The sequence below is a fragment of the Mycolicibacterium aichiense genome, assembly GCF_010726245.1.
In the GTDB taxonomy this organism is placed as follows: domain Bacteria; phylum Actinomycetota; class Actinomycetes; order Mycobacteriales; family Mycobacteriaceae; genus Mycobacterium; species Mycobacterium aichiense.
This window is the reverse complement of record NZ_AP022561.1, coordinates 4,851,378-4,909,048: the sequence shown is the minus strand read 5'-3', so window position 1 is coordinate 4,909,048 and position 57,671 is coordinate 4,851,378. Positions and strand designations below refer to the sequence as shown.

Below are 57,671 nucleotides of genomic sequence, written 5' to 3'. Positions count from 1 at the left end.
CTGACGGGCACGGTCTGACCCCGTGCTTGGCGGAGATCGGTGCCGACCGTCTAGTGGTGTCACCTCGTGGAGCGATCGAGTTCAGTTCTAGCCAGATCGAGCGCTTCGTCGACGTTTCAGATGGTGTTCGAACAGAGCGACTGGCGGTGGTGCCGTCATATGCCGAGGTGCGCTCAGGAGAGATCGGTTCGCCAGCCTCATGGCGCGTGGCCGCGCAACTCTGCGTGGCTGAAGACCTCGCCCAACACCGCTTCGTTGCAGTGCGGGCTCCCGGGGTAGACCTCGAGGAATTCGCCTTCGTGGGCGAAACCGGCGACCGGATCCAGGTGGCTACCAACCAGCGAGGCAAGGCTGGCGACGTCTTCGAGGTCGCTACGCAGCAGTTCGCCGACACCGCGCGACTTCACGGCTCGGGGCGCGTCGTCGCAAGACTCCGCACCGAGAACGACATCGTTGACGTCACAGTGCTCGTGGTCCGACCCCAGCAGCTCGGTGTTGGGGTGGAGCTCCGCGACGACGTGCTCGACTTCGGATCAGTAGGCGACGTGGATGGTCTTGCAACGTACGTGTGGTCCAGCACCGCGCCTTGGCGGCCTCCCGAGATCCTTCCGTTGAAGGAGGGGACTGCACGGCTCCCGACCTACCTGATTGAGGCGGGCGAGCTGCGCTGCTCGCTGTTCGTCGACGACCCATGGGTGGCGGTCGAGGCGCCCCGTTTTCCACCGGCCGATGCCTTACGCGTCGAACAGCTCGGCTGGCGCGAAGACGGCAGCCGGGTCCAGGTCGCCCTCTCCCGGTTTCTTGCCGATGTCGGAGGCGTGCCCAAGCGCGTCGAGGCGGTTCCGGAAGCATGGGCAGCACTTGCGCAGCTGCACGCTGATGGTCGCATCGAACGGGCGCGAGATCTCGTGCCGGTGCTCGTGTCGGATCCACGCACCTCGCTGGTCCAACTCGGCAACAGCTCGATCCCATTGCGGGCCAAGATGGCCATGCTGATCCGCAGTGAGCTGGTCAACATGTCGTTCGCGGCGGACGACACGCTCAACGAGATGCACGCGGATCCGTGGTTCGGCTGCATGAATGAATTGGCCGATCTTCCGAACCTCGTCCACAAACGTAGTGATGCTCCCGACGAGTGGAAGGAAACCATCGCGTACCTGGCTGACAAGGGCGGGACTCCTCTGATGGAACTCCTACGCACCGGCAGCGCGGCCGTGGCCGCGCACGCGGCATTCGACGGGAACGTGCTCGCGGCGGCCTCTGTACCTGTCGGGAAGATCGTTGCCAACGTTCGCGAGCTTTCTCTCGTGCCAAGGCCACTGCTCGACTACGACACGCGGCGCGTCGGGGCCTACGAAGCCTTCCTGCAGAGACGAGTGTGGCTCGATTCGGGGTGGTCGAAGAACTTCGCCGCTCAGATGGACTTGGTGCTCAAGCCCGTCGCGAAGGCGTCGCTCAAAGCTCATCAGGCGATCATGGTGCGACGGGAGCGATTGACGGATATCGACCTGGAGGAACATCCATGGATGCCGATGTCGGTCCAGTCGCTCACGCTGGCGTTGCTAGCTCGGTTGGAGGCTCGCGGGCGCATCAACGGCACGTATCTAAACAAGGGGCTCATCACCCAATGGACGCGAATGGCGGAGCTCTGTCCCACCATGGTGTCCACCGATCTGCTGATCGCTGACGCGCTGGTTCTGCACGACCTCAAGGGCGACCTCATCGGAGAACAACAATGACCGACCGGCTGGATCCGCTCGAAACATCGAGACAGATCGAAGCGAGCTATAAGCGATACCTGAAGACCCTGCTGTCACCGCGTGACGGCAAGCTCGCCGAGGCCTTCGACGCCGAAATCGACGCCACCAGCATGCTCATCAAGGGGCCGATGCTTGAACTCACGCCGCCCTACGAGACCGGTTCCACGCCGCGGCAGTTGATGGAGCAAGGTCTACTCCATCCGAGCTTCGCACAGATCGGCATTCCGGCGGATCAGCCCCTGTACGTCCACCAGGAGACGGCGATACGCAAGTTCATCGCCGGCCGCAATCTGGTGGTCAGCACTGGAACAGGCTCAGGCAAGACCGAGAGCTTCCTGGTTCCGATCATCAACTCGCTGCTCGAGGAGCGGTCGATGGGCACTCTCGGCCCCGGTGTGCGCGCCCTGCTGCTCTATCCGATGAATGCACTCGCCAACGATCAGCTCAAGCGGCTGCGTACAGTCCTCCGCTCGGTCCCCGACATCACGTTCGGCAGGTACACGGGGGAGACCTTGATAAAGCCGATCGACGCAGAAAATGACTTCCTGCATAACAATCCGGGTGATCGGCGACTGCCCAACGAACTCCTCAGCCGAGAGGAGATGCGGGCGACGCCACCGAATCTCCTGCTGACCAATTACGCGATGCTCGAATACCTACTGATCCGCCCCGCGGACATCGACCTGTTCGACGGCCCGCATACGGGGACGTGGCGATTTATCGTCATGGACGAGGCACACATTTATGACGGAGCTCAAGGCTCCGAGGTCGCACTCCTCTTGCGGCGGCTCAAGCAGCGGGTCGCTCCCAAGGCGAACCTTCAATGCATCGCTACATCGGCGTCCCTTACCGGGAGCGTCCGCAACGACCCTCACGGCGAAGCGATGCAGTTCGCAAGCAACCTATTCGACGCCCCCTTTGAGTACGTCGAAGCGGAAAATAGCCGGCAGGACTTAGTCACGCCCACGCGCAAGGTGCACGTCGATACTGCTAGTTGGCACCTGACCGGTGAGCAGATCCTTCAGCTTGCCTCGGATCAGGCTGACGACGAAGTCGCCCGACTGGGTAGGGCATCGACGGCGGCTGATGCGCTGCACCACGAAGGCGCAATCATCGAATTGAAGTCGGCGCTGAGCGGCGGACCGCGTGACGTGCGCGATCTTCAAGAAAAGCTTTGGCCGGATGACCCCGCTGCGCCCGAAAAGCTCGATGCGCTGGTGCTCCTCGGTAGCAGGACCCGCGACGACACCGGGCATCCGGTCCTATCTGCTCGCTACCACCTCTTCGTCCGCTCCACCGAAGGCGCGTTCGTCAGCTTCGCCGAGCAGGGCCCGCGAATCTTCCTCGGCCGTCACGAAGTCGACCCCGACACGGGACGGGCAGTCTTCGAGTTCGGTACCTGCAGTCGGTGTGGGGCCGTTCATCTTTCGGGCGAGGTCGACGCGCGCGGTCGACAGGAATACTTCGTGCCGACGAAGAAAGCCGACGGCGCCGTCAACTGGCTCGTGTTGGCTGATGCGAACGTCGACGCGATAGTCGATGATGACGAGGACACTCTGGACGGAGCTTCCGCCGCTACCAATGTCGACCACACGACCCGGACGTTGTGCACGGGCTGCGGACTGCTCGGTGCTGCCGGCATGGCGCGCTGCGACACCTCGCACTGCACCGGTGGGCCGGTACTGACGGTTCGCGAGCATGCGCGAGCGAAGAAAGTCATGACCCGGTGTACGGAATGTGGTGCGCTTTCCCGTCAGGGCATCCGGCGACTGCGCACGGATACCAACGCTGCGCCCGCTGTGGTGACGACGGCCCTCTACCAGCAGCTACCGGAGGCGACCGGCGAATCGGCCGACCAAGTTGGGTTTGGGCGAAAGCTACTGATGTTCTCCGACTCTCGGCAGGCCGCGGCGTTCGCGGCGCCGTACCTCAACAGGACTTATTCGCGATTACTCGAGCGCCGCTACATGACGCAGGCGCTTCGCGGCGCTGGAAGCGGCGAGGGCCTGACGACCGTTGACCTTGCCATCCTCACGCGCGAGCAAGCGCAGGCCGCCGGACACTTCCCCCGCACCATGGGCGCGATTGAGGTGAAGCAAGAGATCCACCAATGGATCATGGGTGAACTGATCACCCTGGAGACCCGCCAGTCTCTCGAGGGCCTCGGGCTGATGATGGTGGGCCTCGAACGCGATTCGCGCGTGCCGCTCAGGGGACTCACCGCGCTCGGCCTCGATGACGACGAAGCCTGGGCGCTCCTCAACATCTTGGTCAAGACTGTGCGACTGCAAGGCGCGCTGAGCCCGCTCGAGCGAGTGGACATCAAGGACGACCGTTTCGCGCCGCGCAACACCACGGTGCGCATGCGTTCGACGGGATCGGATGCAAAGAAGCAGGTCATCAGCTGGAATCCAAGCGGTCGACCGGGTACGTCCAACAGTCGAATCGTGTTCTTGGACAAGGTGCTCACCGCGTTGGGCAATTCCACCCCGGCGGCTGACATTCTCGCGGGGTGTTGGAAGCTTCTCGAATCGAGTGAATACCTGACCCTCGAATCCGACCGAGTACTCGGACCCGTGTCTCAGTTGGACCACACCCGTCTGATACTGACAGAGGGACGGACCAGCGTGTGGTTCATGTGCGACACGTGTCGGATGATGACCGCCCACTCGGTCCGCGGGGTCTGTCCGAACAGTCGTTGTGTCGGCACGCTGCAGCCCGTCACGATCCCCGAAGTCGATCATGACACCAACCACTACCGTGTTATTTATCAGACGATGAACTCCGCTCCCCTGAGCGCTCAGGAACACACCGCACAGTGGGATGCGAAGGAAGCGGCGAAAATTCAGCGGCAGTTCATCGACGGGCGAGTCAACGTGCTGTCCTGCTCGACGACGTTCGAACTCGGTGTCGACGTCGGTGACCTGCAATCCGTCGTGATGCGCAACATGCCGCCCAAGACCGCCAATTACGTGCAGCGGGCCGGGCGCGCAGGGCGACGTGCCGCGTCCGCCGCGTTGGTGGTGACCTACGCCAACCGGACGGCGCACGACCTGGCCAAGTATCAGGATCCTGCGTCGATGATTGCCGGTCAGATGCGCATCCCGTGGGTTCCAGTCGACAACGCGAGAATCGCTCGTAGGCATGCTCATTCGGTCGCGTTCGCGGCGTACTTCCGTCATCGTGCCGAGCGCGACGGCGAGACCTGGCGGCACACTGGTCCGTTCTTCTCGCCGGCGGGCCCCGACAAGGAGTCGCCTGCCGCGATGATGAAGCACTTTCTCGACCCCGTGCCTGCAGACCTCGATGAGGCCCTGCGGACCGCGTTACCGCCGGAAGTGCAAGCGGAAATCGGTGTGCACGACGGAAGCTGGGTCGACGTATTGGTCGATCTCCTCGCCAGCGTGGAGGCTGAAGTCACGGCCGACATCGAGATCTACAACGAGCAGATCGATGCAGCGGCGCGGGAACGAAAGTTCAGCCTCGGAAAGAAGCTTTCCGACACGTTGCGCACCATTGAAAGTCGAGAGCTCCTAGGCTTCCTGGCCAACAAGAACGTGCTGCCGAAATACGGATTCCCCGTCGACACAGTCGAATTGCGAACGCTCCACGCAACAGATTCGATCGGTCGGCAACTGGAACTCGGCCGCGATCTCAGTCTGGCGATCTACGAGTACGCGCCCGGCAACCAGGTGGTGGCCGGCGGCAAGGTCTGGACGTCGGCAGGTCTCCGAAGAGTGCCGGGCCGCGAGCTGGTTCCCCTGCAGTACAGGATCTGTGACACGTGCAAGCGCTTCGAGAGCGGCCACGTTCTCGACGCCTCGGCTCCGTGCCCGACGTGCAACAGCGCCTTCAAACCGGCGCGCCGCTTGGTGCGACCGGAGTTCGGTTTCATCGCGGAGCGAGAAACGCGCGATGTCGGGACGAGCCCACCCGAACGACGTTGGCACGGTGCAAGTTACGTCGAGACCGTGGGTGATGAGGTCGGAAGCTACAGCTGGACCGGGGCGGGCGGCACGAAGGTGACTGCGCGTGCGGGGACGAGGGCGCGCCTGGCCGTCCTATCTGACGGTGCGGGTGGCGGGTTCTTGGTCTGCGGTTGGTGCGGGTGGGCCGCACTCCCTGAACGTGGCGGTCGACGTCAGAAACATCAACGCCCGGAGGATGGACGCGACTGCGGCGGCCCACTTGAGGTTCTGTCGCTCGGTCATCAGTACCAATCGGACGTCGCCGAGTTCACTTTCGAGGGGATGAGCTACCGCATCGAGGATGAGAGCGTGTGGCTGTCTGCCCTATACGCCCTGATCGAGGGTGCGTCTGAAGCACTCGAAATCAGCCGCGACGACATCGGCGGGGCGCTCGCCTGGAGTGCCGACCTGCGTCGAAGCATCGTATTGTTCGACACCGTGCCGGGCGGCGCCGGTGCGGCCAAGGTCATTGCCGCCAATATCGGTCCGGTACTAAAGACAGCAGTTCAGCGCATTACCAACTGTGACTGCGGTGAAGAGACGTCGTGCTACGGATGTCTACGGACGTACCGGAACTCGCGGGAGCACGAGCAGCTGTCGCGTGGCGGGGCATTGAGGTTGTTGGCTGATGTCGGGTAGCTCGACTCCAATCGGCGTGCGGTCGATGCGCTTCACGAGAAGTCCGTTTCATGGCGATTCGCGGACGTAGAACCAACCGGAGCAAGGCTTTCAAAGGCCAAGATCATCGACATGTATATCCCCAATCTGGGATAGAAGTTGATCTCCAAGCAAGGACTTTCGCAGCAACTTCGCGGCTGATGTTCGGACAGGACAACAACGTTGACTCTCAACGCGGTCGCTTTCGAGATGTAGGAATCACTGCGAAGTGCCGTGTTTGCGAGTGCCTGTCACAGGTCTTAACTAAGGTGTAGCGCGAGCTAAATTGGACAGGCGACAAGCGGGGCGAAGGCAAGGATGGCTATCGAGGTTGCGGGGGGCGGGTCCAGCGCCGTTGCCGCGTCGTCGCACGCGGCCTGCGCGCGTTTCCGGGGTACCGACCCGCTAATCACCGGCTTAACCCGCCGCAACTTGGCGAAGTCCGTCGGTTTCCCCGACACCGCCGCCGGAATCCCGCAGGCGCGGTGGATGCGCGCGATCACCTTCGAACGGCTCGTCAAGAGTGAAAGCTTCGCCAGTCAGGTCGCCACGCGCACAGTCGGCGCAATCGGTCTAGCGCGTCCCACAGAAGTCGTCACCGTCAACGCTCACATGAACGTCGACTCGACTGCACAGGCGTTCGCGGATGCGCATGCGCGGGCGATCGACACCGGAGCGAGCACCCTGATCTTCCAGCTCGCAGTGCCGTTCGTCGGATTCGAGAACACGCGCGCGACCGATGTGAAGCCCGACTTCGCGGTGATCGCTCCGTCGGTGGAGGATCCCAACGCCACATGGCTCGTGATGGGCGACGCAAAAGATTACGAGCGAGTCCGTTCGCGGATCGACGATGCGCGCATGTTGAAAGGCTTCCTCCAGGTCGCCGTCGGCGCCGAATCGGCGCGGGCCTGGTCCCGGCTACCGGCCGGGATGTCGGTGCATACCTTCGGTGTCCTAGCGGTCCCGCGCAATGCGTTTCTCCAGCCCGAGCCCGTGGTCGAGAACCTCCACGACTACGCCGAAGAGGTGACGCTCCGTATCGAAGAACGCCGCCGCGAGGCGGATCAATCGGGGCACACGGTTGGCGACGACGTGAAGCCGTTGGTGGCTCACCTCGAGGCGGCGTTCGATCCGGGAGCCTGCCCGACCTGCACACTCTTTAGCTACTGCCGTGACGAACTCCGCAATTCAAATTCCCCAGATGACCTGCTTATCGAGATCGGAGTGAGGGGTGACAAGCGTCGGCATGCGCTCGGCCTGGTCGACGGCGTCTCCGAAGTAGGTCTGCTGCCAGCATCGATGACGGCGAACATAGCGGCAACTCTTGACGGGATCCCCCAGTTCACCGGGCAGCGACGTGTCGATCAGGCGGGCGCTCCGGGAACGGTGAATGTGGTGCTCGCGAAGTCGGACGCGGCGGCGCTTGGCGTCCACGGCATCGGCCTTCAGCGAGTAACGGCACAGGGCCGGGATGACTGGGAGTTCACGGTTTTCGCAGACCCGCAGTCCTCCGACACACGGCGAACGGTAATGCGCCGCATCGGTTCTGCATTGAACCGTGCGATGCGCGAGCAGCGGAAGGCAGCGGGCGAAGGAGTGCCTGACGCTGTGCACCTCGTCGTACCCGATAAAGCGACTGCGGACCTGCTCGTCTCAGCCGCGGACAACCTCGCGGGGGTCGAGCTCAGTCGCCTGCGGTGGGAGCGCGATAAGGAGGAGGGAAGGCCGGCTCTGACGTACGACGGGGAGCCGGCAACGATGCCTCGTCCGATTTCCGAGGTTGAACGCACCGCGATTGCTCTATTGCTTGAGGACGACCGCTCACGCGCGTTCCGGCTGCGGTGCCCGATCATCGATATCCGCGAGGTGCTGGCGCGGCACGTTGTGGCCGGAGGCCCGATGGTGAACTCGGGGCGCCTCGATTACCTCGTCGGTTGGGCGGAAGCCGACGCGTCCGCCCCCATCGATCACCGATCGTTCGCGGACGCGATCGAGAATTCCGAGCACACGCCGGGGGCACGCCTCAAGAACGCCACGTCTGACGCGATTCACGAGGCACTTGTGGGAAAACGGGGTATCACTACGGGCGCGGGTGCCGCGGATCCAGAGTTGTACGAGGCGTTGGTGATCGATGAGTTGCAATACAAAGCAGAGACCCTCGAACGCGCACTCGACGCGCTAGACGGCGTCGGATCGTCGACACTCCGAGACTCGTACCGTGTCATCGAGTCCGACGCGCAGCAGGTGTGGCGTCGGCGACTCGAGCTACACGCCTCCGATTTGGTCCGCTTCGGTCGGACCTATCGCCCCTGGCGCAATTCGTTGGTTCCGATGACCGAGAGCGACGGGGTGTGCGCGTCGCAGTTACTCGCGCTCTCGAATCCGCAAGCGGCGCAGGACATGGCGGCGGATGCCGGAAACCGCTCCGTCGCATTTGCGACAGTGGCGGCAGTTGAGCCGCTCGAGCTCGATGTCGAATCCCGGCGAATCGTGGACGGGACGCGTGTGGTGATGTTGACGCTAAACGGGGCCGCTAGCGTTGAGGAACCAGGCGTGTGGGTTGATTCGGCGCCGGCCGGCAGCTTCAAGATCGGCGAACTCTCCATCGGTCCGCTCTCTGCGACGGGCAAAGAAGCGGCCCTCCTACGATGGGATCCGCACACGGTCCCCGCAGTCGAAGTCGGCGACCACCTCGTGATCGCCGACTTCGCTTGGTTCTCAAAACTTTCGGGGAATAGCGTTCTGTCCGTTGCAAAACCGAAGCCCGACACGACATCGGCGCCCAAAGCCGATTGCACCTTCGCGTCGTACGACGCTGACCCTCAGACGCACCGGTGGTGCTGCCGTTCGCATGAGCGCAGCGAGGCCGAATTCTCCGACCTCATCGCGTCCCGGCGCGCCCGCGGCGAATTGAATCCGGAGAAATGGCCACCAGTACGCGACGATGACGCGTTCGAAGTGTCGGCGGCCCAAGCAGCGGCGGGCAACGCGTTTGCGGTTGCGCCAGAACCGGTGCCCGACGACGAGACGATGGACGACCTGGAGTGACGACGGAACACGGCGAGACCGGTCATTTCCAAGGGCCGCTCGACGTCGCGATCGGCGACAAGCATCATGAGGACGCTGCGGCGTTGAACGATTGCGTTTCCGACGAGGCCAGCGCCGAACTGGCGGACATGCTAGCGGGCACCTCTCCCATGGAGCGGATCCTGCTGAAAGCATCAGCGGGCGCGGGGAAGTCGTACGCACTGAAGCGCCTCGTAGTCGAGGCGACACAGCATGCGGAAGGACGACGCGTCGCCATCACCGCGTTTACCAACAAACAGGTACGACCACTCGCGGTATCTGTGGCGGATTCCCTCGGCAAGGACGCCGTCGCGCTGCTGGCGAGTCATGAGGCGTACAACGCCATCCCAAGTGAAGTGCTCGCCGCTGCCAGCGTAGTCACATCGACGAGTCAACTTCCGACAGATGTGAAGGTCGTAATCGCGACTGCCGCCCGGTTCGGTGCCATCGGCGAAGTGGGACGGTTGCGCAACCACCTCGGCGACGCTGCGAACGGGGTTGCTCCGTTCGACGTGCTGTTCGTCGACGAAGCCTGGCAGATCGCACACCACTTGTTCGACCGGATCACGAAGATTGCACCGCTATGGGTCGGCGTGGGCGACGTAGGCCAATTGCCACCGCTGGAGATTGGCGAAAATCCGTGGCGCGGAGACCCGGGCTACAACCCGTATCGTGCGTGGCCCACCGAGTATGACGATGATCCGCGGACGTGGTCGCGCGAGCTCCCGACGGTGTGGCGGCCGTGCGCTGGCCACCTTGCTCTATGGCGTGCCTTCTACCCGGAATGGGAATCGCTTGACTGCGTCGCAGCACCCGGTGATCGTGAGATCGACCTCGGTTCCATGGACGATGGCGTGGCCGAGATTTGGCGACAGGTTGGTACGGGCGTACCAACCTTGCTCGAAGTTGCTGGTCTGCCGGAGCCTGAAGCTGCTGACATCGATATGCCGCTCATGGAGTTCGTCGAATACGTTGTAGACGAGTTCTTCACGGCTGAAGTGTCGCTCATTTCAGCGACGTACGACATCGACGTGCCGGGGCGGCCAACAGGCAACTGGGACAGGATTAGTCCTCGAGGCGATCATCAGTATCCACTGATCGCGATCCTTGCGACGCGCAATCAGTCGGTTGATGACGCGAAGGAGATCGTCGACCGGCTGCAGAAAAAGCACAACCTAACGGATCGCGACATCGTCGCTTCGACGGTTGATTCGTGGCAGGGCAACACGAACGGCGTCACGATCGCGGTGCACCCCTTGAACGGCGCCGCCGAACTCGACACATTCAACTCGTCGTTCGGGCGACTCGCGGTCGCGTGCACGCGCGCGACACACGGACTCCTTATGCTCGCGCGTCCCGGGCTCGACGATCTGCTGGCTGAAGCCCCTGCCCGGCCCGGAACGCCCTTCGGTGAGCCCGGCACGCGTCAGTTGCCTCGGCAAACGCACGTGCGGATCCTGGCGACGTTCGCGCGCAGCGTCATTGACGTGTCAGATGACGAATGAACCTAATATGGCGAGCATTTGCCGTCCGATCCCGACGTAACAAAGGAGAGCTGTGTCCCGGCTGAATGACCTGCTTCGGCAACTCGAGACCAAGGATCCTGCGCTTGCAAAGGATCTGAGGCGAGAGGTCGATGCCCTCTCAAACCGGCGGGCCTTTGGCTTGAACTTCGAACGTCACGTGCCCGAGGCAGTCGAGCTGCCCGGTCGCCCAGTGCGGCGGGGTGACAAGGTGCGAATTCTCCCACCGCGCGGATCGAAATCGAGTGCGCGTGATGCCCGACTCTGGCGTGTCGTGGAGTTCACTAGAGATGCATCCGGCATCCGAACGGCATCGCTGGAATTGATCGGCGACGACGAGACCGCGGAGGCGCTCGTCGACGACCTCGTCGTTGTAGCCGAGTTCCGGGATCCGATCTATCCCGGTCTCGTCTCTACCGGAAAAATCGAACGCGGCGGCGACAAGCCCTACCACTCGGTCATCAATGCCGAGAACTATCACGCGCTCCAAACACTTCTGTTCACACACCGCGCGCAAGTCGATGTTATCTATATCGACCCGCCTTATAACACTGGCGCAAGGGACTGGAAATACAACAACGATTACGTCGAGGGCGAGGACTTATACCGCCACTCGAAGTGGCTCGCTTTTATGGAGCGACGATTGAAGTTGGCGAAGCAGTTACTCAACCCGGATGATTCAGTGCTCATTGTGACGATTGACGAGAAAGAGTATCTGCGGTTAGGGCTACTGCTCGAGCAAGTGTTCCCCGAAGCGCGGGTTCAGATGGTTACAGACGTAACGAACCCTCGCGCGGGCGTTGCGCGGCCAGGAGCGTTCACTCGGACCGAAGAGTATCTGTTCTACGTTGTTCTTGGAGAAGGCTCCGGCGTTGTACCAGCGCCCCTCAGTAGTGCTGAGGGTGATGCCACGGCGGTGAAGGCTCCCATCTGGTTTTCACTAATGCGAACGGGATCCAACAGCTCTCGAACTGCCCGTCCAAATCTATTCTATCCAATTTGGGTTCACGCAGACGGCCGTTTGCACTCGGTCGGCGAGACAATACCTCTGCAGTCGGATAGAAATGCGGTGGCTGCGCCTGCGCCAGGATTGACTGCGATATGGCCTATACGCCCGAATGGCGACGAGAATACATGGCAACTTGGCGCTGTAGCGATTAGGAAAGCATTCCTCGATGGGACCGCCAGGATCAATTCTTCTTCCTCAGGTCATAAAGTAAACTATCTACGCACGGCCGAGAAGAAACGCATTGCAGCCGGCGAGATCGAGCAACTTGGCAAAGATGACCGAGGTGCGCTCATCTTGCGACATCGCGAGGGCGCAATTCGCACGACCGCACCAAGGACGGTGTGGACCGCCCCTGCTCACGACGCGGGCTTGTTCGGTTCGTCATTGCTGGCCACATTGATCCCTGGGCGCAAGTTTCCTTTTCCGAAATCCCTTTATGCGGTGGAGGATGCGCTCCGCTTCGCGGTTGTGAACAAGCCGAATGCCACGATCGTTGATTTCTTTGCTGGTTCCGGCACCACGGCGCACGCCGTTATGCGCTTAAACAAGCAGGACGGTGGTCGACGCCGTTCGATCAGCGTCACCAACAATGAGGTCGGAGCCGACGAGCAGAAAGAGCTCGTTGATCAAAGCTACCGCCCCGGGGATCCGGAATGGGAGCAGCGGGGAATCTGCCGGCACATTACACAGCCTCGGCTCGCTGCGGCGATCACGGGCAACACTCCCAATGGCGACCCTGTAAGGGGTGACTACAAGTTCACTGATGAATTTCCGATCGCTGACGGATTCGATGAAAATGTTGAGTTCTTCGCCCTGACATATGAGGCCCCACTCCGGGTTTCGTCGAACCGCGAGTTCGAGAAAGTCGCACCGCTTTTGTGGTTGCGAGCTGGTTCGCAAGGCCGCCGCATCGAGGATATGTCGGCGGGCTGGAACGCTGCCGACACCTACGGCGTTCTGGCGGACCTGAATCAGTCCGAGAGATTCCTTAAGGCTGTTGCTGCGATGGACAGTATTCGAGTCGCATTCATCGTCACAGACGAGGATCGCCTGTTCGAATCGGTGGTGCGCGAATTGCCCGATCAGGTGGAGCCGGTTCGGTTGTACGAGGCGTACCTTCAGAACTTCGAGATTGAGACGGGGCGTAGCACACTGTGAAGTTCACTCTAAAGGATTACCAAGAAGATGCCGTGGACGACATTCTTCGGACGCTCGACCGCGCCCAAACGGCTTGGGAGCGCGACGGGAAGGAATCTTCTGTAGCCCTCACCGCGCCAACGGGCGCGGGTAAGACGGTCATGGCGGCCGCAGTTATCGAGGCACTCTTCTACGGGTCGGAGACGTTCGACTTCGAGCCGGACGAGGGAGCTGTCGTGCTCTGGTTCTCGGACGATCCAAATCTCAATGATCAAACGCGCATGCGGTTAATGGACGCGTCCGAGAAGTTCACATCGTCGGATCTCGTAACGATCGAACCCCCGTTCGCTAAGGCCAAGCTGGACCCCGGCAAAGTGTATTTCCTTAACACCCAGAAACTTTCGAAGAGCTCAAAACTGACGCGCGGACACGTGGAGGATGAGAATCAGCAGGTGCTGCCCGGTACACCGGATCTACAGGGCTACACGATTTGGGAGACGATCGCAAATACGATCGCGGACGAGGACCTGACGCTTTACCTCGTTCTTGATGAGGCGCATCGCGGCTTCAACACCAAAGCCAGCACGGACAAGACGACGATTGTCCGAAGGCTCGTTCAGGGCCATGCCGGTTATCCGGCGATCCCGATTGTCTGGGGTATCTCGGCAACGATCGAGCGCTTCGAGTCCGCGATGAAGGAAGCGGACGAGTCCGGGCATCGCCGCGAGTATCCCGCAGTGATGGTCGACCCGAACCGAGTGCAGGAGTCCGGACTCGTCAAGGACGTCGTGAGCCTTGATATTCCGAACGAAGCAGGAAACTTCGACACGACGCTGGTGAAGCTCGCTGCGCAGAAACTCGCCGCCTCGACTGAGCGGTGGGCCTCTTACTCGAATGAGCAAGGGCTCGCCGTCACAGTCGTGCCTCTGCTTGTTCTGCAGACACCGAACACGCCGGAACCCGACGAAATCGGTCGTGCCCTCGACACCATCGCCGAGGTGGTCCCTGAGTTGTACGGCGGTAGTGTCGCTCACGTATTGGGCGACCACGCCCGTCAGCATTTCGGCCGTTGGGATGTTGGCTGGATCGAGCCGCAACGCGTCCAGGAGACGCCTGAAGTGCGTGTACTTGTTGCGAAGGATGCGATCTCGACGGGCTGGGACTGCCCGCGCGCGGAGGTGATGGTGTCCTTCCGTCCTGCGAAGGACACGACGCACATCACTCAGCTGTTGGGTCGTATGGTCCGCAGTCCGTTGGCGCGCCGTGTGCCGGGCGACGAGGCGCTCAACGCCGTCGAGTGCATCTTGCCGTTCTTCGACCGCACGACGGCGGGGAATGTCGTGCGTTATCTCACCGGCCAACTTGAAGAAATGCCCGGGACCGGGACAACGAAGAAGATTCTGCTCGACGGCCGCGTTCTTCGCGACAACCCGTCCATTCCAGAGTCAGTGTGGTCGGTCTGGAGCAGGCTTCCGACACAGACATTGCCCAAACGGGGCGCGCGACCAGTTAGAAGGCTTGTCGCCCTGGCTCAGTCGCTTGCGATGGATGGTGTTCGCCCCGGTGCATTGTCCGATGCGGAGCGCGAAATGCACCTGATACTCGACACGTATGCGACCCGGTACAGCGGCCTGCTTGACGAGCAAATCGACGAGGTTTGGCGCGTCGACATACAGGAGATCTCGGGGACATCAGAGTCGAAGAAGCTCACATATCGAGAGTTCTCGATGCGTGCAGACGACCGCGCGATCAGGTCGGCTTTCGAGGACGCCAAGAAGGCCTTCGGCGCGGACGTCGCGCAGTCGTACGTTAACCATCTCGCTGGCGCGGATGATGATGACGATGACGGACTGCGTGACGCCTACGTGCGCGCCTCCGCGCTCTCGATGATCAAAGAGGTGCGCGAGAAGGTTGACCAGGAGGCGACTGAACTAGTGGACAGTTGGTTCGCGCAGCACCGCGTCGCCATCAAGTCGCTCCCCGATGTACGCCAACAGGACTATGAGGACATTCGCGCGATGACCACCGAACCCCAGCGCGGAGAACTCGGTCAGCCGAGATCCCGCATGGAGGATTACAAGGTCCTCGAAGATGACACCGAAATTGATGCGCCCCTTGTCGGACGGCACTTAATGTCGGACGAAGACGGACTGTTTCCTCTGTCGTCGCTGAACAAGTGGGAACAGAAGGTGGTGAACGCCGAACTCGCCGAAGGCGCGGTCGGTTGGTATCGCAACCCGCCGCGTTCGGCGGTAGATTCTATCGGCATCGCCTATCGCGACGGTCAAGGAAATTGGCGAACGATGCATCCCGATTTCGTGTTCTTCCATGATGTCGGAGGAGAGGTGAAAGCGTCGATCGTCGACCCACATGGGACGCACCTCGATGACGCTGTGACCAAACTGAAGGCACTCGCAGGATTTGCGCAAGAGTTCGGCGATGAGTTCCACCGCATCGAAGCGGTCGCTCAGGTCGGGAGCAAGATGAAAGTGCTCGATATGACGAAACCTGCTGTGCGAGAAGCTGTTTTACATGAGGACAAGCGGGCGGACGCTTTCTACGAATCTGACCTCGCGGAGGAATACAGCGCTTGAGTTCGAGGTGCGTCATGGGTTGCGCCGAGGCGCCACTAGGTCGCTGAGGCCGAGCAGATCTGCCGCACGTCACACTGACGGCACTTTCTGCGGTCCGGTTTCGGCTCGAATTCACGGCGTCGCAACGCGTCTACGGTGGTGATAATCTGAGTCTCGGCATCCGAGATCGATTTTGTATCGATGGCTACGTCGTACCGAGTCTCAGCGCCGAGGTCCTGAATGAAGGCGCCGCCGACATCGAGTCCTTCGCGTCGTCCGGCTTCTGTATAGATCTGCAGTTGCAGCGGGTCGATCTGCCCGCCGGTTGACGTCTTGTAGTCCACGATTGCGACTCGTCCAATCTGCCCGTCGTGGCTGTCGTAGATGACGTCGGCGCGACCTGAGATTACGGCGCCATCGAGATAGAGCTCGAATGGGCGTTCAGTTGCCCAGGTGCGCAACAGATCTGAAGAATGTTCGTTAACGTATCGCATGACGAGACGCCGCGCCTTCTCTCGCATCTCCCTGTGGCCCGCCTTGTTCGCGAACGGCAAGAAGAACTCGGAGTTAAGCAGCTGATCCACTTGTAGCGCTGTGGGTATAGCGCCCGTCGCCTGCGTGCGCTCAGCGAGCACCCGCATCGTGTGGTGGACCGCGTTGCCGTACCCGAGTTCTTGCTGAATTGCCGGCATGAATCCGAGCTCGTTCTTCAGCAGGTAGCTCCGCGGGCAAGACTCGAATGCAGCCAGTTCACTGTAGGTGATCGCGATGTCAGCCTCGGCCGACGCACCCTTACTCGTTGCGGACGTGGGCGTGCCGGATTTTGTGTAGGCGTTTACGACCTCATCGAAGTACGGCGATGCGCCGCGGCTCTTTCCGTTGTCTCGCAGGGAGAAGCTCGACAGCAGTACTGCGTCGCGGGCGCGTGTGATTGCGACGTAAAACAGCCGCCGCTCGTCGGCGTCGCTACCTTCGTACCTTTGCCGGTCGAAACGGCCGATGAGATCGCCGGGAAACACCTGCGCACGTCCGGTCATATTCGACGGGAATCGCTGCTTCACTAGCGACGGAAGGAACACTACCGGCCACTCCAGGCCTTTCGAGCCGTGAATCGTTCCCAGCGCTACGGCGTCGTCGAGGTGACCTTCCTCGCCTGCGAAGTCATCGTAGCTACCCACGGCAAAATTAGTGAGCAATATGGCGAGGTTCTTGTAGAACCACACTCCACCGCTGCGGCCGCCGACCTGTTCAGTCGGGTTATTCGGGTCTTTGCGTGCGCGCCAGCTGACGCCCTCATAATCGGCTAGAACGGCAGTGAACCGCGCGATGGTCCCAAGACGGTTGCGTATTAATGCATCCGACAGATCCCACTTGTTGACTTCAATCAACGCCATCAACGAGTAGAAGTCGCGGACAAGGCTCTCATTGAAATCGCTCGCGAGCGCCCGCGCTTTCCACTCCTCGAGATATGTGGACAGTTTCGCGCGCATTGAGTGCGCGAGATTGAATACAGCGCAATAGTCGTTGAGCAGAAGGTCGAGGGTGACCTTCTGCCGTTGAGCGAATTTCGCATTCGCCCAATCGATGTCGGCGATCCATGCGTACGTGGCTCCGAACACCTGCGGTTCGGATTGCGCAAACAACCCCGACCGCCCGCCTGCTTGTACGGGTATGGCCGCCTTGGCAAAGGCGTCAATGAGCGCCGGATAGGCAGCCCGGCCGCGGACGAGGACCGCGATGTCCCGGTAGGGGAGCCCCTTCGAATGGAAGTCGAGGATCTGCCGCGCTATCTCGTCTGCCGCGTCGCCCTCGTTTCCCGGATCCCGGACGATCGCGACACTCGGACCGTCAGCGTCGCGAAATGGCAGCATCTGCTTTTGGATGCGTCCGGGGATCGTTTCGGCGAAAAGGTTTGCAACCTCGATGATTCCAGGTCGTGAGCGACGATTGGTCAGGAGTGTGAATTGAGTGACTGCGGGGTAACGATCGGCGAAAGTAACGATGTTTGTGACTGACGAGCCACGCCACTGGTAGATCGCTTGGTCGTCGTCACCGACCACCACGACGTCCGCATTGCCGTGGGGCTTTGCGAGCAGTTCGACCAGTCGCTCCTGCGCTGGGTTGACGTCCTGGTACTCGTCGACGATGAGGTGCCGTAGTGGAGCGACCACCGCGGCGTGGACTTCGGGGTCGGCAAGTGCCTCAACGGCGCGGACGATCTGCGTGCCGAACGACATGAACTGATGGCGATCGAGCGCTGCGTAGTAGGACTCCACCGCAGCCTTGAAGTCGCCGGCGGGCAAGGTCTCGATTTCGATCAGCTCGTTCTCGATCACGTCGATGCCACGCTGGAAAGTAGCGATGTTCTTGAACGTGCCGTCGGTAGGTACGAGTGCGGTGATACCGATCAGCCTGCTCTGCTGGTAAAGGAAGTTCGTCAGCTGATTTGCGTCGAGCGGAGTGTAGGTCTCATACCGCGGCACGTACATCTGGAGCATCCGGAAGCAATACGCGTGGATTGTCCCGACGAACAACCGGCCGAGCTGATCAGTGGCCTTCGGTCCCATGAGTGCGGTTACCCGCTCACGAATGCGCTCCTTGAGCTCAGCGGCGGCCTTCTCGGTAAATGTGAATGCGACGATCGACTCCGGCGGCTCTCCGTCGGAGAGCAACGACGCCACCCGCTGAGAAACGACTTCCGTCTTCCCCGAGCCGGCGGCTGCGATGATCTGAATGTGACTGCCGCGGTGCGTGACTGCTCTCGCAGCGTCACCGTCGAGAGTCGGAATATCTGCGGCGTCTGTTGCGATCGGGCCGCGCGTAACGGGCGCGATACGCGGGCCGGAAGTGACTGGAGCTGGAGGGGGAATAACAGCAGGACGTTCCGTCTGTGCGTTCGGGCGGTTGGGCACCGCATTCGGCGAAGTCGGCGCAGCACTGAACGGCTTGGGGACGGGCCGCGAAGTGCCGTTCGCCGGTGAAACCCACTTAAACTTCATTTCCGACTGCTACCTCCCACCGAAGAATCTAGGCAGCGCATCAATCATGTGTATACGAAATAGGTCGGACCGAGGATCCGCTATTTGGTGGGGCACCACGACCTGATCGCGCCCACGCCCGTGCCCGGTGCCGATGTCGGCCTGAGCACACCGACAAAGTTCGCGAATACTTGCGAGTCGATTCCTACATTTGCGCCATCGTCGATTGGGCCGTGCTGGCGGATGTGCGTCACGCGTCTTTCGGGCACCCCCGTCGGTGGCTCGCTGCGCCGACCAATGGACAGGAATCGCTTGCACGAAATGTTCAACCGCGGCGCGATCGATGCTGAGAAACGCTCGTCTTGTCGGGGGATGCCGCTAGCGTGTTGACGGTGGACGGCCAACACGTGCAGAAGAAGCTTGAGCTTTCAGCAGACGAGGATTTCATCCTCACCGCTTGGCAGTACCGAATGATGCAGCGTGACATCGCAGCGTCGGCTGGGAAGAGCCTCGCCTCCAAGCGCGCTGTTCGAAACGCGTTTCGCCTTGCCGCGGTCCAGGCCATCGAGAGCCGAAGCATTAGCGACTGGTCGTCTCCGCTGGCCGAAGTCGTCTACCAAATTACAGCCACCGAGTCCACCGATCTCGAGGCGCTGGAGGACGCAGGTCCGGAGATCTCGGGACTGGTCGCCAAGCGGTCTCGAGCACTGCTGGTCCTCATTGACTTGTACGGCTTCGAACCGTGGGTCGAGGGCAAGTGGGACCGAAACGTCCGCGCCAAAACCCTGTCAGATGCCCATTGCGCGATGAACCAGCTGCATCCCGAGGATCTCGACGCCGTGGAAACCGCCTACAAAGATGCCATCAAGAAGCTGTCGGCGACAGGCTCGTGGTCAAAGTACGCGCTCCTTGCTGGGGCGGGGCTCGGCGTGGGCCTGCTGACTGGCGGGCTCGCAGCGCCCGCGATCGCGGGCGTTTTCGGTTCACTTGTCCTTGGCTACTCGGGCGCGGTTGCGACGACCGCGGGAATGGCGGCGCTCGGCGGCGGGTCGATCGCAGCGGGAGGGCTAGGTATGGCTGGTGGCGCGGCTCTGATCACGGGGCTCACTGGTGTGGCTGGTGTTGGCGCGGCAACGCTCGGTGGGCGAGCATCGGGTTACACAGTCGCCCGCGTTGCCGCTGATGCGGTGCGGCTGCACGTCGTCACGCAGCTTGTGTTGCGTGACGTCGATGGTAACGAGGAGGCTGCCAAGGCGGTCATCGTCAGCTTTCGCGAGCGTGTCGAAAACCTAGGCAAGATCGTGGCGGCTCTTAGCGAGCGGATTGAAAAGCTTCGTGTTCAGCTCGAAACCAAGCAGGCGGAGGTCGATGCAGAGCGGGCGAAGCGGTTGGAGGCCGAGGAGCGCATCGCGCGTTTTCGCGCTATTGCTGACAAACTAATCGAGCGTGTCACCGGCCCTGAAGCCCCCGAGCTTCAAGCGCTGTTGGCAGAAATGAATGAACTCGAAGGCGAAAAGAAGGACGCGGAGACGCTTGCCGAGGGTGTCGCTGCGCTTGCCGATGACCTTGAGGAAGCTGCGTGACTGCAGACAACCAAGGCAAGGATACCGATCAAGGGTTTGTAGTTGACGCCGACTTCATCGAGAACCTTGACGCCCTAGGGCGCGACATTGACCACGTTGAGGCGCTTGCGAGGGCAGCTCTCGCTGAGAAACCTCTCGACCACGAAATGGCGAGGCGCCTATCGCAGGCGCCAACTGGCCTCACCTACGACGCGATCACCGAACACAATCGCGAGCGCCGCGTGGCTGAAGCGTGGGGTGAGCCCGACTTGAACGACCTCATCGACCCCGTCGCAGCCGTACAACTCGAAAAGTGGCGGCAGTCCGAGCGAATTCCCTGGGAGCCTGGCGATTTGGCTGCCGTCGGCACCGCAGGCTTTGTCGGCGCCCTCGCGAATCTTTACGACAGCCAAGTCGACACAGCGGTTCTCGGTGGTCTGTCGTGGCTGAAGAAGACCGACTTTCTGCAGAGGTGGGAGAGGGATGCGGCACGCCTGCCCATCGACTACACGGGCCCGAACTTCGGTGGGCCCGCCCATCGCGTGCGATCAGCCGGCCACGATATTGGACGCTTTTTCGAAGCCCTCAACCAAATCAGGTCCGGCACCTTCAGGGGCACTGTGTGGGAAGATGGTCAGCGCTTTGTCGAATCCGTGACCACGACTCGTTCCGGTCTGCCGTTCGTTCAAATAACCGAGCCGCACCTGGCCGTCGCGCTATTACTCAAACACTGGGCTGCAGATTTCGTCACCCCAATGAGCCTTCCGCTCCCCGGTTGGTCGTTGCTCTACGAGATGCCGGATCGAGAGCTACGAAAATTCGCCCACAACGCCTATGCAGGAACGAATTCGGGTGACGGATTGAACCTCCGCTCGGGAATGCTCACTCCTGGTATCGGCATGATCGCGACTGAGCTCGTCATCCGAACCCACGTGCATCTGGCGGCATATCGCGACACAGGCAGTCCGCGTCTGACCGCTGCGGGTGCGGCCAAGCGCACCGAAATGCTGCTGGCGGCTCATGCCGCGGCCGGTGGAGCTAGTCTGTCTAAGACAGTAATCGCGGCAATTGCGGGCGAAGCACTTGTTGCGGTCAGGCATCTCAATGTTCCCGTCTTGATGCGGGTCGGGATGTTAGCGCTCAAAGTCCGCACGGATGCTGCTGATCGTGCGACGAATGAGGCGCCCTCTTGGATGCAAATCCTTGAGGACGAAGCGGCAACTTGGACGATGCCCGAAGCAATCGCGATTGCTGATTTGCTTGAGGATTCGCAGGCCCGCGGTGGCTGACGGCACCGTTAAAGCCACGCAGTACCAGTCCGACCAAACGCCGAGACCTTGAGGGTTGCGGCGGTCGTCGGACGAGGCTTCAACCTCCCTGGGGGAATCTCCCGACTTTGGTAGTTGACCCGGATTCGATAGGTTCCCAATGAGGGCTTGCAGTTTCGTCGTGGTTGAACCGCATCGGCTCGGAGTGTCTGCTGCACGATCAGGTCAAGATGTGACCTATCCGTGCAGCAGACCCGAGCATGCGGCAGGCGTAGCGCTGCATAGCGCCCAGCAAACCCGGCTCAGGCGTGCAGGGGGGGCATCTCGGAAAACTTGAGGATCGGCTATACGCCTGCGCCAAGTGCGAGGGATTTCATCTCACGTCGATGAGCGCCGACGAGTATGGATCGACGAGTGGCCGAAACACGCGAAATGACGCAGGCCCGATGCTGCAGTGTCAGGCCGATTGACGCATCGACCCGCTCAATACTGTCCCGTCACTGTTGGCGTGAGATCGATTCTCAGCCACTCCACGTCGTCACCGACGTATCGGATCAAGTCATCCTGGCGAGGCTGCCCGATCAAGGCACGGTAGGCGCCGACAGTCCGAAGTAATCGTCGGTACTGCTGCGCCTCCCTGCTCAGCGGAAGCGCAGGCACGTATCGCTCGATTACCGCGCCTCCTGGGCGAGTGAAAATCCAGAACGGTTTGATGTCTGAGTCGTCAGCCTCGCGTGCGTGAACTGCAGCTTCAAACATCGCTCTCCATGGGTCCGCAGTTTGCGACCAAAGGGCCGCGGCACCGTACACGTCGGCGACGTTCTTCCTGACCGCGTGGCCTTTGTAGCGGTGAACGCGTCCTTCACGCTGCTCTAGGTCAACCGGATTGTTCGGAAGGTTCCAGTGAACGATGGCATGGCTGTAGGTATGAAAGTCCAGCCCCTCCTGGCCTACCGACGTCGACGCGAGCACGAAGGGTCTAAACGGCGAATTGAATCCAGTTCGGATTGTGGATTCACGCTGTGCTGCTTGCTCATTCGACTGCACGCGTCCGTACCTGGCGGCCAGGTGACTGTTGATGCGGTGCTCCTCGAGATTTATCTCGGAGCCGCTGACGGTGACCTGCTCGACAGCGTTCGTCGCTGTGCGAATCGACAAAGCCTCGGACATGACGGCGCTGAGGGTATCGGCGCGCACGTATGCATCCGCGTCCTGAAGGCCTTCGGACTCGATCAGCACGTGTGCGTACTCGTCGAGTACTGCCTGTAGGCACCCGCTGAACGAGTGGTCCAGGACAGCTCGCCAGTACGACGCGTCATCACCCGATCGCATCAGGGCAATGATCTCAGGCTTGTTGAACAGCGACCTCAATCCCTGGGCGATTTGATACGCTGCATCGCGAACTTCAATGTCCTGCAGTGCGTCAGGGCCGCCGGTGACCCTCGACAGTGCGCGCAGGGCGCATACTCCGGGTCCAGCGATCGCCATTCGTGCGAGCACTTCGTCGAGATCCGCGGGTCGCGAACCGAGCTGCGAATCATCGAAGTTCTCCGCATAGTCCAGGTGCGAGGCAAGACTAGATTCGTTGTCTTCGTCACCGCTCCACCTCCGCATGCGCGGCGCATACTCGTCACTCTCGGCTGCTGCGAAGTGCCGGTCGAGAAGGAACGGCGCTGCCCAGTACCAACTTTGGTCTACCGGACCCGATGCATCCGACCCCGCCGTCAGTTCAGACAGCGCCGCTGATACTCGCCCCCGCACTGCACCGAGGACCGCCTCGCGCGACGCCGGCAGCGATGTACCGAGCGTTCCGGCTACCTCGAGCGGGTCGCCGAGCCGGGCCAGCGTCAAGCTGGGGTACAGCAGCGCTAGCGCCGGCATGCTCGCGTGACGGCCCGCGCTCATGCGGAATTGGAGTGGTGGGGTTATCGGGCGATCGTCGTATAGGCGGTTCGTCAGCTTCGCCGCTTCGATCGCGCGTCGCTCCGCCTCGTAGCTCACCATGACTGCGATGGCCTTGGGGACCACCGACCACGCCGAGAAAATGAGCCGTTTGGTGAAGGTTGCCAGCTGGGGTTCGGCGTAGGCGCCGGCCATCTCGTAATAGGGCAGAGATGGCGGCAGCCACGCCAATTGCCATACGCCACGATCTAATACGTCCTCAACAAGGCCCCGGAGTTTCGCGTTACCCGGATCGACCTGGCGGTACCGGTGGATGTCGTTCCAGTCCAGCAGCCCGCGGCCGTGCTCAAGCAGCTTGACCAGCGTCGCGTCGTGCTGTTCGGCTGCCTCTTGGAACTTCGTTCGCACCTGATAGGAATTGCGATCCATGAGGTTTAACGGATATGGCGTCGAGCGCCAGTACTCGAAGACATCGTGCCGATCGACGTGCCGTGCGACGTCGTCGAACGTCTGCCAGGACCGCAGGTCCTCCGCTGCCAGCCGCGCTCCCGGCATCTCCCGCGATTCCAGCATCCCGTCCCGGTCCTGAGTCGCCGACAGACGTTCCGTTCGGCACATGACGCGGCGAAGCTCTCGCTCCACGACCCCCTTGGCTTCTACCGCAGGTGCGTGATCGCCGCCAGAGAACAAACTCTCACGCATCTTTCGCAACTCACGCTCGACGATGTGTGCTCGCTCGTCATCCGCGAGGAATCGCACGGTACGGATGAAATCGCGGTAGTGGTCGTCGCCTTCAGGCTCATCCGGCAGCGTGTACATCTTGTACGGCGTCGCCGACAACAAGAGAACTTTCGCGTCGGGGTGATCGAAGATCGCGTGAGCGAGTTCGGCGCCCTCATCATCGGCGTCGAGTAGGTCCTTGAATCTCTGAAACTCGTCGAGGATCACCAGATCCGGCTCGAGGTGGTGGACGGCGGCGCGGGAAACGAGTTGTCGCAGCCTGCCGATCAAACGATTCCGCCTACTGCTCAGTTGGTTTGACGGCTTGTCCCGCAGGTAGTTGAAGTCATCGACGCACGCTTCCAACTCATCCCGCAGCCGGCCGCCTCCTGGCCCTATGGCGGTCTCGATGGCTTCGCCGAACGATTGGCACAGTTCGTCGTCCAACGACGAGCGGTCGAAGGTCTTCAGATACCACTCGAATCTCGACCGCTCGACGTTGCCTTCGAAGAACCGCTTCCAGCGGGTCGCTGCCACCGCGTCTCGCCCCCAGCACTGCGTCAGCAGCCAGTACAGCAGCACTCGCTCCGGTGCAGCACCCCCGGACGTGCCGACCTTGAAAGACGTTCCTGGCGTGAACGACACGAAGTTGACCTTGTTATCACGCAGGTTACGAATGACGTTCGGCAACAACGTAAGCCGGTCGGCATGGCGGACGGTGTTCCCGTCGACCACCTTGAGTCGGCTCAGGTTCTGCCGGGCGATCTGGCTGTTCGAACAGATGTAGACGATGTCGATTCTTTTGTCGGTGTCCCAAAGGTGTTCGACCGTCTTGGCTACCAGCCCCTTGGCCACCATCGTCTTGCCGAGGCCGACCTCGTCGGCGACGAGGAAGCGCTTGACCGGGTCTTCGTCGCCCCACAGTCGTTGAAAAGCATACTCGACAGTGTTGCGCTGGAAGTCCTTGAGACTGGCCAGGATCTGTTCGGGATCGGGCTTCATGCGCGATGTTGCTCCTGATGTACCTGCCACACGACGTCCCACAGCTCGTCGAATCCATCAGGGACGAGCTCGGAGCCGTTGGGGAGCTCGCGGATCTCCTCGACGAGGCTCGCGACACGTGCCAGCGCGTCTTGATCCCGTCCCGCCGCGCGCACTAATGGCTCGAAGAGCGCCACATCGTTGTTCGTCTGAGCAGATTTGTCGGCGTCGGCGAGCCGGTCTGCGGTTAGCCCGGCCACCTCGGCGAATAGCGCATCATAGCTGGGATCTCCAAGGAGGAAGACCAGATAGCGCAAGACGTCCTCCTTGCTTCTGAGGATCGAGAAAACGGCGTCCTGGCGCCGTCCGTCGACGGCACCGGTCAACTCGGCCTTCAGGGCACATCGGCGAGTGACCTTCGCGGCGCCAGATCCAGCCGTGGTCTCGACGACGATGAATGGCGTGACGTTGATCGGCGAGATGGTCCAGTCGATCTGTGCCGCCAAGGGTTTCGCCTGGACGTCATTGAGTGACGCCAATCGCACAGTCGTCGTTCCAGGCGCATTCGGAGGAGTCTCGAGCGTCAGAAGTCCTTCGACGCGCTCATCATCGACAGGCTCGATGTGTAGGGAGACGTGGCCCGCGGCCAGGCGGCGATGAAGTGCTTCGAGCGCAAATGCTGTCTCGGCCGCTTCGTCGGTGATGCCTTGCGGTGTCGAGATGGCGTACTCCTCGAGGATCTGCCTGAGGCCCGGCGCTTCGGGCGAACCATTGAGGACGGCTGACACCCCGCACGACGCTGTGGGACCCGTTAAGAGAGCGTCGAACTCGACATTGCGGTTCCAGGATGCGGTGGTGAGGTTGGCGCTGCCCGTGACGACCATCGACTGGTTCTGATCGACATCGACGACGAAGGTCTTCGCGTGCAGGCCGTCGTGAGCTTCGAAGAATCCGTCGGTCACCGTCTTGGTGACGTCCTCGACGTCCTCACTCGGATCGACTTCGGCCAGGCGCTGCAGCACGTTCACATCCCATCCGTGCAGTGCGTCGGATCCCGTCTGTTCGAGCGACTCGGCCCGAGATACCACCGTGCGATCGTCGGACACTTTTGCCAACTGGTCTATCGCCCCCTTGGTCAGGAACGGGCTGATGGCCAGAAGGCGTCGGCCTCGATGGGGGAACGGCCACGTTGTCTCCCCGTGGAGCCCCATCGGAATGAGCTCGCCGCCGGTAAACGGGGGAGGCGCACCGAGCGTCACGTGTTCGAGAGTCGTTGCAAGGTCGAGAAGCTCATCGGATCGACTCTTCTGCAGCGGACGAAGAGCAAGACTCGGAAGATGGCGGACGAACTCAGCAGCTGGACCAGCGTCGACGTTTCCGCCGGCTTCTTCGTCGAGAACCAAGGCGGTGTCCCACGACCGGTCGAACGTCAGGTTGCGGCTCAGCACGACCACGCGGTGGAGCCGCTCCCCGTTCTCGGTGACGAAGCGCAGCGCCCACATCTTCGGATGGAACAACGAGTCTTCTTGGGATGGCGAGGCCTCGCGCACGCTGTCCTCGACAAAAGTGAGGATGCTTCGGTACTGCGTCGGCACGTGGATCCCGCCGGCCTGGCAGAAGACCGTGGTGTGGTCGGCGTACCGGCGCACGGCCTCGAGAAGTCGGATGGGATCCGATGATCTGATGTCCTGACTGTCGTCGCGCTCGACTGCTTCGCTGTCCTGACAGTCGAACAACGCGAACGACAACGGCGCCAGCAGCAGCGCGGTGAGAGTGAGCGAATACGTCGTTCCAACAGCGACTTCCATTCGGTAGCCCGCTGGCGGACGGATGGCGTCTGTGAGCAGCACGCGCGTCTCGGGGGTCAGCGTCACGCGGCGTGCCTCGCGGCGTAGAGGTCGCGGAGGTGACGGCGGGCAACCGACCAGCGGTAGTCCAGCCGGCTCAGTCCACTTTGGCCCGACCACCGGTCGAGTGCTGCCTGGTTGATTAATCGCGCACGGCCACCCTTGATCTGCCGTTCGCGATTGTTGATGAGGGCGATCGCGGTCGGATCGTTGGCAAGGTCAATATCGGAGATTGTGAGGTCGATCCAGCTGTTGACGAAGGTCTTTGTCGCCTGGCGCAGGCGCGGGTTGCATTGTTGCACCTTCGCCCACCAATCTGATCGATTCCAGCCGTCGAGCGCGTTAGTCGCATGGACTTCGCCGCGCCAATTTTCAATCGCTTTCTCGTATTCCGCGACCAGATCGTCTCGGTGGCTCTTTCGTGCAAGCAACAGGTTGTAGAGCGCTGCCGCGCCGTAGATGACGGTGTGGAAGCGGCGCGCATGATCGATTAAATCCTGAAGCTGTTCTGGCGCCTCGCCCACGTTGTCGACCTGCCAGACGTAGTCCGGCAGATTGCCTGGTTCGTTGCGGATGAGCCACGCGAGCATCGAGTCCGCCTTGGACGCCGATATGCGGTCCGACAGGTACTGCTCCTCCTCGGGCCGAAGCTCGAAAGATGTTTTTCCCAGCAATCCGGCGGGCGCCGCAGGAAGGTGAGGATCAAGATCGTTGTTCAGCAACAGGTCTCGGGCTTCGGGGTCGTCAGCGCGCGCAGTGCGGTCGGCGAGCCGGCGGTAGTCGTATTGTCGACGAAAGTACGCATTAGGCGACAGGTCGGTATTGCGTATGCCCCACGTGCCCATGGCGGCCCAGTACATGCTGCTGGGCATTCGCTTCAACTTGGCGCGTGCGGTGTTGCCGATGACGCCGAGCTTCTCCTCACCCTGGTCGAGTGCGTAGATCAGCTGCAGCTCGTTGTCGCGGAACCGCGCGCTCATCTCGTTGGAAGTGCGGTTGCCCTTCGTGGCCTCTTGCATCAGCCACGGAATGAATAGGACGTACCGCAGCCGGGTCTGTAGGACCGATGTGCCGGGGAAGAGTGCGTCCGCGAAGGCGTCCCTGATCGAACCGATGCCCAGCTCGTCGACCGTGCCTTCTTCCTTAAACAGATCGACGACCTCCAACATCTTCCGACGTTGCTCGTTATCCGTGTCCAACCACCCGAACGAAGAGACCACGGACCCGATTGTGGTCCGCGACTGCAACACTCGCAGCCGAATCCGCCCGAGAATCGAGGCAAGCTCGGCTTGTGCTGCCCTGTGAATGCAATAGTGGCCTGGTGACCTCGAGTGGACCCGTGGCGATGCCTGTGTGGTCGGGCTTTCTCAAACCCGTACTAGAAGTGCTGGCCGACGGCAAAGTATGGAAAAGACGCGAGCTCCTCGAAGCTGTCTGTAACCATGTCGGGCTCACGGACGAGCAACGTCTCGAGCCTTTGTCGTCTGGCGAGTCGAGAGCCGAGAATCGTGTCGGTTGGGCGGTGAGCGCGTTGTATAAGGCAGAGCTCGTTGAAAAGCCACAGCGGGCGGCATACCGGTTGAATGACGCCGGCAGACAATTCCTTGATCAGCACCCGAATGGGATTTCCGAAAAAACTCTAAAGACTCTGCCCGTCTACCAGGCCTACGTCGCGTGACTCGGGAGCGGCCAGGCCGCGGCCAATAGCGCCGCAGTCGAAGTCATAACAGGGGAGTCGGCCGACCCGCTGGAAATGATTGAGAACGGGGTTGCCGCGCTGCACGGAGAGGTTGCGGCGGATCTGCTCAAACGCCTGCGCGAGCAGGACCCCAGCTTCCTTGAGCAGTCAGTGCTCGACGTGCTCGTCGCGATGGGGTACGGAGGTGCTGAACAGCGCGCGACTGTCCTAGGCGGATCGGGAGACGGCGGTGTTGACGGAGTCATCGATCAGGATCCGCTCGGACTGGAGCGGGTTTACGTGCAAGCGAAGCGCTACGGCAAGGACAACAGCGTCCAACGACCTGACGTCCAAGGATTCGTCGGCGCACTCCACGGGGTGGGCGCAAATCGAGGCGTGTTTATCACGACCAGTCGCTTTTCGGCGGGTGCGATTGAGTATGTGAAGGGCATCGGCACCAGGGTTGTGCTGATCGATGGACAGCGGCTCAGCGAGTTGATGATCAAATACGGCGTTGGCGTCCAAAAACGCCAGGTGTTCACTGTCGTCGAAGTCGACGAGGATTACTTCGAATGACCAGGGCCGGGCCGATCCGGCTAAACCCCGCCTGACTCGCGCTGTAGGTCCAACTTCCACCCTTCCACAACCCTGCGCCACAGCCGTCGGAATTCACTTGCTTTGCTTAGCCCTCTGTCCGCCGGCAGCAGCGATCAATCTGGTTCCACCTGCTCCCAGAAGAACATCAAGGCGTTTGCATCCGGCGGTGTCGACGTGGAAACAAGACGCCATCCTTCCTCAGACTTGTCGTACATGTGGTTATAGGCGCGAACCGCGAGATTTTCCACGTCCGGGACGGCGTCTGTGCTGTATGGGTTGGTGAGGATAAACGTGCAGTCGTAGTTAGGCATCGTGCTCGTATGCTCTCCTATCATTGACGATAAGCATGCGGCCATCGCACTCAGGTAGTCCAATCTTGATTGCTTAATTTAGATTCGTCAGCATGCGGCCGGACCACCCCGTACAAGCCAGTGCATTCTAGACATTAAAGCCATCGCGTTGCATCGCGATTCTCGGTGGCCAAGCAGCCAAGTGACCCAGCTGGTTGGTCACACGCGAACGCCTTTGGTTAGAACACCCGCCGTGTCGGTCCGCCGTAGTTCAATAGGGCGGTGGGGAAACGAGCGAGGAATCGGTCCAAGACGTCATACTGCAGCTGCTCGACGACGACGCAGCGCTGCACTCGGACATCAAGAACGCGGTGCTCAACGCGCTTGCTGAGGTTGCCGACGAAGATACGGCCGCCGGCACCCAACCTTCACCAACCTTCCTGACCAGCATCTCGGTGGTAGGTTTCCGCGGCATTGGGGGCCAGGCCCAACTCGATCTTTACCCCGCGCCTGGCCTAACTGTGGTCAGCGGACGCAACGGCTCCGGAAAGTCGAGCTTCGCCGAAGCGCTCGAACTCGCTCTCACCGGCACCAGTTACCGCTGGCTCAAGAAGGAAACGTTATGGGCGGAGTCTTGGCGCAATTTGCATCGCCCGCACCCCTGCGCAATCCGGGTTGGGTTCACCGCTGAAGATCTAGGGCCGTTCACGGTCGGGGTCAGCTGGGATAAGGGCGCCGAGCTCAACGCCCGGACGTCGTACACGCAGGTGGCCGGTGGCGACCGCACGGAGGGCACCGGCAGTCTGGGGTGGGGACGTCCACTCGAGCTGACCCGCCCCGTGCTGTCCTACGACGAGTTGGGCCGTTTGTTCGATGGCGGCCCGTCGGCGCTCTACGACGCGTTGGCCAAATTGCTCGGACTCGAGGTGCTCGCCGATGCTGAGAAATGGCTTGTAGCAGAGCTCAAGTCATCGAAGGCCGGACGTGATCGCGCCGATGACGAGCGCAAGAGGCTGCTCGGTGTACTTGCCGACAACGCTGACGAACGCGCGGAGCTGGCCACGACGCTACTGAAGAAGCGGGGCGGTGCACCGCTGGATGAGGTGCTGGCCTTGGTCACTGGATCAGATGCTCAGGGCCACACGGAGCTGTTGGCGCTGCGGCGCGCCGCGGCGCTCGAAGCGCCCACGATCGACGAGATCGATTCTGCGGCAGCCCGACTGCGAGCCGCTACTCAGAACCTGACGACGGTCGCCGCGTCGTTGGCCGACGGCACCCGCCAGCGGGTCCAACTTCTCCAGTCGGCGCTTCGTCTGCATGACCATGAAGGCGACATCGACTGCCCCGTGTGTGGCCAGGGCAGACTCGACGGTGAATGGTCCAGCGCTGCAAGGGAGTCGGTGGCCAGCACAGAACAGGTCCTCAGCGAGTATCAGGCCGCGACAGCCGAGCTCGTTAGCGCCCGAACCGCGGCGCTCAGGCTGGTCGGCAGTGTCGAGCAGATCGGCGAGGTGCCCGGAGTGGAGCTCTCTGCACTCAGGAGCTACAACGAGGCCGTTGCAGCCACCGCCGACAGGCCCGATGGCGACGTTGACCTCGCCAACCACCTGGACTCGGCTCTGCTGAGTGTCGCGGGCTGTGCCGAAGTACTGCGTGCGCAAGCCCAAGAGGCACTTGAGCTTAAGGAGTACGCATGGGCGCCAGTTGCAGCACAGATCGCTAGCTGGGTCTCGCTGGAGCGAGATGCGCGAGAGAACGACGGCACCGTCAAGACCATGACCGCCGCGAAGAAGTGGCTCAACGAACGTGCTGTACCCTTCCGCAACAAGCGACTGGGAACCATTGCGGCACAAGCTCGCAAGATTTGGGGTGAGCTCCGCCAAGAGAGCAATGTCGACCTAGGCAACGTCACCCTGGAAGGTACCGCCACCAAACGCAAGGCCGTGCTCGAGGGTTCCGTCGACGGCGAACCGACCAAGGCGTTGCCGGTGATGAGTCAGGGCGAGCTGCACGCGTTGGCGTTGGCGTTGTTCCTGCCGCGAGCGACCGCAACCAGCAGCCCGTTCCGGTTCATCGTGCTCGACGACCCGATTCAGGCGATGGACCCCGCGAAGATCGACGGCTTCGTCCAAGTGTTGTCGGAGATCGCTCAGACGCATCAAGTGATCGTGTTCTCACATGACGACCGGCTGGCGTCGACAATCAGGGACACCGGAACGGACGCGAGGCTCATCGAGGTAGTCCGTGAGGCGGGCTCCAAAGTGACCATCCGCGACAACCTCAATCCCGCGCAGCGTCAGGTCAACGACGTCTTCGCCTTACTGAAGGACGAGGGTCTGCCGAAAGAGATCCGAATGCGGGTGATGCCCGGGCTCTTCCGGCTCGCGGTGGAAGCCGCGGCGAAGCAGGCGTTTTACACGAAGCGGGCGCTTGCGGGCGGCAGCCGTGCCGAATCCGAGAAGGCCTGGACGGCGGCGATGAAGACCGGCCAGCGGATGGCGTTGGCGGTACACGGCGACTCGAAAGCTGATCTCACCAAGTGGCTCGACGCGAGGCCTGAGCGGCGCTACACCCTTCGGGTATGCAATGCCGTGCACGGCGACGGCGTTGACATCACCAAGCCGGAGGCGGAGGAACTCGAACACACGGTCCATGCGTTGTTGGCGCTGCGATGAAGGCCGTCGACCTGGTGGCACAGGCACAGTCGATCTTGACGACGCGTGCGTCCGGCGGCCTTTCCGCAAGGATGGCCGCGTTCCTGGCTCGCCGCGCACTGGAGGAGATTATCGATGCGCGCTGTACCGAGGTCGATGCCCGAGCACCGAGCGCCAACACACGCAGCCAGTTGCTCATCCTGCGGGTTCTCGACGATGCCGAGGTCGCTAGCCGCGCGGCGGTCGCGTGGCATCGCCTGAGCAATGCCTGCCATCTCCATGCCTATGAGCTACAGCCGTCAGTAGCCGAAGTTCAGCAGTTGTGTGGGGTTGTGGCGGGTCTCGTGAGCGAGGCGTAGGTCAATAGCGCTGTTGCACAACGGCGGGTCTAGTTGCACGCATCTCGAGACGGAGGGAAGCATGAGTCCGGAAGCCAATGGTCTTGCGTGGCTTGAGGACTACGCGCACAACTGCCTCTGGGTCGACGATGAGCGGATGGAAGTTGGCGGCGAACACTCACATACTGGCAAGCGCGTCTTGCGCAGACACCGACGATCAAGGTCCTGCCAGACAGGCGAGCCAAGTGGTGTGTTCGCACGCGGGTCGTCAAGGTGTCGCCGGCGCGGACGGGGCGACGCCGTCCAACCAATGGCCAAGAGAGGTTTCGACAAAAGGCTGGTGAGTGATGAGCACTGATGAATGGCCAATCGGATACCAGCCGTTGGACTGGTCCGATGACGACGGGGACTACGTGCAATATGGCGACTATACGATCGAAGCGGCTTATGACGACAATGACGCAGTCGTGGGCTATTACGTGTCCTGGAGCGAGGACGGGATGCGCGAGGACCTCGGATCTGAGGACATCGGAGGGATTCCAGCTGAACGCTCCAGAGCTGCGGCGGTGGCCGCAGTCGAAGCGTCGCGTCGCGAACGCTACCGGGAGGTGGGAGAGCTGTTCTTCGGTGCGGTCGGGGAGTGGACCGATGATGATGATCGGCCGCTGGTTCGCGTCGACCAACAACGCCGGATTTTCTGCCGGGACGGCGATAAAGAATTCGAATTGATGTTAAGCCTCGACGAATACGATTCGTTCGATACCGCGACGCGTCGCAAAACACTCGGCCTCCGCACCTTAAACAACCTCGCGCATAACGGCTACCCCGATGATCTGCTCTGGTGGCCTACGTAACGACGGTGGGCAGCCGTTTCGCAGCTGTCAATCTTACGAAATATGAAGTGGGGGAATCACGTCAGAACTCGCTGTGTCGTCCCGTACTCACAATTTGCGTGTGTTACGCCTCAGGTTCCACAAGCGCGAGGAGGTCATCGGCCACGAGTTTGGCGTCTGGGTCGGTCACTCCGGTACCGAACGAAACGCCTTCGGCTTTCAGACCTCCTTTGGGTCGCGGGTGTCGCTCAGCAGCCCAGGCGTCGACATAGCGCGGTCACCGACACAGGTGACTGTGTGCGCCGAACAATTTGTATGCGGCTGGATTCGGTGAGACCGGAGCAGCCGCACGTACGGCGTTAGTGTGCACCGGAGCGCTGACGCAGTCGTGCGGCAGGACCATCCTTCTGTGCTCGAGCGGATAGCGAACACACACAAGCACGGACAGAGCTTAGGAGGCCGCTGCCCGGATGTCCGCCTTCCTGGGCCCCCACTGTCCATAAGAACCGACGGTAGGGCAGGTGGCACAGATCCTCTGGCGGAATGCGAGTCGCGGCCTGTTGGCTGGACACCCCGCAGCCGCAGTGAGCGCCGGGCTGCAGCTTTAGTTCCTTGGCTCTAGCTTCCACGACGCTGCTCCAACTTGTCGGTGCCCTGTGCGAATCTGTGCGGCTCGCTTGAGGCGGGCCGCCGAGCCAGATGAACGGAGACTTCGATGACCCATGTTCGCTTGACCTCCAGTCGGGACGTTCGCAAATTGGAGTTGCTAAGGCTGCCCGTCGACATCGGCGTCCGTGATTACATGATCAAGCCTTTGCGACCGACTATGCCGCAAGGGCATTCGTTTGCAGCGCCGCGGTCGCTGTGGGACGTCTCGAAAGCTAAAGGGGAAAAGCAATGAACGCCGTCGATCATCATGCCCTTGTGGGGCAAACGCTGACCACACTCGCCGGTGGCCTGTCGCCGTTTGTCAGTCAGGTGCTCAACCAGTTGCTCCCCCCGGGCACCGATTGGGCGGAACTGCTGCGGGCAAAGGATGGTGCGAACGGTCGCCGAGGCGGCGAATACCAGAGCCGCGACCTCGCCCTCATGCTGCGCGCGATGACCGAGCGACTCGGTGAACTCGGCTATCCCTTCAACAAGGCCATGCCCAGGCAGGCCGAGATCTACGCCAAGGAGCTGCGCGAGGTCCGCAACAAGTGGGCGCACACCGGAGACTTCAGCGATGCCGAGACCTACCGTGCCATCGACTCGGCCGAACTGCTGCTGCGCGCCGTCGGAGCCACCGACGTCGCGGAACGGGTGCACAAGCTGAAGTCTGCGGTCGCGCCTGCCGCACCAGCAGGAAAGCACTCGTTGGCCCCGCCCGTCGTTTCCGTGTCCACGGCGCCTCCGGCGGCGGAAGACGCGCCTCGTATTGATATCGCAGCCATCTCCGACCTCAGCTACGCGATGGCTCACTGCCGTATCCCGGTTGTCGACCACATCACCGTCGACAACACCGGCGGTGACCGGCAGGGCGCGGTCATCGAAATCGACGTGGTCAGCGCCGACGGTTCACACGGCGGACCCGCAGAGATCCACCTCGACTTGTTCGCACACCAACCCACTGTGTTGCGCAACGTGGACCTCAAGCTCGATCCGGGATCAATGCTGCGCGTCGACGAGCAGCGGCCCGGCGACATCCGCGTCGTGCTGCGCGACAGCACCGGCGCGGTGCTCGCGGACGCGGCCAAAGAGGTCAACATCCTGGCCGCCAACCAGTGGAAGGCCACCCCGCCGCAACTCGCGCTGGAGATGCTGGCGGCGTACGTCCAGCCCAATGCGGCGGTTATCTCCGGTCTGATGCTCGACGTTTCGGACCGGTTGCAGGCCTCAACCGGAAACTCGTCGCTCGATGGGTACCAGAGCGAGAGCCCCGAACGGGTCGACGCGATCGTGCGAGCAATCTTCGACGCCATGAAAGCGCGCGACATCCGCTATGCCGAGCCGCCCGCCAGCTGGGGCGATATTGGCCAGAAGGTACGCACGCCCGCAGAGGTGCTCGAAGGACGCCTGGGTACGTGCCTGGACACCACCCTCGTGATGGCCGCCGTGCTGGAGCAGTGCGGCATCAACTCGACGATCTGGCTGCTGCGTGGGCATGCGTTCCTGGGTTACTGGCGCATCGACGGAGCCCTTCCGAACGTGTCCACCACTGAGCCCGTCGAGGTCGTCAACCAAGTCGACCTGACCAATATCGGACTCATAGAGACCACGATGCTGACGCAGTCCGCTGTCGACGCGACGTTCGACGACGCCAGACGCTCGCCGCACAACCGGCATCTCGGTGACGACCTGACAAACATTCTCGGCGTCACCGATGTGCAGCAGGCCCGGCGCGCACGTATCTACCCGTTGCCCAGCCGTAGCGTCGATTCCGACGGCAATGTTGTTGTCTCGGAGTACAAGCCGGGAGCCGGTCCGGTCATCGCGCCGTACACTGCCAGTGAGTCGAAGCCTGCCGCGCAAGCCGGCGGGGTGCCTGCCCGCATCAGGCAGTGGAAGAACGCGCTGCTGGACCTGAGTTTGCGCAACAAGCTGATCAACTACACCGACCGCGCCGGCTACCGGCTCGACGTCCCCGGGGCGGCGTTGAGCCGCTTCGAAGATGCCATCAACGCCGGTGCCCAGATCTCGCTGCTCGGCTCGGATGAAGTGCAAAACGTCGACATCGCCCGAGGGATCCGCTTCGGCCGCGACCTGCCCGAGCCTGACCGCGAATTGCTGCTTGCCGACAAGCATGGCGCCTACATCGACATCACCGTGGCGTCTTACAAGAGCAAGCTGCGTTACCTCGCCAACAAGGCGAAGACCATTGTCGAAGAGACCGGAGCCAACAATCTTTACCTGGCTTTCGGGATGCTCAGCTGGGAGCTGGCCGACCGACAGCTGAAATCGCCACTTGTGTTGGTTCCGGTGACCCTCAGTACGACCAACCGTGGTGAACGCTATGTCCTCACCATGGACGAGGCGGGCATGTCGACGCCGAATTACTGCCTCGTCGAGAAGCTACGCACATCACTTGGTCTGGAGATCCCGGCGCTGGCCCAGCCGGACGAAGACGCCTCGGGCATCGACCTGACGGGCACGTTCAACGGGGTCCGCCAAGCCATCGCGGACGCCAAGCTCCCGTTCCGCGTCGAAGACACCGTGCACCTGTCGATCCTGCAGTTCGCGAAGTTCCCGCTGTGGAAGGATCTCGACGAATCGTGGAAAGAGCTGTCCCGCAACAGTTTGGTCCGTCATCTCATCGAGAGTCCGCAAAACCCGTTCGTCGACCCCATCTCCGACCTCGCCGAACCGAATCTCGATGAACTCAGTACGACCGTGCCGGTACCGGCCGACGCGTCGCAGCTGCGCGCCGTCGCCGACGCCGTCGGCGGCCGCACTTTTGTCCTGGAGGGACCTCCGGGAACAGGCAAGTCGCAGACCATCACGAACCTGCTCGCACATGCGATGGCAACGGGTCGTCGAGTCTTGTTCGTCGCCGAGAAGCGCGCGGCACTAGACGTGGTGAAGAAGCGTCTGGAAAGTGTTGGGCTGGGCGAGCTTTCGCTGGACATCCACGACAAGTCCGCTCGCCCGGCGGCAGTGCGGGCCCAGATCAAGCATGCGCTCGAGCTGCGGCTCAGCCACGACGCCGACTTGCTGAAGACCAAGCTACAAGTCGCCGAATCGAGCCGGCACAGCCTGGCCCGCTACGCCGATCGGCTCCACGAGCAGAACGCGGTCGGCCAGTCGCTGTACACCGCACGGTCTTCGGAGCTGGCGGCAGATCAAGACGTCACACCTCTCGCAGTACCGAGAAGCCTTGTGACCAATCCTGATCCCACTGTCTTCGACAGCGTCGCGCAGGCGTTGCGCACCCTGCCCGAAAAGGTCGATGACGCTCGTCCACGGCCCGACCATCCCTGGGCATTCCTTGACCGGGTGCCGCCAGCTGGCCTTGATCCGGCCAGGATTCACGCTGCGGCCGTGGCATTCGACAACGCGCTGACTGAGTTGCAAGCCGGCGGGATTGCGTTGGATGTGCTCACCAAGTACGACAGTCCTGGTGACGTCGACGCGTGGTCGCGGCTGACTTCGGAACCACGGTATCCGCTGGCTGCCGTGGATGGGCTGCACAGCCCGCAGGGGCAGGCGCATCTCGCCGGTATCGAGCAGGTGCTCGCGCATCTGCATCAATCAAGACCAGAATGGTTGTCCACCGTCACACCGGCAGTCGTGGATCTGGACGTTCCAGCCATCCACGCGGCGGCGGTGGCCGCTGATGAATCCGGGTTCTTTGGTCGCAAGAAGCGCCGCCGGGCAGTCCTCGCTCAGCTGACTGATGTGCTGGCCGTGGATCAGGCGGCGGTAGACCTCAAGACTTTGTCGAAGCTCACCGAGCAACTTCAACAGAGTCACGCCATCGTTGCCGACCTCCGCCAACGGGTTTCGGCTCTGCCGATTCTGGTGTTCGACCGCACCTGGAATCCGTTCACCGACGCGGATGCGGGGCATCTCTCTGCGACGGTGGCGGCGGTGCGGCGTATCGGGCAGGTTCTGTCGGCGCAGCCTACGCAGCCACGTGTTGCGGATCTGCGTATGTTCTATGCCTCGCATCCCGCAGGTGCGTTCGGGCCGGCGCTGCAGGCTTGGTCCACCGCGTGGACGCAGCTGGCGCAAGTGACCGGCGCCGACATCGTCCGGGACGGCTTCATCTCGCAATGGTGGGCCGGTCGAGCTGCCCGCAAGCTGGAGTCTGCGGCGACCATCGAGCGATGGGTTGCGTTGCTGCAGCACGTCGAGCCCCTCACCTTGGCCGATATGCCGCACGCGCGGGCGCAGATTCTTGCCGGCAATGTCGTGGCCGAAGACGCCAGCCTCGCCTTCGACAGTGGGGTGGCCGCTGCGTCGATTGCCGAGCGTCTAGAAGCCAGCGGGCTCAGCGAGTTTGACGTGACCGCACACGGCAAAGCGATCCAGCGCTTCACCAGCAGCTCCTCTGCGATCCGCGAAGAGCTGCGCCGTGCCATTCCCGCCGGGCTGCTCGCCGACCGCAAGTTCGATGCGTACACAGAGAGCGGGCAAGTCGGCCTGCTCAAGCGCCAGTTGGACCGCAAGCGTGGCGGGATGAGCGTGCGCGGTCTGATGGACAACTTCGGTGAGCTGATCACCCAGATCTTGCCGTGCACGTTGATGAGTCCGGACTCGGTGGCACGGTTCTTCCCTGCCCGCCCGGACATCTTCGACATCGTCGTGTTCGACGAGGCCTCGCAGATTCGTGTGGCCGACGCCATCGGTGCGATGGGACGCGCGAAAGCCGTTGTGGTCGTGGGGGACAGCAAGCAGATGCCGCCGACCAGCTTCGCCGAAGCCAGCGCATCGCTGGACGACGAAGCCACGGACAGCCCCGAGGTCGTCGCCGACGAGGAGTCGATCCTCAGCGAATGCGTGCAATCGCTCGTCCCGCAGCAGTGGCTGTCGTGGCACTACCGCAGCCAGGACGAGGCACTGATCGCATTCAGCAACATCCACTATTACAACGGCCGGCTGGCCTCGTTCCCGGCGCCGCTGACACCGGCGACCGGCCACGGCATCTCGCTGGTTCGAGTCGACGGTCAGTTCCAGCGGTCCGGCAAGGGCAAGACCCTGCGTACGAACCAGGTTGAGGCCGAGCGGATTCTGGCCGACATCAGGCGTCGCTTTGCCGAGTCTCCCGACAAGGCCCCATCGATCGGTGTCATCACCTTCAATTCCCAACAGCGTGACCTGATCGAGAACTTGTTGCGCGACACCGGCGACGAACGGCTACTGCAGGCGCTGGACCATCCGGATGGGCTGTTCGTGAAGAACCTGGAGAATGTTCAGGGCGACGAACGCGACACCATCTTGTTCTCGGTGGCCTTCAGCAAGAACGACAAGGGGTTCGTTCCGCTGAACTTCGGTCCGTTGTCTCGGCCGGGCGGCGAGCGTCGGCTGAACGTCGCGATCACCCGTGCGCGCTGCGAAGTGGTGCTGTACTCGAGCTTCGACCCGTCAGATCTGCGGGCCGAGGAGACCACTCAGGTCGGCACCAAGCACCTGCGTGCCTATCTGGAGATGGCTCAGCGCGGCGTCGAGATGATCACCCAGGGTGGCCGACGCAATGCCGTAATCGACCGGCATCGCGATGACATCGCGGACGCCCTACGCCGTGAGGACCTGGTCGTCCGATCGGATGTCGGACTGTCTGACTTCCGCGTCGATCTCGTGGTGTCCGACCCGGACGAACCCGATCAGCCATTGGTGGCGATCCTGCTCGACGGCACCGAGTGGTACACCCGGCGCACAGTGGCCGACCGTGACGGTCTACCGATCGATGTGCTCTCGAATCTGCTGCATTGGCCCGGAGTGGAGCGAATCTGGTTGCCGGAGTGGCTCAGTCAGCGCGAAGCCACGATCGGGCGTATTCGGGACGCGGTGGCGGCGGCCAAGCAACGGCGCCTGGAGCCACCGGCACCTTCGGTGGAGCCGGTGACGATTTCCACAACGCCCGAGCCGGCGGAGTTCGTGGCGTTCAAGTCGGCTCCGTCGGCGGCGAGCGCCCCGGTGAGCGTGCGGCGACACGCTGACCTGGCCGACTACAGCCCGTGGATGCCGGTCGTTATCGGCGGAGTCAGTGTGTTGGACGAAATTCATACCAGCTACAACCGGTCGCACGTCGTCAAGATCGCCGAGTCGATCATCGAGACCGAAGCGCCGGTGCACAAGGATCGGTTAGCGAGACTGGTGGGTGGCGCATTCGGGCTGTCGCGGGTCAGCGAAGACCGGAAGCGCGCCATTCAGCGGGTGGTGCCGCAGGAATACGCCCGCGCCGACGATGCCGACTTCTATTGGTCGACGGGCACTGAGCCGCAGATGTGGCGCACCGTGCGCGTCCCCGAATCAGGCGAGAGCCGTCCAATCGACGAGGTGAGTCTGGTCGAACTTGGGAACGCGATGGTCGTAGTGGCCGAGCAGTCGGGCGGCGCTCTGAAGGACGACCTCAAGCGTCAGGCGATGGCATTGTTCGGCGTCAAGCGAATGGGCGCGGGCGTCGCAGCGCGTCTCGACTCGGCGCTGGAACGCGCTGTGGCTGTGGGGAAGTTGCGTGTGCTTCCGACGGGAGTTGTTGTTGCGGGGGCAGCATGAACGCGAGCGCGGACTCGGCACACTATGTGCTGTGGAAGAAGCAGCGTTACCTGCAGTATGCAGCGTCCTCCTGATCGGGGTCCTGAGCTGGACGACGAGACTCATCTCTCTTTGGTCGTTCCTTCAAACCCCGGCCCATGCAGCGGCTCACCAAACCGCGCACGGAGCTCAACCAACGCGTCGATCGTCCGAATCGCGATGTCCAGCCGTTCAGACAGACTGCCGGTCAACAACACCCAAGAGTGCCCAGCTGAAGTGAGTGCCTCGATGAACCACGCCGTCATCGCCTCGCGAATCTGCAAGTCGCCCTCTCGCATGCCATCGTCCTGCCAGGGCACCCCCTCGTGGTCCGTGACCAGGTAGACCGCTCTCGGCGGCACCTGCGTCCACGGCTGGCCGGTCCGTGCTGCCGCCCCGAGATAGCGGCGCTCCCAGATGGCCGTCGCGAAAGCATCGGTGTCGCAGATCAGCATTGGGGAGCTCGACGCCGCAGCTGCTCCCTCTTCACGTCGCGTCTGTTCTACACCGATGACGTCAAAGTCGGCCGCGGTCCAAACCAGGTCCACTAAGTCCATCGACGGCTCAGACGCCCATTTAAGTGCGGTGTACTCGCGTCCGTACTCCTCGACATACTGCGTGCCGTAGTGCTCAGCCAGCATCCGGGAAAGTGTTGTTGTGCCCGTGGATTCAGCACCCACGACCACAACGCGAGTGACCAGCCCGGCGCGGGTAGCCGGCGCGAGATCGGTCCACCTCCCGGCAAGGTCGCGTCGCACCGCTGAAGCGCTCAGACCGGTACGCGGAATCCGCCTGCTTGCGGCACCAAACCAGCGCGCCAGCTCAGCCCCATAATCTTCACCCGAGAACAGCACATCAACGCCCACAGGCTCGCCTGCCTGCTGCAGCGCGGCTTGCATCAACGCCACCTGTGCCGCCCAGATCTGTTGACTGCCAACATCCAGCGGAGCGTCGCAACGAATACCGATGACCCGAATATCCGACTCACCCTTGTGCGCGACCCGAAGCCACCCGACACGATCCTTCAACGGGATCGTCTCCACTGCCGATGCCATCACCAGCACCGTGAACCGCTCGCACTGTTCGGCAGCAGCGCGGATCGCCGCATGGTGCCCGAGATGAGGTGGGTAGAACTTGCCAATCAGCAAGCCGTGACCGTAGCGAGTCACCCTGCACTTCCCACGGTTTCACGTTCGAGAGCAAGCTCCCGGCGCCATGCCCGCCAGCCCGTAACACACAATGCGAGGAACAGCATGTACACGACCGCCGTCAGGTTGAGTCCGCGACTGAAGTACAGCGGGACATAGATGCAGTCGGCGGCAACCCAGAAGTACCAGGACTCAATCCACTTCCCGTTGAGTAGCCATTGCGCGACCAACGACAGGCTGGTGGTCAGCGCATCCAGAAAAGGCGCCGAATCGTGCATCGACATCAGCAGCGGATACAGGGCCGCAGTACCGACCGCGACCGCGACCACGCACCAGATGAAGTGTCGCCGGCTCACCCCGCGCACCGGCAAGGGAGTGCGGTCGGTGTTGCCGTACAACCACTGCCACCATCCGATGAAGCCCAGGATGATGTAGATAGCTTGAAGCCCGGAGTCAGCCCACAGCTGCGCCGAGGCGAACAACACCAAGAAGAAGGCCGAGTTCGCAATCCCGACAGGGAAGTTCGCGACACTGCGCCGAACCGTTAGCGCCACACAAGCCCCGCCGGTGACGAAGCCGAGCAGTTCCGCCCAGCTCACGGGGTCGCCCCACAGTGTGAAGGTGACCGTGTTGAGCGGAGCCACCAAGGCGGCCAGCCACTCGATCATCGCCTCACCTCCCGGAACCACGCGTTCCACCGATCGATGATGTCCTCAACCCCTGGATCGACGCCACGGTAGCCGACGATGCGTACATCCAGCCCGGCATCCTTAACAACATTCAGCGCCCGCTCGATGGCATGGTCGATCCAGCTGCCCTCATTGCCGAACACACCACCGCCCACGCGTGTCAACAACACAATGTTGGAGCCACCGCCCGCGGCACGCTCGACTGCGGCCAGCAGCGTCGCTTCATAGGTCGCCTCGAGCACTAGTCGGGCGAACAACTCCCACTCCTGGCGCGGCAGCCGCGAGTACCCAAGGGGCAGAGCCGAACAGAACGCCTGCGACACCAGCCGTCGCCCCGGCTCCTGGACATCGGTGACTTGGACGTCCCGGTGCAGCCCGATGGCGAGCTGGCCGCGAAGCGCGTCTATTACGTCGTCCGAAGCGCTCGTCAAAGCACCGTTGATCGCCGCCAACCCCTCATGACTACAGAGCGCATAGCCGTTCCGCATCGTCCAGAGCGCGCTCATCGGTAGAGCGGTGAGTTGCGACAGCGCCGCGCCAACGCCGGCCAAGGCGTCGACCTGGCGATCCGCGGTCTGGCCAATTCCATCTTCGAACGGGACGAAGTAGTTGCGGTAGATCGTCGCCGCACCCGCAGCGATCGCGCAGGCCGGTCCCTGAGTCGGGTCGGATGCGTAGCGCGTCACTCCCTGCTCTGGCGTCACGTTCTCAGAGACCATCTCCAATAGATTGAACTGTGATGCCACTTGGAAGAGTGCGCCCACAAACCGGGGATCGGCATGCAACTTCCGGGCGTCGCCGACTAGCGCGCTCACCGAACTGCGCTCGCCCCGAGCCACAGTCACCCGGTTGCGAAGATCGGCCAGGGTCGGCACTGTCAGCTCCCCAATACTGAAGCGCTTGCCGTTCACGGTGGACACCAGCTCGTCGCCATCGATGGTGAGTCGCCGCTGGGTGGAGTCGTAGCCATCCTCAGTAAACCCGGTCATGCGTTGAAACCAGTCGCTCATTCGTCGTCCTCCCCGCTGCGTCGATTTAGCGCAACAATCACACAAAATCAAATTTAGCGCAATAGTCGCGCTTAATGCTAGGTTGTCGATCTATGGGCGAGACACCCCTGCACAACTATCCGCGGCCGACACTCGCTGTCGACACCGCGCTGTTGACGTGGGATCCCGATCAGGGGCTACTCGTTGTCGAGATGGCTCGCGATGACGTCGGGAAGTGGGCGCTGCCGGGAGCCTTCGTGCGCAAGGGTGAGACTCTGGCTGCAGCGGTCGACCGTTCCCTGCGGGACAAGCTCGGCGTGCGGGGGACGCGGCCTCGTCAGTTGCAAGTATTCGACGCTCCGGACCGTGACGACCGGGACTGGGTGGTGTCTGTCGCTCACGTCGCGGTGGTGCGACCCGACCAGCTCGCCTCGCTGGGGTCCGGCTCGGCGGGTGATACCCGCCTTGCCCCGGTGGACCGGCCCGGCGATCTCGCGTGGGACCACCCAGAAATTGTGCGGCTGGCCAAAATCGACATCCGGCAGCGCTACGAGGCCGAGCCCGACCCGGAACGGCTGCTGGGCAACCGGTTCACCATGCGGGACCTCCGGCAGGTGCATGAGGCCGTCGCCGGTCGAAAACTCCAGCGCGACAGGTTTCGTCGCACCATGGAGGCGCGCCTCGTAGGAACTGGCGCGATGGAAGAGAACACCGGCGCTCGCGGTCGTCCGGCGGAGTTGTTCCGCCGGAGGCGGTGAAGTGAAACTGCCGGTCTGAAGTCCCTGCAGCGCAACACTTCACCATCACACCGCCACCACGCGAACCAGATCCCCAAGCCCCGTGAAGTCGTCGGCATTGCGGGTGTAGAGGTCCAAGCCATGGGCGTGTGCGGTAGCCGCAATCAGCAGGTCCGCGAATCGGCTGCGAGGTTTGCGACCTTCGCTGATGATCGCCGCAACGACGAGGCCGTAGCTGCGAGCCGCTCTGTCGTCGAAAGCGATTGGCTCCATCAGAGATTCGACCTCCTGCAGCCTTGACTGGCGTCTGGCAGCCTCTATCGCCGTACTCGCCAGGAGGGGACCGGCTGCCAGCTCAGCAACAGTGATGGCCGAAATTGCCATCTCGTCCGGTAGCTTGTCGACGACGGCCGGATCGTGCCAGTCGATCACCACCGAGGTGTCCAGCAGCCCGGGCGCCATCTACACGCTCTGATCGATGGCCGCGTCGAGATCCTGACGAAACTGTTCAGGGTCGATTCGAACACCCGCGCTGGCGATGCGTGCCAAGTCGTCGCGGCTGATAAACGTCTTGCGGGCGGACTGAATAGGGCGAAGCTCCGCGACCGGCTCCCCGTGCCGGGTGACGACGAACGTCTCACCCGCTGCCACCGCATCCATGAGCTTCGCGTTCTCGTTGCGGAGTTCTCGCTGCGGGATCGTCCTGGCCATACGAGCAGTGTAGCGAGATGTGCTACATAGCGCTACGCATCATTCAAAGGGTCTACTGCGCAATCGGCGTCCGGTGAACCGGTGCCAGCTACGCTGTCTCGGCAGCGACGAAAGGCAGACATCAATGCGACTGTTCATCACCGGAGTCGACGCCGATGGCAAGTCCTGCATCGTCAGCAGCGACGAGGTCGAAATCAACTCAGTCGCACCCGGTTTCGGCATCGCCATTCCCTACAGCACGGCCCAGACTCCACCACCCGCTCGACCGCAAGGCAGCGCCGATCTCATCGATCAATACCTCGAGCCCGGCCACGTCCGCTGGATGGTCGTCGACCAAGGCGCCAACACCGAGACCCCCAAGCATCACACCGACACCCTCGACCTCGAGCTCGTCCTCAGTGGCAGCGTCGACCTCATCCTCGACGACGGAGCCCACCGCATCGAAGCCGGCGACATGGTCCTCATGACCGGCGTCGACCACGCCTGGAAAGCCGGGCCCGACGGCTACCGCATGGCCGCTGTTCTCATCGGCACACCGCCGCCTGCATAACCCACGTTAGGTCGCCCGACCCCCTAGACAACGTCAGTTGTCACACGGGAAACTTGGTTATGCACAAGGGGTTCACGCTCGCAGCGGCACTCATAGCGGCAGCACTCACCGCGCCAATCGCCAACGCCGACAACCCAACTCCTTCACTCCCGCAGTTCGTCCCGCATGCCTCTGACTGGCAGCCCGACACAACCGTCTATCCCTACAACCTCTGGCAGAACCGCGTCACCCCGGAACAAGTCGCCGCCATGCGCGACTCCTGCCAGTGGTTCAACGCCCAGTACGACCAGTTGATGAGCCAAACGCTCGGCTTCCAAAAGCTCCTCGACAGCCAACACGACAACTGGCAGGCACCCGGTGTCCCACACGCCGCGAACACCATCGAAGCCAACCTCGACCAGTCCGCGGCCTTCCTCGATCCGCGCGCCCATACCCTCTTCATCGTCAACTACCCCGACCAGAGCGAGTATTCGCCTGTCTACAACGGGGATTCGATGTACCACCTCTGGTATCAGCTCACCCAGATCAGCGACAACATGAAGCACCAGCTGCCCTCCGGTCAGCTCAACGCCCACATCGCCACCGCCAACGTCTACGGCACCACCATCCGCGGCTCCGGAGTGTGCGCCGGAGCCTGACGCCAGGCCGTAACCTCGACCAATGATGATCGGTGTAGCCGCAGCACTGCTGGCGTGCTTCGGCTACGGGGTCTCCTCAGTCCTGCAGGCCTACGGCGCACGCCGATCGGCAGCCGCAGCACGCGACCGCGGCGCCACCGGACACGTCACCGCCACCGGCGGGCCGACCCTGCTCTCCACCCTGCACGCCGCCGTCACGGCAGCGTTCATCGTCGGAATCGTCCTGGACGTCGTCGGTTTCGCCGGCAGCGCGGTCTCGGCGCGGCTGATTCCACTGTTCCTGTCGCAGACCATCATCAGCGCCAACCTCGTCGTCACCGCGGTACTCGGAATCGCCGTCCTCGGCATCGGGTTACGGAGCCGCGACTGGATCGCCATCGTCGCGGTGATCGCCTCGCTGTTCGTCCTCGGTCTCGGCTCCGGGGAGCGTGGCGAAGTGGACCCCGAGCGGCTTGTCCACTGGATCGTGCTGGCGGTGTCGGTGCTGATCCTGCTCGGCGGGATCGCACTCACCCGCATCCTCGGATCACGCAGCGCCGTCATGGCCGGACTGATCGCCGGCGTGTTGTTCGGCATGCTTGCGATCGGCGTGCGGGTGCTCGATGGCGTTGAGCCGTTTCAACCTGGAGTCGTGCTGGCCGACCCTGCCGCGTGGACGGTCGCGATTGCCGGAGTCGGCGGCTTCTACCTGCACACCGTGGCGCTGCAACTCGGCTCGGTGAACGGTGCCACCGCGGCCCTCGTCGTCGGCGAGACGGTGGTGCCCGGAATCGTCGGCGTCGCGTTCCTCGGCGACAGCTCCCGTCCCGGGCTCGGCTGGGTGGTCGCCGGCGGATTCGTCGGAGCGGTCGCCGGCGCCGTGGCGGTCGCGGTCTTCGGCGCGATCGGGCATCAGGCCGCGCCCGAAACCGAAGTCCCGCAACCCGACTAAGCGGCTGTGAACCGGATCGCCGCCAATTTATTCACTTCGACCGCCTCGGCGAACTCCGCCAAGGACGGCATCCGGTCATCGCGGAACTGCAGCCCCATCATTCGTTGCGCCCGTTTCACTCCGTACGAGGCCGCGCACCGATGGAACAGATCAGCCGTCAACGCCCGATCCTCGATCAGCTCGCCCCGCATCGGCCTCTCGCGCCCGTCGTACAGCACCGTCGCCGCTGCGCCGCCGCGGAAGTTCAGCTTCCACACGCTCCCGATCAACGCGTACAGATCGCCATCGATCCAATGCGCAGAGACCGGCACCACGAACTCCCGACCGGTCTTACGCCCCGTGAACGAGAGCACCATGAATTGCTTGCGCAGCCCGCCGGCAAGCGGGGTGCGCAACAGATACCGCATGAGCGGGTTGACGGCCCGCATGACCGCGTCCGGCGGGGGCGCCGTCGTGATCGCCGCTGACTTATCCACGGGCCAACGGTACGACCGCGACCCGCATAACCGCAGGTCGTTCGCTACACAGCCGACGGCAAGGTTGCACCTCGCCACACGCAACGGCTTTCATGGGGTGATGGATCGTCGTCAGATGCTCATGACCACAGGCCTCGGACTCCTGGTCGCCGCCACCAAGATCCCACAGGCCAACGCCGCACCGACCCCATCCGCCCCACAAGCCCCGGCCCCGCAGAGCTACATCTTCCACGACGAGTTCGACGGTCCCGCCGGCTCGGCTCCCGACCCGTCGAAGTGGACCACCGCCCTGGCCCGCGAATCGATGGAAGACCCCACCTTCTGGGAGCTGCCGCAGAACGTCGGCCAGTACCGCGACGACCGCCGCAACGTCTACCTCGACGGCAACTCCAACCTCGTTTTCCACGCGGCCAAGGACGGCCCCACCTACTACAGCGGCAAGATCTTCGGGAAATGGCAGGGCGGCATCGGCCACACCTGGGAAGCCCGGATGAAGCTGGACTGCCTGACCCCCGGCTGCTGGCCCGCCTTCTACCTGTCCAACGAGAGCCCCGTCAACGGCGGTGAAGTCGACGTCATGGAGTGGTACGGCAACGGCAAGTGGGCACCCGGCACCGCCGTGCACGCCAAGCTCAACGGCGGCGAACACGTCAGCCAGACGATCTCCGTCGATAGCGCCTGGCACACCTGGCGCGTGGTCTGGGACGACGCCGGTATGAGCTTCTCCAAAGACGGCGCGGCGCCCTACTTCACCGTGCCGGCCCGGTCACTTCCGGACTGGCAGTTCAACGATCCCGGCTACTCGATGATGCCGGTGTTCGACCTCGCGGTCGCCGGCTCCGGCGGCGGTGATCCCACCGGCGGCAGCTACCCGGCCAACATGCTGATCGACTACATCCGCGTCTGGTAATCAGCGGCGAGCGTGCGGGGATCGCGGTGAGTCAGTGGGCGTCGTCCTCACGCCGGGGCAATTCGGTTCCGGTCGTCGGCCGCATATCGGTGGTCCAGCCCGGGTTGATCACGGGGTCCGCCTCGCCGCGTCCAATTTTCCGGAAGTATCTGAGCGACAGATAGATGAAGAGTGCGATCAGTACCACCCCGACGACGGCCGCGATGATCTCCTTCATCGGCCCCCCTTCGCGCTATGGCGCAATCAGCTGCCCGGCATCCGAAGCCGCCTGCAGCAGTTGGGAAATGGTCAGCGCGCCGTAGCCCGTCTCCACGGGACCCATCGGCAACCCCAGCCACGGCACCACCGTCGGATCCGGGTCGACGTCGAGGTTGTACGCCTGCATGCCCGGCAGATGATGCTCGAAGAAATTACCCAGCGTGTCGACCATGAAGATCAGATCGCCTATCGGGCCGTAGCCATACAACGCCGACGCATTGAACAGCGGCGCAACGGCATTCGGGTCGCCGATCATCACGATCGCGCCGTAGTGCGGCTTGCTCCCGCCGGCGGGCACATAGCTCGGCATGAACGGCTGCAGACCCGGGAGATCGGTCGCGAAGTACGCCGCCGGGTCACCATAGGTCTCGATGTTGACGAACCCGGAGTCGGCGCCGTTACCCGCGACGATGGTGTTGATCCCGGGACTCTCGAAGCCGATGCCGTCCAAACCCGTCTGCTGCGCAACGTATTCGGCCTCCCAGCCGCCCAGCGAGTGGCCGGTGACGAAGATGTCAGACGCGCTGTAACCCTGCAGGGCAGCATCGGCCTGTACCCGTTGCGCGAAGGCCAGCGCATCGGTGAACGCCCGCGGAGTGGTGTGGGTGTAGAGGACCTGCAGGTCGGTGACGATCTGCGAGATCGCGATCAGCGGGTTGAACAACAGGTTGGTCCCGCCGGTGGTGCCTTGATAGGCGATGATGATCTGATTCTGCGGGGTCACCCACACCTGCGCTCGCTCGCCCGACAGGACGTTGGTGGACGTGACCGGTACTCCGTTGACGGTGAACGGCCGCAATCCGCCCGGGACACCGCCCAGCACGTATTCCGCCGCGGCGGCGTTCAGGAATTGCGCGACGGTCGGCGTCAGCGCGGTCGTCGGTCCGGTGTAGGTCATCGTCGGCGGGATCGGTTGCGTGGTCGGGGTCGCGTCCAGTCCCACCGCGTGCTCGATCCTCCGGAACACCGCGAAAATCAGGTTGTCGAAGGGCGCGAAGTCGAGCGGGCTTTGCGGGCCGCCGACCGCGGCGGTGAGGTCGAGCGACTGCAGCACGGTGTTGACGATGTGGCCGGGCAGTGCGATCAGCTTGGCGATCGGGGACAGCGGTGCCGGCGGAGTCGGGGTCGTCGGCGAGCTGACCGCCGCCGCGAGCGCAGCGCTCGCCGTGGTCTTCCTCGCCGTGGTCGCCACGGCACGGGTGGGCTTGGCTGACGCTTCCGGGTCCGGTGTGGGCGCGCTGATCGGAATGGTGACCGCGGAAGCGCTTAAGTGTTTCGTCGACTTTGGTTGCGCTGCAGCAGAATCCGGCTTCTGAATCGCCGAGCGGCGAGCCGTCGCAACGCCACTGCCACGATGACTGTCGCGACCGTCGGCCGCCTTCGTCGGGCCGCTCGCCTGCGACTGACTTGACGAGGTCGACGACGGTCCGGCGTGGCCGGTATCAGCCCAGGCCGCAGCTTGTCCGCCGACGGTTCCGATGCCCAACCCGATGCCCACCGCAAGCGTGGCCAGGCCGCAGCGGGACGCTGTCCGCTTCCCCTGGCTGGCGCTGCGCTGCGTTCGTACCGTCATCGATCCCCATATTCCGTCACGGTGTCTCTACGTTTGCTGACGACGATATGACAACGGGAGATGTCGGTCTCGATTTTGAGTGCCAAACCTGCGCGACACGCCTCGAGCACGACGTCCATCCACAGTCGCCACCCGCTAGCGCCGCCGCCGAACCGGCCGGCCCAGCAGCGTGACCTCCATCAGCCGCCGGATCGTCGCCACCGACTCCGGGCCGGACTCACGGGCGAACAGCCGCCGGAAGTCCACCGTCAGCGCCAATGCCGCGCCCACCGCATACCGCGCGGCGCCGATCTTCATCTCCGGCCGCGCCACCGTGACCAACCGTGCCCACGCGTCCATCATGGACGACTCAATGGTCTCCAGCACGCGAAGATCCACAGGCGGAACATTATGCCGCTCCGTGTAATACACGTACGGCAGATCCGGCCACTCCATCACCCGGCCGAGGTACTCGTCGATCACCTCGTCCAGCGCCTCCTCCGGATCGGAGGTGCGGGACAGCGCAGCGGCGGTGTCACTGGAATGCTGGTCGGCCGCACGCCGATACGCCAGCGCCAGGATGTCCGCCTTGCCCGGGAACGACCGGTACAACCCCGACGCCTGTATGCCCACCGCCGACGCGATGTCTTCCATGCTCGTGTTGCGATACCCGTTCTCGTAGAACAACCGCACCGATTCGAACAGCACATGCTCGTACAAGCCGGCCTCGGCGCCGACGGTCAGAGGCTGCGGCCGTGAAACCGCGCGGCGCCGCCCCGCGGGTAGCTCAGCGGCCAGCACGTCGGCCGTCATTGTGTTCAACACGGACCGGATCTCGCCTATGGCAAGCGGATTGGAGTGATCCGTGATGCTGCCGATCACCGTGAGGGCCGCCGACGACAGCGTCCAGGCCTGATTCGCGCGCAGTTTGGGCCTCAGCGCGAGCAACGGAAGCTGCAGGCGTTCATTCACCACCTTGAGTTGGTGAACCAGGATCGCGCGGTCGGGATCCTTGAGATACCGCGCTTCCCAGCGGTACAGACCACCTGCGGCCCGGTTGGCGATCGTGGCGTCGACCAGGGCAGACGTCAACGCCTGCAACGTCTCTGCGGGATTGTCGTCGGCGGTGTCGTCGGCGAACGCTGTGACGTCGACGAGCATCTGACTCAGCCCCAGGACCGCGTCGCGGAACAGGTCGTACTTGCTGGGGGAGTGCCGATATAGCGCGGCCGGCGTGATCCCGACCCGCGCGGCGATGTCCTCCATGCTGACGGCGTGATACCCCTGCGACCCGAAGGCATCGGCCGACGCCCGCGCTATCTGCGCCTTGCGATCCTTGGGGCGCCGCCGAACTGCGGGTTCGCCTTCTGACACGGATTCCACGCTAGATCACGCCCCGCCGAACTCTGGCCGCAGCACCGAACTGAGCGCCGACAACGGAATGTGCGCCTGCACGGCGCCGCCGTCCATCGACCACTGCATGGTGCCCGGGGTGTAGTCGAGCGGTGTGTCATGGGCGACCGGATAGTCCGGCATGTACAGGATCAGCTCGTCACCGCTCAAAGCCCACGCCTTGTACCCGCCGGAGTACACCTTGTCCGGTCCCCAGCGGTCCGCCACGAGCGGATACGTACCCGGCTGATGCGGCGGCGGTGCCGCGTCCAGCGCATCCTGGATGAAGGGTGCGCCGAGCGTGGCGATCGCCCCAAGGTCGACTCCGGGCTTGAGCACGTCGACCAGCCCCAGCCGAACCCCGCGGCCCATGTCCCAGGTGAACGTGCGAAAAGCGTTGTTGAATCTGGGTCCATCGGCGTGGTAGTCCTCGTGGAACACCACGCTGAGCACGTCGCCGCGCTGCAGGATCTGGAAGTTCTCCTCACCGAAGCTATCGGCCACCATGTGCACACCGACGTTGCGCCAGTTGCTGACCAACTGGGTGAGGTAGTCCCGGATGGTCGGGCCGGTCACCGGGTTGTCGACCAGATCGCCGGGCACCGCCACCTTGATATCGCGAACGGCCTTGCGTTCTGACAACACCGACGTGTGGCAGTACGCGCCGTCCCAGTCGGCCCCGAGGCGCGAGCAGAAGTCCGGTGCCGACGCACCGGCCACCGGAGCCGCCGCAACCGCGGCCGCAGCGAGAACGCCGAACAACCGAACCAGCATCAGGGGAGTTCGACTTTGCTTGCCCGCCAGGCTCCGTCGACCTTCTCCATCGTCATCTTGACCCGGCTGCGATCGATCCGCGGATCCGGCGCCGCCTTGTTGGCCACCGTCTGGTCGACGAACATCAATACGACCACCTTGTCGGGGGTCGCCGACTTGACCGCCGAGTCGATCACCACGCCGTGCGCGGTGGCCTTGTTGTCCAGCAGCAGCTGACGCAACTGCGCGCTGGATTGCGAGTACATGTCCTTGAATTCGCCCGTCGCCCCGTTGAGGACGTCGGCGAAGTTCTGGTCGACGTTGTTGGAGTCGATGCTCGTCAACACCTGCGCATACCGCACGGCCGCCGCTTGCCCGTCGCGCGAGGCCACCTCGACCCGGTGTTCCTGCCACGCCTGCCAGCCCAGGAAGCCGGATCCGCCGAGCAGCGCAACGATCAACGCGCCCAGCAACACTCGCCGGATCAGCGGCCAGCGCTGCTGCTTGGCAGGTTCGTCGGAGGCAACCTCGTCTACGGCATCCTCGGCCACCGTGGCCTCTACGTCGGAATCGACGTCGGGTTCGATGTCAGTGGTGGCGGTCATAGCAATCTCCTCAACTCGGTGGTTCGATCGGCAGCACCGGGCCGCCGTACGGGGTCGGAATGGTGTAGCGGCCCTTCGGTGTCGGGTCCGTGGTGGCGCCCAGGTCGGCACCCGGCGGGGGGCCGGCGGTGTCGTCGCCGGCCGGTCGCGGCGCGTTCTTGGCGCCCCGGATCAGCACCGCGGGATCGTCATCGCGGCAGTAGGTGTACAGGTACGGCTCGGGGTAGTCGGCCGACGATGCGGGGCGCCGCGGCGTGCCGTAGTCACATGCGTAGCGCGGGTAGATGTCGGCGGTCGCCCACAGGCCATGGTCGTGCATGACGGTGCTCCACGCGTCGAGCAGGGACCCGCGGTAGTCGGGGAACAGTGCGTTGAGGGCCGGCACCCGTACGTACAGCAATTGCGACGCGGTGGCCATGCTGGTCAACAGCCCCACCATGGTGTCGGAATTGTCGGTGAACAGAGCGTCGGTGGCCGACAGAGTCTGGGGCGTCTGGTCGACCAACCGCCGATACCCGTCGACCATCTTGTTCACCCCGACGAAGGTGCGCCCGAGGTTGCCGGTGGCCGTCGCGATCCCGGCGTTCTTGTCGGCCGCCGTCGTCAGCACGATCCGGCTGGTGCGCAGAATGCTCGTGGTCTGCGGCAGAACCGAATCCAGTGTGGAGAGCAGGAACGTGCCGCCGTCGATGATGTCGGCCAGCTTCTGCGGGCCTTGATTGGTAAGGCTGAGCTCCTTCTTGATCAGCTCGAGCTTGGCCGGGTCGACCTGCTTCAGCATGCCGTCGGCGTGGGCAAGGACGTCAGCCAGACTGACCGGCACCGATGTGTTGCTCTGCGCGATCACGCTGCCGTCGTGCAGGTAGGGGCCTGCGTCGGAATCCGGTGCGAATTCGATGTATTGCTCACCGGCCGGGGACAACCCCGACACCCGAACCGGGCTCGTGGCGGGGATCTGTACGTCCGAGCGGACCGTGGCCACCGCGTTGACCCCGTTCGGTGTGATCGCCAGCGACTGCACCCGCCCGATCGCCACCCCCCGCAGCGTGACGTCCTGATTGGGCAGCAGCCCGCCGGATTCCGGCAATTGAATGGTCACCCGGTACGCCGAGTCGAACGGCGACACCCGCAACGCACCGAGCATCACGTACGCGGCACCGACCACCAGCGTCATCACCAAACCCGCTGTCGACAGCCACAATCGATGCCGATAACCGAATCCGACCACCCGTACGACCCGGTCGGCTGCGTAAGAGATCATGGCGGCGGCTCCGACGGCGGCGGTCCCGGGGCAGGACCAGGGGGTGCGACGATCACCTGGCCTGGATCGGTCGGACTCGGCAGCACCGGTACCTGGGGCACGCCGGGACCAGACCCGACCACCCGCTGCTGCAAGCGCCACAGCGTGTACTTGAACGAGCCGACCATCTGCGCCCAGTCATAACGCTTGGGCCCGTGGAAGCCGGGGTCGCCGAGGAAGCCGGCATCGGGCATCGATCCGAGTACCAGCCGGTCGATGCTGGCCCGCACCGAAAACGCATTGCTGGCAGTCGCTTTGATGATCGGCGGCATCAGCCGGTTCAAGGCAGCCAGATTGGCATCCGGTGCCAGCACCAGGTCGTTCCACGAGCGGGCGATGGTATTGGCGTCGCCGATCACGCTGCGCCCGCTGGTGTCGGTACCCGCGACCGACGGGAACTTCTCCAGCTGCTTGCTGGTATCACCGGCCTGCCGGACGACGTCGGCGACGGCGTCGGCGTTGGCGGCCAGCGTGTCGGTCGCCGGGCCGGCAGCCACCATCACCTCGGTCAAAGCCTGATTCTTGGCGTCGAGTTCGTGGGCCAGTCGCGAGGTTTCGGTCAACGCATCCGAGATCTGGTCGGAACGTGCCGTCAGCTTGGCCAGCGTGCCGTTGGTCTTGGCGATGATGTCGCCGAACGCCTGGCCTTGATCTCCGGTCGCCTTGCCCATGCCGTTGATGATGTTGGTGAGGTTGCGCACCGCGCCGCCGTTGACCATCACCGCCGCCGAGCTGAGCACCGATTCGACTGTGGCCGCGGCCGCGGTGTTGTCCAGGCCGATGGTGTCGCCGTCCTTCAACAGCGGCGTCGCCGGGGAGGCTCCTGGTGGGGGCTTGAGCGCGATGAACACATCACCCAGCGGGGTGGCCGAGCGCAATTCGGCTGTGCTGCCCTGCGGTAGCCGCACTCCGTCCATGATCCGGATGGTGGTGACCGCGGTGTAGTTGCGTGCCACCATCGATTCCATCTGGCCCACATCTGCACCGGCGAGCTTCACCTTCGCGCTGGCGGGCAGGTTCAGTGCGTTGGAGAACACTGCGGTGATCCGGTAGCCGCCGCTGCCGACCGTCGGCGCAGGCAGCGGGAGGCTGGACAGGCCGTTCGACGAGCATGCGGTGGCACCGACCGCCACCACCAGAATCGCGACGCAGCGTTTCATTTCTGGCCCATCGCAGCCATGCCGTCCAGCACATAGGAGAGCCCGAAGTCCGGTCCGAAGTCCTGCAATGTGCCGGTGCTGCAGCCCAACTGGCGCAGGCCCATCAGGTTGCAGATCTCCTTGGTGTACTGAGTGTCGAACAGCACCCGGTCGGTGAGCACCCGGGCGCGGGCGGCGCCGTTGTTCTGGTCGACGACGTTGTACATGTTGTCCAGCGTCAGCGGGGCGACGTCGATGAACTCCTTGAGATCGCGCTGCCGTTCGACGAGGGTGTTCGCTGTCGTGTTGCCATTGTTGACAACAGCTTTGATGTTGTCCCTGTTCTTCTCCAGGAAATCCCCGACCTGGGTGAGCAGAGTGTTCATCGTCTTTCCGGTGGTGCCGCTGCCGAAGTTCTCGTCGTTGACGATCTGGCTCAGCTGGCGCACCGTGGTGCCGAAGTCGCGCAGCGTGGCGTCGTTGTCGGCGGCGGCCTGCAACAGTGAGCTCAGGTTGCGTACGATCGTGGTCAGCTGATCGCGAGTCTGTTCGCCCCCGTCGGCGGACAGCCGCAACGCATTCGACAGCTGGCCCAGCGCGTCCTTGATCTTCTGCCCATTGCCGTCGGCGATCGCCGCGCCCGAGTTGACGACGTCGGCCACCGGACCGTTGCCGTTCCCGTCGCCCTTGAGTGACGTCGAGATCTTGTCCAGCACGCCGAGCACGCGGGCGAACTCGACCGGTGTCTTCGTGCGCGGCAGGCCGATGGTGTCGTTGTTCTTGAGCACCGGACCGCCGCGGTACGGCGGGGTGAGCTCGATCTGCCGGTCGGTGAGGATCGACGTCGAGATCGTCACCGCCTGCGCATCGGCCGGAATCTGCACGTCGCGGTCGACGGTGAACTGCACCTCGACGTAGCCGCTCTTCGGCGTGATCGCAGTGACCTTGCCGACCGGCATGCCGAGCACCGCGACCGTGTTGTCGATATAAAGCCCGGCGGCGCTGTCGAATTGGGCCTTCAGCGTGATGTGGTCGGTGGTGGAGCGGAAGTACACCCACGCCACGGTGACCGCGGACGCGACGACCACCACGGCTACCGTCACGAGAGCCAGCAGCCTGGACCGCGCGCTCATTTGCAGTCCTTGTAGTACGAGATCATGCCGAACTGCTTGGCGCGCCCGCTGATGGCACACATCCACGAGTCGACGGCGATTCCGTTGGGCGTGTTGAAGTCGACGGCGTTGCCGGTGCCGCTGGCGTTGGCGAAGCCACGTAGCGCCACCGGCCCGGCCTGCAGGGTGCTGCGGAGCAGATCGTCATGCTGCGCCAACAGGTCGGACAGCCGGCGCAGATTCGTGATGGTCTGGTCCAGCTCGCCGCGGTTGGCCACCACGGTGGTACTCATCGTGTTGACCAGATCGGTCAGTGCCGCGATCATCGCGTGGAACGTCGCACTGCGATCCACGAACCGGCCGATCAGCTCCTGGCCCTGAGTGATCATCGCGGCAATGTTGGCGTGCTGACGTTCCAGCGTGCTGCTGATCATGTCGGTGCTTTTCAGCAAGGCGCCCAACTGGTCCCGACGGTCGGCGATCACTGTCGACAAGGTCTGGATGTTCTGCATGGCCTGTGGCACCACGGCAGGCAGGCCCTGCATCTGCTTGCCGAGCACCCCGAGTGACGTCGCGAACGCATCGGTGTCGACCTGCTCGTAGGTGGTCGTCACGTCGGCCAGGGCGGCCTGCAGATCGTAGGGCACCTCGGTGTGCGCCAGGTCAAAGGTGTTGTCGGGCAGGCTTCCACCGTCCTCGGGTTCCAACGCGAGATAACGCGAACCAAGGATGGTGGCGACTTTGATGACCGCTTTCGAATCCTTGCCGAGCGCGATGTCGTCGCGCACCTCCAAGCCGGCCTCCACGTGATCACCGGCCAGCTTCATGCTGGTGACCTTGCCCACCTGGATGCCGCCGATCGTGATCGGGTTGCCCACCTGCAGCGCGGCAGCCTGGAGAAACATGGCCGTGTAATGCCGGTGAGAAATGTTGGCCGCGTTGGCAATCAGCATCGCACCGACGACCACGGTGACCACGGCCACGGCGATCAGACCGAGCCAGGTCTTGTTGTAGCTTTCCAACGTGCGCCTAGCCATTGGCCATGTTCCTGCACCGCGGGGTGTACATCGCCTTGTTTCCGGGGGTCGCGGCGTTGACGATGATCGGGGTGATGTCGTTGAGGCCGGGGAAGAAGCCGGTGCCGTTCAGGTCGCACGCGTAGGCGTTGGCATAGGCGCCCTCGTTCGTGATGCGAGCCAGGCCCTTGAGCAACAGCGGCAGGTTG

General features: G+C 63.0%; 40 protein-coding genes (2 of these 40 cut by a window edge). 19 read left to right on the top strand and 21 right to left on the bottom strand.

Annotated elements, in window-relative coordinates:
- The 6 genes from G6N32_RS23630 to G6N32_RS23605 all read left to right on the top strand — a co-directional run.
- Window positions 1-1,739 carry the 3' portion of a hypothetical protein gene (locus tag G6N32_RS23630; protein ID WP_232077298.1) on the top strand. Its footprint begins 1,654 nt before the window's first position, so the window shows 1,739 of its 3,393 coding nt (coding positions 1,655-3,393); its start codon lies off the left edge, out of view; the stop codon is at window positions 1,737-1,739.
- On the top strand, window positions 1,736-6,367 hold the full coding sequence (locus tag G6N32_RS23625; protein ID WP_115318661.1) for a DEAD/DEAH box helicase family protein: 4,632 nt from the start codon (window positions 1,736-1,738) through the stop codon (window positions 6,365-6,367). Before G6N32_RS23630 ends, G6N32_RS23625 begins: the two co-directional genes overlap by 4 nt.
- Before the next feature lie 450 nt (window positions 6,368-6,817).
- The gene (locus tag G6N32_RS23620; protein WP_232077296.1) at window positions 6,818-9,433 is read left to right on the top strand and encodes a hypothetical protein; all 2,616 of its coding nucleotides are present in this window, start codon (window positions 6,818-6,820) and stop codon (window positions 9,431-9,433) included.
- Entirely contained in the window at window positions 9,430-10,956 is a 1,527-nt protein-coding gene (locus G6N32_RS23615) for an AAA family ATPase (RefSeq protein WP_115318663.1), read from the top strand. The genes G6N32_RS23620 and G6N32_RS23615 overlap by 4 nt, the downstream gene beginning before the upstream one ends.
- Window positions 10,957-11,008: 52 nt before the next feature.
- Window positions 11,009-13,141: a site-specific DNA-methyltransferase gene (locus G6N32_RS23610; protein ID WP_115318664.1), complete on the top strand. Its 2,133-nt coding sequence runs from the start codon at window positions 11,009-11,011 to the stop codon at window positions 13,139-13,141.
- Window positions 13,138-15,714, top strand: coding sequence for a DEAD/DEAH box helicase (locus tag G6N32_RS23605; protein ID WP_115318665.1), 2,577 nt, complete (start codon window positions 13,138-13,140; stop codon window positions 15,712-15,714). Before G6N32_RS23610 ends, G6N32_RS23605 begins: the two co-directional genes overlap by 4 nt.
- A gap of 35 nt (window positions 15,715-15,749) precedes the next feature.
- Here G6N32_RS23605 and G6N32_RS23600 read toward each other — a convergent pair whose 3' ends face one another.
- Window positions 15,750-18,692, bottom strand: coding sequence for an ATP-dependent helicase (locus tag G6N32_RS23600; RefSeq protein WP_115318666.1), 2,943 nt, complete (start codon window positions 18,690-18,692; stop codon window positions 15,750-15,752).
- A gap of 371 nt (window positions 18,693-19,063) precedes the next feature.
- Between G6N32_RS23600 and G6N32_RS23595 the strand changes: the two genes are divergently transcribed.
- Both G6N32_RS23595 and G6N32_RS23590 read left to right on the top strand, forming a co-directional pair.
- The gene (locus G6N32_RS23595; protein ID WP_147291993.1) at window positions 19,064-20,254 is read left to right on the top strand and encodes a coiled-coil domain-containing protein; all 1,191 of its coding nucleotides are present in this window, start codon (window positions 19,064-19,066) and stop codon (window positions 20,252-20,254) included.
- Complete coding sequence (locus tag G6N32_RS23590; RefSeq protein ID WP_115318668.1) at window positions 20,251-21,522, top strand: hypothetical protein; 1,272 nt, start codon at window positions 20,251-20,253, stop codon at window positions 21,520-21,522. Before G6N32_RS23595 ends, G6N32_RS23590 begins: the two co-directional genes overlap by 4 nt.
- A gap of 462 nt (window positions 21,523-21,984) precedes the next feature.
- Here G6N32_RS23590 and G6N32_RS23585 read toward each other — a convergent pair whose 3' ends face one another.
- From G6N32_RS23585 to G6N32_RS23575, 3 genes are read right to left on the bottom strand one after another with little or no spacing between them, the layout of a single operon-like run.
- Window positions 21,985-25,125 carry a DEAD/DEAH box helicase gene (locus G6N32_RS23585; RefSeq protein WP_115318669.1) on the bottom strand — a complete coding sequence of 1,047 codons (3,141 nt, stop codon included), beginning with the start codon at window positions 25,123-25,125 and terminating at the stop codon, window positions 21,985-21,987.
- Window positions 25,122-26,978, bottom strand: a complete 1,857-nt coding sequence (locus G6N32_RS23580) for a phospholipase D family protein (protein WP_197935787.1) — start codon at window positions 26,976-26,978, stop codon at window positions 25,122-25,124. The genes G6N32_RS23585 and G6N32_RS23580 overlap by 4 nt, the downstream gene beginning before the upstream one ends.
- The gene (locus G6N32_RS23575; protein WP_264028574.1) at window positions 26,975-28,171 is read right to left on the bottom strand and encodes a DUF6361 family protein; all 1,197 of its coding nucleotides are present in this window, start codon (window positions 28,169-28,171) and stop codon (window positions 26,975-26,977) included. Before G6N32_RS23575 ends, G6N32_RS23580 begins: the two co-directional genes overlap by 4 nt.
- Before the next feature lie 125 nt (window positions 28,172-28,296).
- Between G6N32_RS23575 and G6N32_RS29020 the strand changes: the two genes are divergently transcribed.
- Together G6N32_RS29020 and G6N32_RS29015 are read left to right on the top strand one after the other, a co-directional pair.
- On the top strand, window positions 28,297-28,629 hold the full coding sequence (locus G6N32_RS29020; protein ID WP_232077822.1) for a winged helix-turn-helix domain-containing protein: 333 nt from the start codon (window positions 28,297-28,299) through the stop codon (window positions 28,627-28,629).
- A 75-nt stretch (window positions 28,630-28,704) separates the two neighbouring features.
- On the top strand, window positions 28,705-29,205 hold the full coding sequence (locus G6N32_RS29015) for a restriction endonuclease (protein WP_232077291.1): 501 nt from the start codon (window positions 28,705-28,707) through the stop codon (window positions 29,203-29,205).
- A 134-nt stretch (window positions 29,206-29,339) separates the two neighbouring features.
- On the opposite strand, the gene G6N32_RS23565 is transcribed toward G6N32_RS29015, so the two are convergent.
- Complete coding sequence (locus tag G6N32_RS23565) at window positions 29,340-29,537, bottom strand: hypothetical protein (protein ID WP_147291995.1); 198 nt, start codon at window positions 29,535-29,537, stop codon at window positions 29,340-29,342.
- Between the two features lie 350 nt (window positions 29,538-29,887).
- On the opposite strand from G6N32_RS23565, the gene G6N32_RS23560 reads away from it, so the two are divergent.
- The 4 genes from G6N32_RS23560 (at window position 29,888) to G6N32_RS23545 (ending at window position 40,538) form a co-directional block, all read left to right on the top strand.
- A complete protein-coding gene (locus tag G6N32_RS23560) occupies window positions 29,888-32,191 on the top strand; it encodes an AAA family ATPase (RefSeq protein WP_232077289.1) in 2,304 nt (767 codons plus the stop codon).
- Window positions 32,188-32,529 (top strand): hypothetical protein, encoded by a 342-nt coding sequence (locus G6N32_RS23555; protein ID WP_115318673.1) that lies wholly within the window; start codon window positions 32,188-32,190, stop codon window positions 32,527-32,529. The genes G6N32_RS23560 and G6N32_RS23555 overlap by 4 nt, the downstream gene beginning before the upstream one ends.
- 326 nt (window positions 32,530-32,855) lie before the next feature.
- On the top strand, window positions 32,856-33,362 hold the full coding sequence (locus G6N32_RS23550) for a hypothetical protein (RefSeq protein WP_115318674.1): 507 nt from the start codon (window positions 32,856-32,858) through the stop codon (window positions 33,360-33,362).
- Between the two features lie 876 nt (window positions 33,363-34,238).
- Window positions 34,239-40,538, top strand: coding sequence for an anti-phage protein ProA (locus tag G6N32_RS23545; protein ID WP_115318675.1), 6,300 nt, complete (start codon window positions 34,239-34,241; stop codon window positions 40,536-40,538).
- A gap of 101 nt (window positions 40,539-40,639) precedes the next feature.
- Here G6N32_RS23545 and G6N32_RS23540 read toward each other — a convergent pair whose 3' ends face one another.
- Genes G6N32_RS23540 through G6N32_RS23530 form a run of 3 tightly spaced genes read right to left on the bottom strand, consistent with a single transcriptional unit; the run spans window position 40,640 to window position 43,403 of the window.
- Window positions 40,640-41,704, bottom strand: coding sequence for an AAA family ATPase (locus G6N32_RS23540; protein WP_232077287.1), 1,065 nt, complete (start codon window positions 41,702-41,704; stop codon window positions 40,640-40,642).
- Window positions 41,705-41,721: 17 nt separating this feature from the next.
- Window positions 41,722-42,402 (bottom strand): nicotinamide riboside transporter PnuC, encoded by a 681-nt coding sequence (gene pnuC / locus G6N32_RS23535; RefSeq protein WP_232077285.1) that lies wholly within the window; start codon window positions 42,400-42,402, stop codon window positions 41,722-41,724.
- Window positions 42,369-43,403, bottom strand: a complete 1,035-nt coding sequence (locus G6N32_RS23530; protein ID WP_115318677.1) for a hypothetical protein — start codon at window positions 43,401-43,403, stop codon at window positions 42,369-42,371. Before G6N32_RS23530 ends, pnuC begins: the two co-directional genes overlap by 34 nt.
- A 92-nt stretch (window positions 43,404-43,495) precedes the next feature.
- Here G6N32_RS23530 and G6N32_RS23525 point away from each other — a divergent pair, with 92 nt between their 5' ends.
- Window positions 43,496-44,140, top strand: a complete 645-nt coding sequence (locus G6N32_RS23525; protein ID WP_232077283.1) for an NUDIX hydrolase — start codon at window positions 43,496-43,498, stop codon at window positions 44,138-44,140.
- Between the two features lie 45 nt (window positions 44,141-44,185).
- Here G6N32_RS23525 and G6N32_RS23520 read toward each other — a convergent pair whose 3' ends face one another.
- Both G6N32_RS23520 and G6N32_RS23515 read right to left on the bottom strand, forming a co-directional pair.
- Window positions 44,186-44,581 (bottom strand): type II toxin-antitoxin system VapC family toxin, encoded by a 396-nt coding sequence (locus tag G6N32_RS23520; protein ID WP_115318679.1) that lies wholly within the window; start codon window positions 44,579-44,581, stop codon window positions 44,186-44,188.
- On the bottom strand, window positions 44,582-44,830 hold the full coding sequence (locus G6N32_RS23515; RefSeq protein ID WP_115318680.1) for a type II toxin-antitoxin system Phd/YefM family antitoxin: 249 nt from the start codon (window positions 44,828-44,830) through the stop codon (window positions 44,582-44,584).
- A gap of 124 nt (window positions 44,831-44,954) precedes the next feature.
- On the opposite strand from G6N32_RS23515, the gene G6N32_RS23510 reads away from it, so the two are divergent.
- Genes G6N32_RS23510 through G6N32_RS23500 form a run of 3 tightly spaced genes read left to right on the top strand, consistent with a single transcriptional unit; the run spans window position 44,955 to window position 46,949 of the window.
- Window positions 44,955-45,380 carry a cupin domain-containing protein gene (locus G6N32_RS23510; RefSeq protein WP_115318681.1) on the top strand — a complete coding sequence of 142 codons (426 nt, stop codon included), beginning with the start codon at window positions 44,955-44,957 and terminating at the stop codon, window positions 45,378-45,380.
- 59 nt (window positions 45,381-45,439) lie between these two features.
- Window positions 45,440-46,018 carry a hypothetical protein gene (locus tag G6N32_RS23505; protein WP_163789415.1) on the top strand — a complete coding sequence of 193 codons (579 nt, stop codon included), beginning with the start codon at window positions 45,440-45,442 and terminating at the stop codon, window positions 46,016-46,018.
- Between the two features lie 22 nt (window positions 46,019-46,040).
- A complete protein-coding gene (locus tag G6N32_RS23500; RefSeq protein WP_115318682.1) occupies window positions 46,041-46,949 on the top strand; it encodes a hypothetical protein in 909 nt (302 codons plus the stop codon).
- On the opposite strand, the gene G6N32_RS23495 is transcribed toward G6N32_RS23500, so the two are convergent.
- On the bottom strand, window positions 46,946-47,377 hold the full coding sequence (locus G6N32_RS23495; protein ID WP_115319074.1) for a hypothetical protein: 432 nt from the start codon (window positions 47,375-47,377) through the stop codon (window positions 46,946-46,948). The genes G6N32_RS23500 and G6N32_RS23495 overlap by 4 nt on opposite strands.
- A gap of 163 nt (window positions 47,378-47,540) precedes the next feature.
- On the opposite strand from G6N32_RS23495, the gene G6N32_RS23490 reads away from it, so the two are divergent.
- On the top strand, window positions 47,541-48,335 hold the full coding sequence (locus G6N32_RS23490; protein WP_115318683.1) for a glycoside hydrolase family 16 protein: 795 nt from the start codon (window positions 47,541-47,543) through the stop codon (window positions 48,333-48,335).
- A 31-nt stretch (window positions 48,336-48,366) separates the two neighbouring features.
- Here G6N32_RS23490 and G6N32_RS23485 read toward each other — a convergent pair whose 3' ends face one another.
- The 10 genes from G6N32_RS23485 to G6N32_RS23440 form a co-directional block, all read right to left on the bottom strand.
- Window positions 48,367-48,552 carry a hypothetical protein gene (locus tag G6N32_RS23485; RefSeq protein ID WP_115318684.1) on the bottom strand — a complete coding sequence of 62 codons (186 nt, stop codon included), beginning with the start codon at window positions 48,550-48,552 and terminating at the stop codon, window positions 48,367-48,369.
- Between the two features lie 15 nt (window positions 48,553-48,567).
- Window positions 48,568-50,166 (bottom strand): hypothetical protein, encoded by a 1,599-nt coding sequence (locus G6N32_RS23480; RefSeq protein ID WP_115318685.1) that lies wholly within the window; start codon window positions 50,164-50,166, stop codon window positions 48,568-48,570.
- Between the two features lie 135 nt (window positions 50,167-50,301).
- Window positions 50,302-51,519 (bottom strand): TetR/AcrR family transcriptional regulator, encoded by a 1,218-nt coding sequence (locus tag G6N32_RS23475; protein ID WP_232077281.1) that lies wholly within the window; start codon window positions 51,517-51,519, stop codon window positions 50,302-50,304.
- Window positions 51,520-51,534: 15 nt separating this feature from the next.
- The gene (locus tag G6N32_RS23470) at window positions 51,535-52,311 is read right to left on the bottom strand and encodes a mannan-binding lectin (RefSeq protein WP_115318687.1); all 777 of its coding nucleotides are present in this window, start codon (window positions 52,309-52,311) and stop codon (window positions 51,535-51,537) included.
- On the bottom strand, window positions 52,311-52,895 hold the full coding sequence (locus tag G6N32_RS23465; RefSeq protein WP_232077279.1) for an Rv1363c family protein: 585 nt from the start codon (window positions 52,893-52,895) through the stop codon (window positions 52,311-52,313). The genes G6N32_RS23470 and G6N32_RS23465 overlap by 1 nt, the downstream gene beginning before the upstream one ends.
- A gap of 10 nt (window positions 52,896-52,905) precedes the next feature.
- Window positions 52,906-54,156 (bottom strand): MlaD family protein, encoded by a 1,251-nt coding sequence (locus G6N32_RS23460; protein WP_115318688.1) that lies wholly within the window; start codon window positions 54,154-54,156, stop codon window positions 52,906-52,908.
- Window positions 54,153-55,355, bottom strand: coding sequence for an MlaD family protein (locus G6N32_RS23455; protein ID WP_115318689.1), 1,203 nt, complete (start codon window positions 55,353-55,355; stop codon window positions 54,153-54,155). The genes G6N32_RS23460 and G6N32_RS23455 overlap by 4 nt, the downstream gene beginning before the upstream one ends.
- On the bottom strand, window positions 55,352-56,467 hold the full coding sequence (locus G6N32_RS23450) for an MCE family protein (protein WP_115318690.1): 1,116 nt from the start codon (window positions 56,465-56,467) through the stop codon (window positions 55,352-55,354). Before G6N32_RS23450 ends, G6N32_RS23455 begins: the two co-directional genes overlap by 4 nt.
- Complete coding sequence (locus tag G6N32_RS23445; protein WP_115318691.1) at window positions 56,464-57,483, bottom strand: MCE family protein; 1,020 nt, start codon at window positions 57,481-57,483, stop codon at window positions 56,464-56,466. Before G6N32_RS23445 ends, G6N32_RS23450 begins: the two co-directional genes overlap by 4 nt.
- Window positions 57,476-57,671: the final stretch of an MCE family protein gene (locus G6N32_RS23440; RefSeq protein WP_115318692.1), read on the bottom strand. It continues 860 nt past the right edge of the window; only the last 196 of its 1,056 coding nucleotides appear in the window; its start codon lies beyond the right edge, outside the window; its stop codon occupies window positions 57,476-57,478. Before G6N32_RS23440 ends, G6N32_RS23445 begins: the two co-directional genes overlap by 8 nt.

Bases quoted from the DNA above. Each gene is read 5' to 3' on its own strand.
- G6N32_RS23530 (WP_115318677.1), bottom strand. From the start codon at position 43,403: ATGAGCGACTGGTTTCAACGCATGACCGGGTTTACTGAGGATGGCTAC.
- G6N32_RS23545 (WP_115318675.1), top strand. From the start codon at position 34,239: ATGAACGCCGTCGATCATCATGCCCTTGTGGGGCAAACGCTGACCACA.
- G6N32_RS23450 (WP_115318690.1), bottom strand. From the start codon at position 56,467: ATGAGCGCGCGGTCCAGGCTGCTGGCTCTCGTGACGGTAGCCGTGGTG.
- G6N32_RS23585 (WP_115318669.1), bottom strand. From the start codon at position 25,125: ATGAAGCCCGATCCCGAACAGATCCTGGCCAGTCTCAAGGACTTCCAG.
- G6N32_RS23485 (WP_115318684.1), bottom strand. From the start codon at position 48,552: ATGAAGGAGATCATCGCGGCCGTCGTCGGGGTGGTACTGATCGCACTC.
- G6N32_RS23490 (WP_115318683.1), top strand. From the start codon at position 47,541: ATGCTCATGACCACAGGCCTCGGACTCCTGGTCGCCGCCACCAAGATC.
- G6N32_RS23455 (WP_115318689.1), bottom strand. From the start codon at position 55,355: ATGAAACGCTGCGTCGCGATTCTGGTGGTGGCGGTCGGTGCCACCGCA.
- G6N32_RS23525 (WP_232077283.1), top strand. From the start codon at position 43,496: ATGGGCGAGACACCCCTGCACAACTATCCGCGGCCGACACTCGCTGTC.
- G6N32_RS23565 (WP_147291995.1), bottom strand. From the start codon at position 29,537: ATGCCTAACTACGACTGCACGTTTATCCTCACCAACCCATACAGCACA.
- G6N32_RS23445 (WP_115318691.1), bottom strand. From the start codon at position 57,483: ATGGCTAGGCGCACGTTGGAAAGCTACAACAAGACCTGGCTCGGTCTG.
- G6N32_RS23470 (WP_115318687.1), bottom strand. From the start codon at position 52,311: ATGCTGGTTCGGTTGTTCGGCGTTCTCGCTGCGGCCGCGGTTGCGGCG.
- G6N32_RS23555 (WP_115318673.1), top strand. From the start codon at position 32,188: ATGAAGGCCGTCGACCTGGTGGCACAGGCACAGTCGATCTTGACGACG.
- G6N32_RS23500 (WP_115318682.1), top strand. From the start codon at position 46,041: ATGATGATCGGTGTAGCCGCAGCACTGCTGGCGTGCTTCGGCTACGGG.
- G6N32_RS23510 (WP_115318681.1), top strand. From the start codon at position 44,955: ATGCGACTGTTCATCACCGGAGTCGACGCCGATGGCAAGTCCTGCATC.
- G6N32_RS29015 (WP_232077291.1), top strand. From the start codon at position 28,705: ATGATTGAGAACGGGGTTGCCGCGCTGCACGGAGAGGTTGCGGCGGAT.
- G6N32_RS23600 (WP_115318666.1), bottom strand. From the start codon at position 18,692: ATGAAGTTTAAGTGGGTTTCACCGGCGAACGGCACTTCGCGGCCCGTC.
- G6N32_RS23480 (WP_115318685.1), bottom strand. From the start codon at position 50,166: ATGACGGTACGAACGCAGCGCAGCGCCAGCCAGGGGAAGCGGACAGCG.
- G6N32_RS23495 (WP_115319074.1), bottom strand. From the start codon at position 47,377: ATGCGGGCCGTCAACCCGCTCATGCGGTATCTGTTGCGCACCCCGCTT.
- G6N32_RS29020 (WP_232077822.1), top strand. From the start codon at position 28,297: ATGCCTGTGTGGTCGGGCTTTCTCAAACCCGTACTAGAAGTGCTGGCC.
- G6N32_RS23515 (WP_115318680.1), bottom strand. From the start codon at position 44,830: ATGGCCAGGACGATCCCGCAGCGAGAACTCCGCAACGAGAACGCGAAG.
- G6N32_RS23520 (WP_115318679.1), bottom strand. From the start codon at position 44,581: ATGGCGCCCGGGCTGCTGGACACCTCGGTGGTGATCGACTGGCACGAT.
- G6N32_RS23465 (WP_232077279.1), bottom strand. From the start codon at position 52,895: ATGACCGCCACCACTGACATCGAACCCGACGTCGATTCCGACGTAGAG.
- G6N32_RS23625 (WP_115318661.1), top strand. From the start codon at position 1,736: ATGACCGACCGGCTGGATCCGCTCGAAACATCGAGACAGATCGAAGCG.
- G6N32_RS23550 (WP_115318674.1), top strand. From the start codon at position 32,856: ATGAGCACTGATGAATGGCCAATCGGATACCAGCCGTTGGACTGGTCC.
- G6N32_RS23460 (WP_115318688.1), bottom strand. From the start codon at position 54,156: ATGATCTCTTACGCAGCCGACCGGGTCGTACGGGTGGTCGGATTCGGT.
- G6N32_RS23505 (WP_163789415.1), top strand. From the start codon at position 45,440: ATGCACAAGGGGTTCACGCTCGCAGCGGCACTCATAGCGGCAGCACTC.